The sequence below is a fragment of the Alicyclobacillus hesperidum subsp. aegles genome (assembly GCF_027923525.1).
In the GTDB taxonomy this organism is placed as follows: domain Bacteria; phylum Bacillota; class Bacilli; order Alicyclobacillales; family Alicyclobacillaceae; genus Alicyclobacillus; species Alicyclobacillus aegles.
Genome location: NZ_BSBJ01000008.1, coordinates 115,344 through 171,758, shown reverse-complemented (window position 1 = coordinate 171,758; position 56,415 = coordinate 115,344). Strand labels below are relative to the sequence as shown.

General features: G+C 54.6%; 53 protein-coding genes and 1 rRNA gene (1 of these 54 cut by a window edge). 43 read left to right on the top strand and 11 right to left on the bottom strand.

The window, feature by feature from the left end:
• The first annotated feature begins 141 nt into the window (after window positions 1-141).
• From rrf to hprK, 11 genes are all read left to right on the top strand, one after another.
• Window positions 142-258, top strand: a 5S ribosomal RNA gene (gene rrf, locus QMF38_RS07080).
• A 329-nt stretch (window positions 259-587) separates the two neighbouring features.
• Window positions 588-2,291 (top strand): ABC transporter substrate-binding protein, encoded by a 1,704-nt coding sequence (locus tag QMF38_RS07075; RefSeq protein WP_058095238.1) that lies wholly within the window; start codon window positions 588-590, stop codon window positions 2,289-2,291.
• Between the two features lie 263 nt (window positions 2,292-2,554).
• Complete coding sequence (gene menC, locus QMF38_RS07070) at window positions 2,555-3,682, top strand: o-succinylbenzoate synthase (protein ID WP_281759004.1); 1,128 nt, start codon at window positions 2,555-2,557, stop codon at window positions 3,680-3,682.
• A gap of 172 nt (window positions 3,683-3,854) precedes the next feature.
• Window positions 3,855-4,541 (top strand): cell division ATP-binding protein FtsE, encoded by a 687-nt coding sequence (gene ftsE, locus QMF38_RS07065; RefSeq protein WP_058095240.1) that lies wholly within the window; start codon window positions 3,855-3,857, stop codon window positions 4,539-4,541.
• Window positions 4,531-5,421 carry a permease-like cell division protein FtsX gene (gene ftsX / locus QMF38_RS07060; RefSeq protein ID WP_058095241.1) on the top strand — a complete coding sequence of 297 codons (891 nt, stop codon included), beginning with the start codon at window positions 4,531-4,533 and terminating at the stop codon, window positions 5,419-5,421. The genes ftsE and ftsX overlap by 11 nt, the downstream gene beginning before the upstream one ends.
• A gap of 45 nt (window positions 5,422-5,466) precedes the next feature.
• Window positions 5,467-6,759 (top strand): PDZ domain-containing protein, encoded by a 1,293-nt coding sequence (locus tag QMF38_RS07055; RefSeq protein WP_058095242.1) that lies wholly within the window; start codon window positions 5,467-5,469, stop codon window positions 6,757-6,759.
• A gap of 34 nt (window positions 6,760-6,793) precedes the next feature.
• On the top strand, window positions 6,794-7,591 hold the full coding sequence (locus tag QMF38_RS07050) for a flagellar motor protein (RefSeq protein WP_058095243.1): 798 nt from the start codon (window positions 6,794-6,796) through the stop codon (window positions 7,589-7,591).
• Window positions 7,569-8,387, top strand: a complete 819-nt coding sequence (locus QMF38_RS07045) for a flagellar motor protein MotB (protein ID WP_281759003.1) — start codon at window positions 7,569-7,571, stop codon at window positions 8,385-8,387. The genes QMF38_RS07050 and QMF38_RS07045 overlap by 23 nt, the downstream gene beginning before the upstream one ends.
• A 203-nt stretch (window positions 8,388-8,590) precedes the next feature.
• Window positions 8,591-10,588, top strand: coding sequence for an excinuclease ABC subunit UvrB (uvrB, locus tag QMF38_RS07040; RefSeq protein WP_006446531.1), 1,998 nt, complete (start codon window positions 8,591-8,593; stop codon window positions 10,586-10,588).
• A gap of 30 nt (window positions 10,589-10,618) precedes the next feature.
• On the top strand, window positions 10,619-13,483 hold the full coding sequence (gene uvrA / locus QMF38_RS07035) for an excinuclease ABC subunit UvrA (protein ID WP_058095246.1): 2,865 nt from the start codon (window positions 10,619-10,621) through the stop codon (window positions 13,481-13,483).
• A 60-nt stretch (window positions 13,484-13,543) separates the two neighbouring features.
• The gene (gene hprK / locus QMF38_RS07030) at window positions 13,544-14,485 is read left to right on the top strand and encodes an HPr(Ser) kinase/phosphatase (RefSeq protein WP_058095247.1); all 942 of its coding nucleotides are present in this window, start codon (window positions 13,544-13,546) and stop codon (window positions 14,483-14,485) included.
• Window positions 14,486-14,517: 32 nt separating this feature from the next.
• On the opposite strand, the gene argS is transcribed toward hprK, so the two are convergent.
• Window positions 14,518-16,218, bottom strand: coding sequence for an arginine--tRNA ligase (gene argS / locus QMF38_RS07025; protein WP_058095248.1), 1,701 nt, complete (start codon window positions 16,216-16,218; stop codon window positions 14,518-14,520).
• 217 nt (window positions 16,219-16,435) lie between these two features.
• On the opposite strand from argS, the gene QMF38_RS07020 reads away from it, so the two are divergent.
• The 8 genes from QMF38_RS07020 to QMF38_RS06985 all read left to right on the top strand — a co-directional run bounded on the left by QMF38_RS07020 (window position 16,436) and on the right by QMF38_RS06985 (window position 23,571).
• Window positions 16,436-18,166 carry a tetratricopeptide repeat protein gene (locus QMF38_RS07020; RefSeq protein WP_281759002.1) on the top strand — a complete coding sequence of 577 codons (1,731 nt, stop codon included), beginning with the start codon at window positions 16,436-16,438 and terminating at the stop codon, window positions 18,164-18,166.
• Window positions 18,167-18,456: 290 nt separating this feature from the next.
• Window positions 18,457-18,978, top strand: coding sequence for an NUDIX domain-containing protein (locus QMF38_RS07015; protein WP_232302334.1), 522 nt, complete (start codon window positions 18,457-18,459; stop codon window positions 18,976-18,978).
• Entirely contained in the window at window positions 18,975-19,841 is an 867-nt protein-coding gene (gene rapZ, locus QMF38_RS07010; RefSeq protein WP_040289122.1) for an RNase adapter RapZ, read from the top strand. Before QMF38_RS07015 ends, rapZ begins: the two co-directional genes overlap by 4 nt.
• Window positions 19,842-19,843: 2 nt before the next feature.
• On the top strand, window positions 19,844-21,004 hold the full coding sequence (locus tag QMF38_RS07005) for a gluconeogenesis factor YvcK family protein (protein ID WP_281759001.1): 1,161 nt from the start codon (window positions 19,844-19,846) through the stop codon (window positions 21,002-21,004).
• A gap of 11 nt (window positions 21,005-21,015) precedes the next feature.
• On the top strand, window positions 21,016-21,993 hold the full coding sequence (gene whiA, locus QMF38_RS07000; RefSeq protein WP_058095252.1) for a DNA-binding protein WhiA: 978 nt from the start codon (window positions 21,016-21,018) through the stop codon (window positions 21,991-21,993).
• Window positions 21,994-22,072: 79 nt separating this feature from the next.
• On the top strand, window positions 22,073-22,336 hold the full coding sequence (locus QMF38_RS06995; RefSeq protein ID WP_198146686.1) for an HPr family phosphocarrier protein: 264 nt from the start codon (window positions 22,073-22,075) through the stop codon (window positions 22,334-22,336).
• Between the two features lie 96 nt (window positions 22,337-22,432).
• Window positions 22,433-22,969, top strand: a complete 537-nt coding sequence (locus QMF38_RS06990; RefSeq protein ID WP_058095254.1) for a hypothetical protein — start codon at window positions 22,433-22,435, stop codon at window positions 22,967-22,969.
• An 86-nt stretch (window positions 22,970-23,055) separates the two neighbouring features.
• Window positions 23,056-23,571, top strand: a complete 516-nt coding sequence (locus QMF38_RS06985; RefSeq protein WP_040289119.1) for a hypothetical protein — start codon at window positions 23,056-23,058, stop codon at window positions 23,569-23,571.
• Window positions 23,572-23,647: 76 nt separating this feature from the next.
• Here the strand turns inward: QMF38_RS06985 and QMF38_RS06980 are convergent, their stop codons facing one another.
• Window positions 23,648-23,875 (bottom strand): hypothetical protein, encoded by a 228-nt coding sequence (locus QMF38_RS06980; RefSeq protein ID WP_040289118.1) that lies wholly within the window; start codon window positions 23,873-23,875, stop codon window positions 23,648-23,650.
• Between the two features lie 151 nt (window positions 23,876-24,026).
• Between QMF38_RS06980 and mutY the strand changes: the two genes are divergently transcribed.
• The 8 genes from mutY (at window position 24,027) to QMF38_RS06940 (ending at window position 31,717) form a co-directional block, all read left to right on the top strand.
• Window positions 24,027-25,172, top strand: a complete 1,146-nt coding sequence (gene mutY / locus QMF38_RS06975) for an A/G-specific adenine glycosylase (protein WP_058095255.1) — start codon at window positions 24,027-24,029, stop codon at window positions 25,170-25,172.
• 38 nt (window positions 25,173-25,210) lie between these two features.
• A complete protein-coding gene (locus QMF38_RS06970; protein ID WP_058095256.1) occupies window positions 25,211-25,864 on the top strand; it encodes a Bax inhibitor-1/YccA family protein in 654 nt (217 codons plus the stop codon).
• A 128-nt stretch (window positions 25,865-25,992) separates the two neighbouring features.
• Window positions 25,993-28,398 (top strand): leucine--tRNA ligase, encoded by a 2,406-nt coding sequence (leuS, locus tag QMF38_RS06965; protein ID WP_281759000.1) that lies wholly within the window; start codon window positions 25,993-25,995, stop codon window positions 28,396-28,398.
• 58 nt (window positions 28,399-28,456) lie between these two features.
• A complete protein-coding gene (locus QMF38_RS06960) occupies window positions 28,457-29,155 on the top strand; it encodes a FadR/GntR family transcriptional regulator (protein WP_232302335.1) in 699 nt (232 codons plus the stop codon).
• Window positions 29,156-29,233: 78 nt separating this feature from the next.
• On the top strand, window positions 29,234-29,659 hold the full coding sequence (locus QMF38_RS06955; RefSeq protein WP_281758999.1) for a hypothetical protein: 426 nt from the start codon (window positions 29,234-29,236) through the stop codon (window positions 29,657-29,659).
• A 242-nt stretch (window positions 29,660-29,901) separates the two neighbouring features.
• Window positions 29,902-30,096, top strand: coding sequence for a hypothetical protein (locus QMF38_RS06950; protein WP_058095258.1), 195 nt, complete (start codon window positions 29,902-29,904; stop codon window positions 30,094-30,096).
• Window positions 30,097-30,118: 22 nt separating this feature from the next.
• Complete coding sequence (ytvI, locus tag QMF38_RS06945; protein ID WP_198146688.1) at window positions 30,119-31,240, top strand: sporulation integral membrane protein YtvI; 1,122 nt, start codon at window positions 30,119-30,121, stop codon at window positions 31,238-31,240.
• Window positions 31,241-31,717 carry a DUF402 domain-containing protein gene (locus QMF38_RS06940; RefSeq protein ID WP_058095260.1) on the top strand — a complete coding sequence of 159 codons (477 nt, stop codon included), beginning with the start codon at window positions 31,241-31,243 and terminating at the stop codon, window positions 31,715-31,717.
• A 3-nt stretch (window positions 31,718-31,720) separates the two neighbouring features.
• Here the strand turns inward: QMF38_RS06940 and QMF38_RS06935 are convergent, their stop codons facing one another.
• Window positions 31,721-32,278: an RsfA family transcriptional regulator gene (locus QMF38_RS06935; RefSeq protein WP_058095261.1), complete on the bottom strand. Its 558-nt coding sequence runs from the start codon at window positions 32,276-32,278 to the stop codon at window positions 31,721-31,723.
• A 186-nt stretch (window positions 32,279-32,464) separates the two neighbouring features.
• On the opposite strand from QMF38_RS06935, the gene QMF38_RS06930 reads away from it, so the two are divergent.
• From QMF38_RS06930 to QMF38_RS06875, 12 genes are all read left to right on the top strand, one after another.
• Window positions 32,465-34,741 carry a DEAD/DEAH box helicase gene (locus tag QMF38_RS06930; protein ID WP_058095262.1) on the top strand — a complete coding sequence of 759 codons (2,277 nt, stop codon included), beginning with the start codon at window positions 32,465-32,467 and terminating at the stop codon, window positions 34,739-34,741.
• 3 nt (window positions 34,742-34,744) lie between these two features.
• A complete protein-coding gene (locus QMF38_RS06925; RefSeq protein ID WP_058095263.1) occupies window positions 34,745-35,998 on the top strand; it encodes a ribonuclease H-like domain-containing protein in 1,254 nt (417 codons plus the stop codon).
• A gap of 65 nt (window positions 35,999-36,063) precedes the next feature.
• Entirely contained in the window at window positions 36,064-36,714 is a 651-nt protein-coding gene (locus QMF38_RS06920) for a YktB family protein (protein ID WP_083496189.1), read from the top strand.
• Window positions 36,715-36,726: 12 nt separating this feature from the next.
• Complete coding sequence (locus tag QMF38_RS06915) at window positions 36,727-38,160, top strand: bifunctional metallophosphatase/5'-nucleotidase (RefSeq protein ID WP_281758998.1); 1,434 nt, start codon at window positions 36,727-36,729, stop codon at window positions 38,158-38,160.
• A gap of 4 nt (window positions 38,161-38,164) precedes the next feature.
• Complete coding sequence (gene nth / locus QMF38_RS06910; protein ID WP_281758997.1) at window positions 38,165-38,845, top strand: endonuclease III; 681 nt, start codon at window positions 38,165-38,167, stop codon at window positions 38,843-38,845.
• 28 nt (window positions 38,846-38,873) lie between these two features.
• On the top strand, window positions 38,874-39,470 hold the full coding sequence (locus QMF38_RS06905) for a DUF2140 family protein (RefSeq protein WP_058095267.1): 597 nt from the start codon (window positions 38,874-38,876) through the stop codon (window positions 39,468-39,470).
• 137 nt (window positions 39,471-39,607) lie between these two features.
• Window positions 39,608-41,404, top strand: a complete 1,797-nt coding sequence (locus QMF38_RS06900) for a spore germination protein (protein WP_232302339.1) — start codon at window positions 39,608-39,610, stop codon at window positions 41,402-41,404.
• Window positions 41,401-42,555 (top strand): GerAB/ArcD/ProY family transporter, encoded by a 1,155-nt coding sequence (locus QMF38_RS06895; RefSeq protein ID WP_058095269.1) that lies wholly within the window; start codon window positions 41,401-41,403, stop codon window positions 42,553-42,555. The genes QMF38_RS06900 and QMF38_RS06895 overlap by 4 nt, the downstream gene beginning before the upstream one ends.
• The gene (locus tag QMF38_RS06890) at window positions 42,548-42,721 is read left to right on the top strand and encodes a hypothetical protein (protein WP_281758996.1); all 174 of its coding nucleotides are present in this window, start codon (window positions 42,548-42,550) and stop codon (window positions 42,719-42,721) included. The genes QMF38_RS06895 and QMF38_RS06890 overlap by 8 nt, the downstream gene beginning before the upstream one ends.
• A gap of 79 nt (window positions 42,722-42,800) precedes the next feature.
• Window positions 42,801-43,241 (top strand): ribonuclease HI, encoded by a 441-nt coding sequence (rnhA, locus tag QMF38_RS06885; protein WP_058095270.1) that lies wholly within the window; start codon window positions 42,801-42,803, stop codon window positions 43,239-43,241.
• Complete coding sequence (gene queG, locus QMF38_RS06880; protein WP_058095271.1) at window positions 43,238-44,413, top strand: tRNA epoxyqueuosine(34) reductase QueG; 1,176 nt, start codon at window positions 43,238-43,240, stop codon at window positions 44,411-44,413. The genes rnhA and queG overlap by 4 nt, the downstream gene beginning before the upstream one ends.
• A 5-nt stretch (window positions 44,414-44,418) precedes the next feature.
• Window positions 44,419-44,952 carry a methylated-DNA--[protein]-cysteine S-methyltransferase gene (locus tag QMF38_RS06875; RefSeq protein ID WP_058095293.1) on the top strand — a complete coding sequence of 178 codons (534 nt, stop codon included), beginning with the start codon at window positions 44,419-44,421 and terminating at the stop codon, window positions 44,950-44,952.
• Here QMF38_RS06875 and QMF38_RS06870 read toward each other — a convergent pair.
• The 3 genes from QMF38_RS06870 to QMF38_RS06860 all read right to left on the bottom strand — a co-directional run bounded on the left by QMF38_RS06870 (window position 44,908) and on the right by QMF38_RS06860 (window position 48,299).
• Window positions 44,908-46,194, bottom strand: coding sequence for a phosphotransferase (locus tag QMF38_RS06870; RefSeq protein WP_232302337.1), 1,287 nt, complete (start codon window positions 46,192-46,194; stop codon window positions 44,908-44,910). The genes QMF38_RS06875 and QMF38_RS06870 overlap by 45 nt on opposite strands.
• A gap of 202 nt (window positions 46,195-46,396) precedes the next feature.
• Entirely contained in the window at window positions 46,397-47,485 is a 1,089-nt protein-coding gene (locus tag QMF38_RS06865) for an isocitrate/isopropylmalate family dehydrogenase (protein ID WP_058095273.1), read from the bottom strand.
• A 46-nt stretch (window positions 47,486-47,531) separates the two neighbouring features.
• The gene (locus tag QMF38_RS06860; RefSeq protein ID WP_058095274.1) at window positions 47,532-48,299 is read right to left on the bottom strand and encodes an IclR family transcriptional regulator; all 768 of its coding nucleotides are present in this window, start codon (window positions 48,297-48,299) and stop codon (window positions 47,532-47,534) included.
• A 153-nt stretch (window positions 48,300-48,452) separates the two neighbouring features.
• Here QMF38_RS06860 and QMF38_RS06855 point away from each other — a divergent pair, with 153 nt between their 5' ends.
• Together QMF38_RS06855 and trmL are read left to right on the top strand one after the other, a co-directional pair.
• Window positions 48,453-49,439, top strand: coding sequence for an amidase domain-containing protein (locus QMF38_RS06855; protein WP_058095275.1), 987 nt, complete (start codon window positions 48,453-48,455; stop codon window positions 49,437-49,439).
• Between the two features lie 87 nt (window positions 49,440-49,526).
• Window positions 49,527-49,991 (top strand): tRNA (uridine(34)/cytosine(34)/5-carboxymethylaminomethyluridine(34)-2'-O)-methyltransferase TrmL, encoded by a 465-nt coding sequence (trmL, locus tag QMF38_RS06850; RefSeq protein WP_058095276.1) that lies wholly within the window; start codon window positions 49,527-49,529, stop codon window positions 49,989-49,991.
• 127 nt (window positions 49,992-50,118) lie between these two features.
• Here the strand turns inward: trmL and lpdA are convergent, their stop codons facing one another.
• The 4 genes from lpdA to pdhA are packed head-to-tail and all read right to left on the bottom strand — an operon-like array spanning window position 50,119 to window position 54,950.
• Entirely contained in the window at window positions 50,119-51,531 is a 1,413-nt protein-coding gene (gene lpdA, locus QMF38_RS06845) for a dihydrolipoyl dehydrogenase (RefSeq protein ID WP_058095277.1), read from the bottom strand.
• A gap of 3 nt (window positions 51,532-51,534) precedes the next feature.
• Complete coding sequence (locus QMF38_RS06840) at window positions 51,535-52,815, bottom strand: dihydrolipoamide acetyltransferase family protein (RefSeq protein ID WP_058095278.1); 1,281 nt, start codon at window positions 52,813-52,815, stop codon at window positions 51,535-51,537.
• A 17-nt stretch (window positions 52,816-52,832) separates the two neighbouring features.
• Entirely contained in the window at window positions 52,833-53,813 is a 981-nt protein-coding gene (locus QMF38_RS06835; RefSeq protein WP_058095279.1) for an alpha-ketoacid dehydrogenase subunit beta, read from the bottom strand.
• Window positions 53,814-54,950 carry a pyruvate dehydrogenase (acetyl-transferring) E1 component subunit alpha gene (pdhA, locus tag QMF38_RS06830; protein WP_157057265.1) on the bottom strand — a complete coding sequence of 379 codons (1,137 nt, stop codon included), beginning with the start codon at window positions 54,948-54,950 and terminating at the stop codon, window positions 53,814-53,816. It abuts the gene before it with no gap.
• Between the two features lie 141 nt (window positions 54,951-55,091).
• On the opposite strand from pdhA, the gene QMF38_RS06825 reads away from it, so the two are divergent.
• A complete protein-coding gene (locus QMF38_RS06825) occupies window positions 55,092-55,820 on the top strand; it encodes an alpha/beta hydrolase (protein WP_058095281.1) in 729 nt (242 codons plus the stop codon).
• 7 nt (window positions 55,821-55,827) lie between these two features.
• Here the strand turns inward: QMF38_RS06825 and QMF38_RS06820 are convergent, their stop codons facing one another.
• Window positions 55,828-55,998 carry a hypothetical protein gene (locus QMF38_RS06820; protein WP_281758995.1) on the bottom strand — a complete coding sequence of 57 codons (171 nt, stop codon included), beginning with the start codon at window positions 55,996-55,998 and terminating at the stop codon, window positions 55,828-55,830.
• Window positions 55,999-56,109: 111 nt separating this feature from the next.
• On the opposite strand from QMF38_RS06820, the gene QMF38_RS14815 reads away from it, so the two are divergent.
• Window positions 56,110-56,415: the 5' end (the start) of a trimeric intracellular cation channel family protein gene (locus tag QMF38_RS14815; protein ID WP_083496192.1), read on the top strand. 627 nt of this gene lie beyond the right edge of the window; the window shows 306 of its 933 coding nt (coding positions 1-306); it begins with the start codon at window positions 56,110-56,112; its stop codon lies beyond the right edge, outside the window.

The following is a 56,415-nucleotide window of genomic DNA, read 5'->3' as shown; positions in this document are numbered from 1 at the left end:
AAAGCCACGTGAGCGCTAGGACAAACGAACACAGCACAAAGGTTGCAACAAAGACACCTGAAGCGAAGTTTGGTCCGAGCGAACACATCTGCAGGCCGAAGGCCGAAGCCGTGTGAGCGAGGAGCAAACGAAGCGCACGAGTCTGGTGACCATAGCGGAGGGGAAACACCCGTACCCATCCCGAACACGGACGTGAAGACCTCCAGCGCCGAGAATACTTGTCTCGAGAGGGACTGGGAAGGTAGGTCGTTGCCAGGCAAGAGAGAACAGAGTCAGGCGAAGATGCCTGGCTCTGTTTTGCTATATGCACAATTCCTCGCCCACTTCCCCGAGAACAGAAGCTCAGCCCCGGCCGAGTGCATCTGTAGGTGCCGTCGAAAGCGTATGGGTACTATGGGTGTGGGACCTATAGTTTATATCTTATACAATATGAGGATGTTGATTTTTTGTGAAAATGGTATTGAAAACGTATGCGTAAGTCGCTATGATGACTATAAATCGATTTGGTTAGTTGTTTGAGCGAATCAAAATTAAGATTCGCCGACTGAGGTTTCGCTCATTTGGTGTTATTACAAGGGGGATTACAAATGAAAAAGAAACACGTGGCTGGCATCGCTGTTGCAGCAGCTGTTGTGGTCGCTGGTGGCGCGTACGTCGGGGTTGCAAATGGTGGTTCTTCACAACCTACTGTTTCTACCAAAGAGGTAAGCGCTTCCGCATCTACAAGTCCGTCGGCTTCAACTCTGACCGTACTCACCAGCCCTAAAGGTAACTTTGCTGATAGCTTCAATCCTTTTGATCCTAGTACGAATGATGGGACGTTCGGTAACATTTACGAGACGCTTTTCTATTTTGATAGCGTCACAGGCAAGACATTCAATCTACTTGGTAAGAGCTATGCGTTTAGTAATGGAAACAAGACGTTGACCGTTAATTTGCAACCGAATGCGAAGTGGTCTGACGGTGTGAAGTTCACGGCTCAAGACGTCGTGTTCACATTTAATGAACTGAAGAAGTATCCCGCAGCTGATACGAATAACGTCTGGTCGCAGTTGGAGAGTGTGAAAGCAGTTGGCAATTCTAAAGTTGTGTTTACTTTCAAAACGGTTGACATTCCGTTTGCAGAGCAATACGTACTAGGCTCCACTTATATCGTGCCCGAACACGAGTGGAAGTCATTAGGTGATCCGACGAAAGTGAAATTGCCATGGCAGAAAGCCATCGGTACCGGCCCCTTCAAGCTTGTTTCCTTCTCACCCCAGATGTATACGTTTGCAGCGAACAAGCTCTATTACGGCGGTGTGCCGAAGGTCCAGTACGTGAAGTATCCTGCATACACGAGCAACCAAACTGCCGACTTGGCACTGGCGAGCGGTGAGATTGATTGGTCCGGGATTGACATTCCCGATATTCAGAAGACGTATGTCTCTGCCAATCCGAAGCGCAATCACTATTACTTTGCGGCCGGTAGCGTCGTAGAGATGTACCCGAACTTTAACAATCCTTTGTTGAGTCAGCTACCTGTGCGGGAGGCCATTAATCTTGCGATTAATCGCAATGTGATTCAGTCAAAAGGTGAAACAGGATATTCACAACTTCCGGTGCCAACCAGCCTGATTCCTTCGCAGATGTCGTGGTTGAATCCAAATCTGCCGGGGGATGCCAAGTCGTTCAGCGTAAATGACGCTAAGGCTGTTCAAATTCTCGAGAAGGCCGGGTTCCGCCGGGATAGTCATGGGATTTTCGCTAAAAACGGAAAGGAACTGTCATTCCAGTTGCTTACGGTTACAGGGTGGAGTGACTGGGACGAAGATGCGCTTCTCATTAAGCAAGAGTTGCAGCAGGTCGGTATTAACATTAACGTTGTTCAACAACAATTCTCGGCGTATTACAATCTCATCGATCCGGGGGCAGGACTGAAACCGCATTACGATCTCGCGTTGTCTTGGACAAATGAAGGTCCTACGCCGTATACGATTTATTACGATATGCTCGATTCGAAGGGCAATTTCAACATTGAGCAGTATCGAAATCCAGCGGTTGATGCTGCGCTTACGCAGTTTGCTGCGACTACAAATGTGTCTCAACAAAAGCAGGCTTTGTATAAGGTTGAGTCGATCGTAACGCAGCAACTACCTGTAATTCCAATCTTCGATGGCGAGCTGTGGTATGAGTATAACGATGCGAAATTCACAGGATGGCCGACGAAGAACAATCTGTGGATCAATCCAGCGCCATATACGTTCCAGTCTGCGGCCATTATCATGGATCACCTGAAACCTGTACAATAACCGGACAATCGGACTGCCTTATGGATCATATGATTCATAAGGCAGTCTTGCTTTTGTTGCGTCCTTCTATCAGCCGGTTTGCACAAACTGACCCCAGTTTCATTCCGCCTACGATCACGCTTCCGTTCTTCACTTCATTCTCGAGATTTGACTGTAGTTCCGTACGAAGATTGATACACTATACAAATGTGAATCCAATTACCGATAGGCCAATTTCCAAGTAATCGAAGACTTGATGACGACACCAGGAGGGCATCGACAATATGATTGCATCCTGCACGTTTCGTAGATTAGAAATCCCGCTTGTCGAGCCAATGCGGACTGCTTATGGGGAGCATCGAGTGAAGACCGCAATCCTGATCGAGTTGCAAAGCGATAGCGGTGCCATGGGTGTCGCAGAATGTGTCGCCATGCGTGAGCCGACGTATACCGAGGAATCGGTCGCGACTGCATGGCACGTCATTCGTGATCATCTGCTTCCGCGGCTTGCACGGGGACAACGGCTGAAGACGCTGGAGCCAGGCACTTTGACGGAGATCTGGTCAGACATTCGTGGTAACAAGATGGCACAAGCTGCAGTCGAGATGGCGTTTTGGGATCTTTGGTCGATGGAGCACGATACGTCCATGGCAAAGCTCATTGGTGGTGTGCACGAGGAGATCGATGTAGGCATTAGCATTGGCATCCAGGCTTCTACGGAAAAATTGCTCATGCGCGTAGAGCGGGCCCTACAGGAAGGTTATCGGCGGATTAAACTAAAAATCTCGCCAGAGGCAGACCGTGCCCCGCTTCTTGCCATTCGCAAAGTATTCCCCGACGTTGCTCTGATGGCCGATGCAAACAGTGCATACCGTCTCGATCACATAGATCGCTTGTTGGAGCTGGATGGCTTGGCTCTTATGATGATTGAGCAGCCGCTTGCCTATGACGATATGGTCGATCACGCTGAACTTCAGGCCCGGTTGCGAACGTCTATATGTCTGGATGAGAGCATACGCAGCGCCGAAGATGTGCGGCGGGCGGCCAAGATTGGTGCGTGTCGTATTGTCAACATAAAACCGGGTCGTCTTGGCGGGATCGGTGAAGTTATACGTACTCATCAGATTGCCCAACAGTATAAGATTGGCCTTTGGTGTGGAGGCATGTACGAAACAGGTGTAGGACGCTTGCACAATCTTGCGATTTGTTCCCTTCCAGGCATGGTTTTCCCAACCGACACTGGCCCCAGTGATCGCTATTTCGAACGCGACATTCTCAAAGAACCAATCCGCTTTGAGAAACCTGGAATTCTACGTGTGCGGCAGACGCATGGGGTTGCCGAGTGGGTCGATTGGGAGGTCGTGGATGCCTTCACGACGGACAAACTCGTTGTGCAGTTGCGCGAACTCTAATTTGCCGAACAATGTTTGCAGGTTGGTCAAGTTTTAACAACAGGAATTTTGCCGGATCGCGTCGAACTGTCTCCTTTGTGCAGAGGGTGATGGTTATTTTTTGCCCGACAGGCGGACTTGCCGACGTAAACCTAAACCGATTTATTGTGTGACAGAGGAGTCGATTTGCGCAGTGATTGAAATGCAGGATGTATGGAAGGAGTACCCGAACGGTACACAGGCCCTGAATGGCATCTCTGTGCAGATTCAAAAGGGAGAGTTCGTTTACGTCGTCGGACCCAGCGGTGCCGGGAAGTCGACATTTATCAAATTGATGTACAGAGAAGTCCGTCCGACCCGCGGACACATCTTCGTCAATGGATTCAACATCGAGCGCCTGAAGGATCACAAAATTCCGTTGCTCCGTCGGAGTATCGGGGTCGTCTTTCAGGATTTCAAATTGCTCCCTAAGCTGACTGCGGCTGAAAACGTCGCATTTGCGCTCGAGGTGATTGGCTTGTCGCACAAGCAAATCCGTAAGCGGGTGCGAGAAGTCCTGAGCCAGGTCGGTTTGGAGGACAAGATGGACATGTTGCCTTCTCAACTATCTGGCGGTGAGCAGCAACGCGTGGCGGTTGCGAGATCGCTCGCGAATAACCCGACGGTGATCATCGCCGATGAACCGACGGGTAACTTGGACCCGGACACATCGTGGGGTATCATGCGGTTGTTTCAACACATCAATGATCGTGGTACGACCATTGTGATGGCTACGCACAACCGGGAAATTGTCAATTCGATGCGGAGGCGCGTTATTGCCATTGAAAACGGCGTGATCGTCAGAGACGAGGAGAAAGGGTATTACGGATATGATGAGTAGGATATTCCGGCATCTGCGCGAAGGGATCAAAAACGTCATCCGCAATGGCTGGATGTCGTTCGCATCGATGAGTGCGGTTATCGTGACGCTTGCGGTGCTAGGGTTTTCGCTCATTCTCACGTTCAACGTCGCACAAATGTCGACGGATGTAACTTCGCAATTGGAGTTTAGTGCTTTTCTCAACGTAAATGCTACGCAGCAGACAGGTAGCGCGATTGCCGCTCAGATCAAGGCCTTGCCTGGTGTGGAGTCCGTGCAGGTGATCTCGAAGAACGAGGGCCTGGCGCAGATGAAGAAGGAACTTGGTTCTGAGATGGGCGACGTTCTCAATGCGTTCAAACAGAATCCGTTGCCGATTCAGTTGGTCGTCAAACCTGCTGATCCGCATCAAATTGACCGGATTGCTCGACAGGTTGAAGAAATTCAAGGAGTTGCCACGGTGCGCGATCCTCACCAGTTGGCTGCGGCCATTTTCCGAACGTTAGCCATCGTCCGTGACGTCGGCGTCGTGTTCGTCGTGGCGTTGCTCATCACGTCGATGTTTCTCATTTCGAATACGATTCGCATTACGATTTTTTCACGGCGCCGCGAGATCGAAATCATGAAGTTGGTCGGGGCGACAAACTGGTTCATTCGGTGGCCGTTTATCGTAGAAGGAATGCTTATCGGTTTGGTCGGGGCGGTCGTTCCCGTATTGGTGCTTGTCTACGGCTACCGATCGCTGTATATTCGCGCCAAAGGAGTGTTTAGCGGGCTTTCTTTCCCGTTGGTGCAGGCTGGGGATCTCGGCGTCAAACTCGCCGTGATTTTGTTGGCTATCGGCCTGTTCATCGGGCTGTGGGGAGGCGTGATGTCTGTTCGTCGCTTCCTCCGCGTCTAAGGGAGCCAATGAGTTCGCGCATCAGTCGAGAAGGGATACGTCCGCATGCATCTGACGGCGAATGGGTGGTGGGCGATTGTAATAATCGCTTTACTGTCATTCTTGCTCAATCCGTTACACTATTTGTCGACAGGCTTCGTCATTTGGGACCTCGTTCGCAATGTCCGCAGCGAGCGTGAATGGTTTGGTATTCGTGTGACTCGCATCGGCCGGACGCTCATTTTGCGCTACGCAAGGGCCTGCCTGGTTGGCTTGGTCGGGTCCATCGCGCTGTTTGCTTGCGGTGTCTCGGTGACGTGGCAGTCGATAGCCTATGTGAGTGCCGTGTCGATTGTGCTCGGCGTGATCCGATCACGCTTTGCGGCCACGCCATTTGCAGTCGCAGCCGCCGCAGTCATCTCATTTTGCGCTCGCCAGGCACATCTATCGCGTGTAATCGGATGGTCATGGTTGCACGTAGTTGAATCCTTTCCGATTGGCGCATGGCTGGCGATTGTCGCTGTGAGTTGTTGTGCCGAATGTATCATGACGTTTTGGGGCGTGCGCGATGCCATACTGCCGGCCTTGCTCACGTCGCGACGGGGCAGGCGAATTGGTGCGCTCAAACTGCAACTGGGTTATGCCATGCCTGTGGCTGTCTGGATGCATCCTCTGGGGGGGCATGCCTTGATGTGGCAGTCCGGCTTCCATCCCTGGCGGATGCCTCTAGGTCAGCCGATCGAAATCGGAATCTTGCCGCTGGTGTTCGGACTCCACGCCGTATTCACCGGCCTTCGGCCGCAGCGAGCGCTGATGCATGTTCGCTGGTTTGACTTGGTGCGCGCACTGGTGGCAGCGGCTGGTTTTGTGCTTGCCCGCCTGTACGCTCCGCTTGTGGCGGTTTGGGCTGCCATTCTACTCATTCTCATCGCTGAAGTATTTCGTTTCCTTTGGCGGCGGATTGACTCGACTGTGGAGCCGTTATACACGCCAAACAATCGGGGCGTGCGCGTGCTATATACGATTCGTGGTTCACTAAGCGACAAAATCGGCATTCGGCCAGGCGAGATTGTCACGCATGTCAATCAGTCGCCGGTACATACCGAGTATGATATTCACTTCGCCATGGAACAAAACCCGGCGTATGCAAGATTTCAAGTGGTAGATGCGGATGGGGAAGTACGCCTGCTGAGTAGTCCCATTTTCGAGGGCGAGCGGCACGATCTCGGCCTCCTCTTGGTTGTCTCCAGCGACGAGCCAGCACTCCGTTTGAACCGCCCATTTGGGTTTCTTGAAACAATCTACTTGCGCCGTGCGAAAAAGCCACATGTTACGGTGACGCAACCACAGGCGGAATGACTGTCGGCCGTTGGCCGGAGGAGGAGGCGAGTGTATGGATCTCGCAACGATATTAGGTTTGGTGATTGCCGTCGTAGGCTTGGTCGGCGGCTATGTTTTGGACAAAGGGGCGCTCGGTGCGCTGATTCAGCCGCCGGCGATGTTGATTGTGTTTGGGGGCACGATTGGCGCGACTTTGCTTTCTAATAAAATGAAATCCTTTACGTCCATCATCCGTTACTTACGAATTGCGTTTATGGCCCCGAAGCGTGATCCCCACGCAACCATCGAACAGTTGGTCGACTTGGCGACAATGGCTCGTAGAGAAGGAATCCTTGCTTTGGAAGACCACGTCGATTCGTTTGAGGATCCGTTTATTCGCAATGGCATTCGCCTAATCGTTGACGGGATCGATCCGGAATTGGTCAAAGAGATGCTCGAGACGGAGATTTCCTACATTGAGCAGCGCCATGAAGTTGGTATCAATCTGTTTGAGTCAGCTGCAGGGTTTGCACCGACGATGGGCATTATCGGTACGGTTATGGGCCTGGTACACGTGCTTGGTAGCCTGAGCGATGTGAGTAAACTAGGACCCGAGATTGCCACAGCGTTTATCGCGACCTTATACGGTGTAGCCAGTGCAAACGTGTTTTGGATGCCAATAGGGAACAAGTTGCGTGTGCGTTCGCAGGAGGAAATTCTTGAACGCGAGATGAGTGTGGAAGGCATCTTGTCGATTCAGGCAGGCGAGAACCCAAATGTGTTGCGCCAGAAGTTGATGTCATTCCTGGCGGCTTCTGAGCGGATAGACAAGAAGGCGGGTGTCTCCAGTGGCGCGGCGCAAGAGGCCTAAAAAACACCAAAATCACGAGCGCTGGTTGGTTACGTATTCCGATTTGATCACGCTCTTGTTGGTTTTCTTTATCGTGATGTTTGCGATGTCGACCATTGATAAAACGCGGTTTGCGACGCTGGCTCAATCGTTGTATCAGGCGCTGCATCCCGGACAGCAGATTCCGCTCAATGGAATGGGGACGACCGCGTTGCTGAACAGCGGTGACCAGAACAACGGGACGCAGTTTCCCGACAACTTGACAGCCCCGAATGGCGCATCTAAGCAGAAAGCACAAAATCAATCGCAGTCGTCTTTGCAAGATCAGCAACAGCTGGACCAATTGTTTAAAGAGATACAGCAATATATCTCTGCACACCATTTGAATGGTGAAGTGCAGGTAGAAGATCAAGCACGCGGTGTGCAAATCACGATGCGTGACGTGGCGTTGTTTAACACGGGGCAAGCTGTGTTACTCCCTGGTGCACAACACATCATTTCGGGGTTTGTCCCATTTTTCAAACAAATTACCAATAGTATCGTGGTGGAAGGCTATACAGATACGCAGCCGATTGACACACCAATTTACCCGTCGAACTGGGAGTTATCAGCAGCTCGGGCGATGAGTGTTGTGCGGTTTTTGAGCAATCATGGGATCGATCCGACGCGGTTGGCGGGCATGGGATATGGACAATACCATAACGTCGCGCCAAATAATACGCCTGCAGGGCGTCAGGCAAACCGTCGAGTTAACATTGTCGTATTGCGAAAAGCGTACTCGCCGGGAACCGTACAGACACTGCCTGCTGGTAACTAAGCTGTGTGGCAGGCCGTGCTTGTAAACTCCTAAACTTTCCTGACTTCCCTCCGCAGTTCATTGAACAGGATTCCCCACTTCTTTATAATGAGATTCGATTGATGTGAATGGAATAATGCCGCTGGATAGGGAACGCTCGTTCCCTTTTTGGCGTTTCAGTGATATTGTGTACAGTGGCGAACGTATGTTTGTGGTCAGGGGGGATGGAAGTGCAGAACCTGCCGGGAAAATTTGAATTGGTATCAGACTATCGTCCGCAAGGTGATCAACCAGCAGCCATTGAGCAGTTGGTCGACGGTGTGGACAGCGGGTTGCGCCATCAGACGCTGCTCGGCGTTACCGGGTCAGGTAAGACGTTTACCATGGCCAATATTATTGCCGAGTTGAATCGGCCGACTCTTGTGATCGCCCACAACAAAACGCTGGCAGCGCAATTGGCAGCAGAGTTTCGAGCATTTTTTCCGAACAACGCAGTCGAGTATTTCGTCAGTTACTACGATTATTATCAGCCGGAGGCGTACATTCCATCCACAGATACCTATATCGAAAAAGATGCGAAGATCAACGATGAGATCGATAAAATGAGGCACTCCGCGACGGCTGCCATCCTCGAACGCAACGACGTGCTTGTGGTTGCCAGTGTGTCTGCGATTTATGGTCTTGGTAGTCCGCAAGAATATAGCCAGCATGTATTGTCGTTGCGCGTTGGGGCGACGATGGATCGCAACCAGATGTTACGGCGCTTAGTAGATATGCAGTACGAGCGCAACGACATCAATTTCATTCGCGGTACATTTCGCGTGCGTGGTGATGTTGTCGAGATTTTTCCGGCGTCCCGCGACGAGCATGCCATTCGGGTCGAACTGTTTGGCGACGAGATCGATCGCATTTCGGAAATCAACGTAGTCACAGGCGAAGTCGTGGCCAGGCGCAATCACTTCAGCATCTTCCCGGCCTCGCACTTTGTCACATCGCGGCCTCGATTGGAGGCGGCCATCGAGCGCATCCGTGAGGAGTTACGGGAGCGGCTGCACGAGTTGCGTTCGCAAGATAAGTTGCTTGAGGCACAACGGCTTGAACAGCGAACGATGTACGATATCGAGATGATGCTGGAGATGGGATTTTGCTCAGGCATTGAGAATTATTCCAGGCATCTGGAAGGCCGTGCTGCAGGCGAACCTCCGAACACGCTCCTCGATTATTTTCCGCCGGGCTTTTTGACGCTGATCGACGAGTCTCACGTCACCCTGCCACAAATTCGAGGGATGTATGGTGGTGACAGAACGCGTAAGCTGACGTTGATTGAACATGGCTTTCGGCTTCCGTCTGCGGCGGACAACCGCCCTTTGACGTTTGAGGAGTTCGAGCGAGCAGTCGGGCAGTGTATTTACGTCAGTGCAACGCCCGGGCCGTATGAGGAGGAGCACCAGCAGCGCATTGTCGAACAGATCATTCGCCCGACGGGATTACTCGATCCCATCATTCACGTCCGCCCAATTAAAGGCCAAATTGACGATCTCGTCGGCGAGATTCGCGACCGCATCCGCCGCGATGAGCGCGTACTCGTCACGACGCTGACCAAGAAGATGGCCGAGGATTTGACGGATTACCTCAAGGAGATTGGCATTAAAGTGCGGTATCTGCACTCTGATATCAAGACCATTGAGCGCATGGTGATTCTTCGCGATTTGCGCAAGGGCGCATTTGATGTCCTGGTTGGCATCAACCTGCTTCGCGAAGGCCTTGATTTGCCTGAGGTATCGCTCGTTGCCATTCTCGACGCTGATAAAGAAGGTTTTTTGCGCGCGCATCGGTCGCTCATTCAGACGATTGGACGCGCTGCTCGCAACGCCAACGGCACAGTCATTATGTATGCGGATCAAATTACAGATTCGATGCGGATCGCAATCGACGAGACAGAGCGACGTAGAGCCAAGCAGATTGCGTACAACGAAGAGCACGGCATCACGCCGACGACCGTTCGCAAAGCAGTCCGGGATGTCGTCGAGACGACGAAGGTAGCGGACACCCATGAGGAGTATGTAGCCGTCGCCGAACAGGCACAGGCTCTTAAAGGACGTGAACGCAAAGAGCTGATTGCCAAGCTGGAGCAGCAGATGCGTGAAGCGGCGAAGGCCTTGGAGTTTGAGCGCGCTGCGCAGTTGCGCGATATGATTGCCGAATTGATGGATGCATCGTGATCGCAAGCGTGGGAAGAAGGGAAGAACGAGATGCCTCAGGATTTCATCTACGTGCGCGGCGCACGTGCGCACAATTTGAAAAACATCGACGTCAAAATCCCGCGCGACAAGTTTGTGGTGATCACGGGACTGAGCGGATCGGGCAAGTCGTCGCTCGCGTTTGATACGATTTATGCCGAGGGACAGCGACGTTATGTCGAGTCGCTTTCCGCGTATGCACGACAGTTCCTCGGTCAGATGGACAAGCCGGATGTCGATGGTATCGATGGCCTATCGCCGGCCATTTCCATTGATCAGAAGACGACGAGCCGCAATCCGCGTTCGACAGTTGGCACGGTGACAGAAGTCTATGATTATTTGCGTTTGCTGTTTGCGCGGGTAGGGCGTCCCTACTGTCCGAATTGTCATATTCCCATCCAATCACAGACGGTCGAGCAAATGGTCGACCGCATTGTGAAGTTGCCTGAACGCACACGATTGCAGGTTTTGGCTCCCGTGGTGCGTGGGCGCAAGGGTGAGCATCAGAAGGTGTTTGAGCAGATGCGCAAGGCGGGCTATGTCCGTGTGCGCGTCGATGGCGAGGTTCGCGAGCTTGAAGATGACATTCAGTTGGAAAAAAACCGCAAGCACAGCATAGAAGTCGTGGTTGATCGCCTCGTCGTTCGCGATGATATTGCCAGTCGCTTAGCCGATTCATTGGAGGCTGCACTCGGGCTTTCGGGTGGCATTGTGTTGGTTGACGTGATCGACGGCGAGGAAATGTTGTTTAGCCAAAATGCGGCGTGTCCAAATTGTGGATTTTCCGTGGAGGAACTCGCGCCTCGCATGTTTTCGTTCAACAGTCCGTTTGGCGCGTGTGACACGTGTTTGGGCCTGGGCGTCAATATGGAGGTGGACGAGCAGCTGGTGGTGCCCAACCCGGCGCTCAGTATTGAAGAGGGCGCTATCGTTCCATGGGCGGGTTCCTTTTCAAACTATTATCCAGAGCTATTACGGGCCGCCTGCCAATCGTTCGGGATCGATGTTACGGTGCCGGTCGCAGAGTTGCCAGACGAAGCGTTGCATAAGTTGCTCTATGGCAACGGGGAAACGATACGCTTCGCTTATGAAAACGACTTTGGTCAGCACAAGACGGCACAGATTCCGTTTGAGGGTGTCATTCCGAACTTGGAGCGGCGCCATCGGGAGACGGCTTCAGATTCCATTCGTGAGTTTATCGAGTCGTTTATGAGCGCGAAGCCCTGTCCGGCCTGTCACGGCAAGCGGTTGAAGCCGCAGAGCCTGGCGGTCCTCATCGGGGGCAGAAATATTGCAGATGTCACCGAAATGTCTGTAGGGGATGCGTTAGCATTCTTCGGCGATTTGACACTATCCGAAAAGGAAATGCATATTGCTCGCCAAATTTTAAAGGAGATTGAGAGTCGGCTCGGCTTCTTGCGCGATGTGGGATTGGATTACCTGACGTTGGCGCGCTCGGCCGGGACACTGTCAGGCGGTGAAGCGCAGCGCATTCGTCTTGCGACACAGCTTGGATCGTCACTGATGGGCGTTCTCTACATTTTGGACGAGCCCAGCATCGGCCTACATCAGCGCGACAATGAGCGTCTAATCCGGACGTTGGAGCATATGCGCGATCTCGGTAACACCTTGATTGTCGTCGAGCACGACGAGGACACCATGCTGGCGGCCGATTACATCATCGACATGGGCAAGGGTGCCGGCATTCATGGCGGCGAAGTGGTGAGTCAGGGGACGCCCGCTGAGGTCATGCGCGATCCCAATTCTGTGACCGGCCAGTTTTTGTCGGGACGCCGTTTCATTCCGGTGCCGGATGAGCGCAGGCGGCCTGGGGATCGATGGTTGGTGGTGAAAGGGGCTCGCGAAAACAACCTTAAGGGTATCGATGTCAAAATACCTATTGGTGTGTTCACATGTGTGACAGGCGTCTCGGGGTCGGGCAAGTCGACATTGGTCAATGAGATTTTACACAAAGCCTTGGCACGCGACCTCAACCGAGCGCGCGTGCGACCCGGTGCCCACGATGCCATTACAGGGTTGGAGCATTTGGACAAGGTCGTCGATATCGACCAATCGCCCATCGGTCGTACACCGCGATCCAATCCCGCGACGTATACAGGGGTGTTTGACGACATCCGTGACTTATTTGCCTCGACGAACGAAGCAAAGATGCGAGGATACAAAAAGGGCCGCTTCTCATTTAACGTTCGCGGTGGGCGCTGCGAGGCGTGCAAGGGTGACGGCATCATTAAAATCGAGATGCACTTTTTGCCTGACGTCTACGTTCCGTGTGAGGTGTGCAAGGGCAAGCGATACAACCGTGAGACGCTCGAGGTCCGATTTAAAGGCAAAAATATCGCGGAAGTGCTCGATATGACAGTGGAGGATGCGTGCACGTTTTTCGAAAATATTCCGCGCATCCAGCGCCGGTTACAGACACTAATGGACGTGGGGCTCGGTTATATCCGTTTGGGGCAACCAGCGACCACATTGTCTGGAGGCGAGGCGCAGCGCGTGAAATTGGCCTCAGAGTTACACCGTCGAAGCACTGGACGCACGTTGTACATTCTCGACGAGCCTACGACAGGACTGCATGTCGCTGACATTGAGCGGCTATTGACCGTGCTGCATCGTCTCGTTGACAATGGGGACACAGTGCTCATCATCGAACACAATTTGGATGTCATCAAAACGGCCGATTATTTGATCGATCTTGGGCCGGAAGGTGGCAGCCGCGGTGGTCAGTTGGTGGCAGAAGGCACTCCGGAAGCGGTGTGTGCTGTCCCAGCATCTCATACAGGGCGCTTTCTTGGTCCCATCCTCGAGCGCGATCGCGCACGTATGGATAAATTGCGCAATGCGGCCGTACGGTCGTAGGTTGATGGCTTTACCGACACGGCGGGACGGGTCTAGTTGTGGTGAAAAGGAGGGTGTCTTTTGGGGCAACCGCGTGGTGTGAGCGTTCGGCAGTTGGTCAAGGATCTCGATCTCCGCGTTTTTAATGACGATGCGGATTTGGATAAGATGATTTATACGCGCGACATCAATCGGCCGGGGTTGGCGTTGGCAGGCTATCTTCGCTATCATCCTGCCGAGCGCGTGCAAATCCTCGGGCGAACGGAGCTCTCGTTTTTGCGCGGAATGAATGAAAAGGAAAAAGCGTTGCGCGTTTTTGCGTTCTGCTCCTATCAACAGACGCCTTGCATCTTGATCACGCGGGGTGATACGCCGCCACCTGTGTTGCTTGCCGAAGCTACATCCAAGCACATCCCGGTGTTGGGCACCAATATGGTGACGACACGTCTGACGGCCGCCATCTCAAACTATTTGGAAGAGCGTTTGGCACCGGAGACCCTGCAGCACGGTGTGCTTGTCGACGTGTACGGAATTGGCATTTTGATCACGGGATCGAGCGGCATCGGCAAGAGTGAGACGGGGTTGGAACTCATCAAGCGCGGGCATCGTTTGGTTGCCGACGATGCTGTGGTCATCCGCCAAATTTCAGATGAAAGCTTGGTTGGTAGTGCGCCGCCGCTTTTGCAACATTTGCTTGAGATTCGTGGACTTGGCGTGCTGAACGCCATGACACTATTCGGGGCAGGTGCGGTGCGCACACACAAACGCATCTCCATGGTCATTCACCTTGAGGCTTGGCGCGAGAATCACGCGTACGACCGCCTTGGCATCGATATGGAGACGATGAAAATTCTCGATCTCGAGGTACCAAAAGTGACGGTGCCTGTACGGCCCGGGCGTAACCTGGCCGTTATTGTCGAAGTGGCGGCGATGAACTTCCGCTTAAAGGGAATGGGCTTAGACGCGGCGAAGGCGTTTACGCAAGAATTGGAGCAGGTGATTGCATCACAGACCGGAATCTAAGGATAAGGCGGTGGGAGAGCCCACCGCCTTTTTTACATCTCTTGTGGAGCGTCAAGGCCAATCAGGTAGAGCGCCTTGGCGATGACATTGCGCGTTGCCTGAGTGAGGGCGAGGCGTGCCGCGCGCAGCGGATCGTCCGCTTGGAGAATGGGGTTGTTGTGGTAAAAACGGTTGAATGCGTGGCAGACGTGCAGGACATAGCGCGCCATGACCGATGGATCAAACTCGTCGACCGCTCGCGCTAAAGCTTCTCCGGCTTGTGCCAAGCGCAGGATGAGCGCCCACTCGACGTCGTCTGGCTGCACCTCTGTCGGCCAGTTCAAAGGCTTTGCATCGGTTCCTGCCTTGCGCAACACGCTGCAAGCGCGTGCATGCGTGTATTGGACATATGGACCCGTTTCGCCGTCAAAGTTGAGCACGTCTTCGTAACGGAAATCGACTTCGTGAATGCGATAGGTCTTCAGATCGTTAAAAATGACAGCACCGACGCCAACACTGCGAGCCACACCGTCTTGATCGGCCAAGTTCGGATTTTTTTCCTGAATGATCCGTCTGGCTTCTTCAATAGCCTTGTTCAGTACGTCTTCGAGATACACAACATGGCCGCGGCGTGTGGAAAGGCGTTCACCGTTAAACTTCATCAGGCCGAACGCGACGTGTGTACAACGTTTGGCATAGTCGCGTCCAAGCAACTCTAAGACCTTAAATACCTGCTGGAAGTGCAATTTCTGTTCTGCCCCGACCACGTAGACGAGTGTGTCCGCCCCAAGCACGCGATGGCGATAGTCGGCAGCAGCGAGATCGCGCGTTGCATAAATGGAAGTTCCGTCCGACTTCTTGATGATGCAAGGAGGCATATCGTAGGCAGATAGATCGACGACTTCGGCGCCATCGTCTTCGACAAGCAACCCTTTGGCCCGTAATTCGTCGACAATTGCGTCCATCTTGTCGTTGTAAAAGCTCTCGCCAAGGTAGTGGTCAAACTCGACGCCGAGCGTCTTGTACGTCTCTTGAAAGGCGCGCAGGCTCTCGTCAATAAACCAGCGCCACAGTCGATTTGCCTGCTCGTCTCCCTCTTCCAGTTGCTTAAACCAATATCGTCCTTCGTCTTCAAGCTCTGGATGCTCACGTGCCTCTTCGTGGAAACGAACATACAGCTTAAACAGTTCTCGCACTGGGTTCTTGCGTACGGTTTCTTCGTCGCCCCACTTGAGGTAGGCGGCAATATTTTTACCGAATTGGGTGCCCCAGTCACCGAGATGGTTGACACCTTCTACCCGATATCCATCCTCGCGCATGAGGCGGACGATGGCCTGTCCGATGATGGTGGAACGCAGGTGGCCAACGCCGAAGGGCTTCGCGATGTTGGGTGCCGAATAATCGACGGCAACGGTATGCCCTGTGCCGCGTTCCTCAGAGAATAAATCGTGCACAGACCGAAGGGCTCGGTCCACGATACCAAGGGCATATGTCGAGCGCTCCAAAGTCAGGTTGAGGTATCCCCCCTGGGCGTTCGCATTGCCGATACCGTCTACGCCGGCGAGCTTGTCCGCCAATTCGGATGCGATTAACGCCGGATTTTTCCGCAGTTGTTTGGCGAACTGGAAACATGGCAATGCGAGATCGCCAAGCTCTGGGTTTGGTGGGTATTCAATCAGGTTGACAACGTCCGCTGCGGGAAATCCTGTGTGATCTGCGACCGCAGTGGCAATTGCATGCTTAATGGATTTCACGTCAATCCCCCTGTGCTTTCGCTCAAAGCTGATTCTTCATTATACCACATGGGCGAATTTCTTGAGGTACTTCGCCAACCGGTCTCTGATGTGGTATACTTTTTCCACCAGTTCACATAATCTTTGTCCTTGCGGTTGGTTCAGCAGCAATCCGGCTTGTCAACGCAGGGCCGTTTCGCAGACAACGGACAGCGTTGCAGGAGGTGCGTATGGACGTATGGACACACGTCATTATCGCCAAGATTCGTCCGACCGTCGATCCAACGTGATTGCGATGGAATTTGACGCATCGTACTTCTTTGAGCGCGGCGTTCGCTTTTTGCAGCGCAACGACTTGCCGCGAGCGCTCAGGGCGTTTCGTAAAACAGTCGAATATGAACCGGACAATCCTGTGAACTATTGCAACCTTGCAGGCGTCCTGTCCGAGATGGGCGACTTTGAGGCATCGAATCAGGTACTGCAGCACGTCTTGAACCACCTGGATCCGAATATGGCTGAGTGCCAGTTTTACCTTGCCAACAACTATGCAAACATGGGGCAGTACGATACCGCTGAAGAATACGTACTGCGTTATCTCGATATGGATCCGAACGGCGAATATGCCGCCGATGCGGAGGAAATGTTGGACATCTTAGTGGATGAGTTTGGCGGCGGGCGAGTTCTTCAGAAATGGCAAGAAGAGAAAGAAAAGCTCGATAACTTATCTGCGGTAAAGGATGGCCGCTACTTTCTAGAAAATGGACAGTTTGAGGCCGCTGTCGAATGGCTCGAACAAGTTGTACAGGAAGATCCAGGGCATTTAGCAGCGTGTAACAATTTGTGTCTGGCCTATTATTACACTGGGCAGCATGACAAGGCGCTCAGGATGGTTGAAGAGGTTTTAGAACGGCAGCCGGACAACCTGCATGCGCTTTGCAATCGTGCTCTTTTGCTAAAGCACTACGGGGCAGAAGACGCTTTGGCGGTGGCGGCAGAGCCGTTGACGAAAGTGTTTTCTCTAAACCCCGATATTGCCATGAAAATTGGTACAACGCTTGGCATTATCGGTTGGCATCGCGAGGCGATGGTGGCATTTCGCAGACTGCTACACGTTGCACAATTGGATGATCCCATCCTGCTTCATGCCATCGCGGCGGCTGCCGCCAACTGTGGCGAGTGGGCGACGGCAGAGCGCTACTGGTTGTTGCTCAAGCGCCATCGCGATTATCGACACGTAGCGGAATACTATTTGGAGCGCTTGATGACCGTTCGAACGGGTGAAAGTCTCGGTTTCCGGGTCGGATATCAGCTCGACTTGCCTATCGAAGCTCAGTTGGCAGAAGTTAAAGACAGGCTAAAGTCGTCGGCTCCGGACGAGTGGCGGCGCGACCCGCTTTTGCGTGCCTCGCTCTATTGGGGGTTGCGTCACGGCAATCATGAGACGCGGCGGCGCGTCATTCGCGCACTCGCCGTTGTCGCGGACAGCGATGCGGAAAAGGCCCTGCGGCTATTCCTGGGGCGCTCTGATATCGATGACACTTTGCGCCTTTATGCTGTCGTTGCTCTTAAACGCATGGGGGCGAAGGGCAGGTTGAAGGTCTGGCAGGGTGGAACCCTGCAGGAAATTTCGCTTGACGACATCAGTTCGGATGTCATTCTCAACCTGAACCCGCAGTGGCGTTACGTCTCAGAGCGTGTATGTCAGTGGTTATCGACGAAAAGCCTCGAAAGATTAATTGTAGAGGCTAAACGGGTATGGAACATGTACTTGTACGACATGTTTCTACATGCAAACCGCCGGATCAGCAAACCTGATATTTGGGTGGCAAGTGTTCTTTATATCGTCTTGCGGTATTACGGAGTTCCGGTGATACAAAGGGAATTGGCTGCAGAATTCAGCGTGTCGCCATCGTCCATACGCAAGTGCAGCGCTCGCTTGGAACAAATATTGCTCAAACTTGGCGTTTGACAGCCTTGATGGCAGGTGGTCGTGAGGAGACCGGCGTTGCTCGGATTGGACGTCGAACGGGCAGCGATGGCAGCACTAAAATGTTTGCTGGTCATCGAAATTTCACGTCGCTGTAACACGATTGAAACATGAAGCCCTTATGATGAAACCGTAGCACATTTGACCCCCTTTTGATATAAAGCTTTTGGCGCCCGGTTCGGGCGCCCCTTTTTTTGCCCCGGGTATTCTACCCTGGTATACTTCGGCACGGAAATGCTATGCTTTTCACAAGTGAGGTGGACGCCTTGCAAGTGATTGTGAACTGTTATGTTCCTTGGGAACACGGGTTTGTCATGTTGTGCAAGCCGCGGCGCGGTTGGTGGTATTTGCCGGGGGGCAAGGTGGAAGAACACGAGTTATGGCGGCTGGCCGCCATGCGCGAATTTGCAGAAGAGACGGGAATCACGCTGACGGATGCCGCATTGCGAGGGATATATCAGGTTCGAATTGCAGGTGGTCCCGATGAGGAGCCAAAGCATCGGCTCATTGCACAGTTTGTCGGGTACGGCGCGAGTGGGGTTTTGTTGTCACAACACAGGGAAGGAAAGCTCGCCGTCGTGCGACCGGATGAAATGCTCGGCTTGCCGATGGATGAAGGCGATCGACTAATGTTAAAGCGCACCATTGCGGCCGAATATCAAGGCGATAAGCGCGTCTTTTTCGGCCGCTTCGAATATGACGTTCAACACAAGTTGCTCGCCTGTGAGATGGATCCCGCCAATTATGAGTTCGATCCGCCGTTTGGGGCAGCGCAAGAGGGGGATGCGATGTGACAAGCCGCTTGCAAACGGTCGTATTGACCGGCATGTCCGGCGCAGGTAAGTCGGTCGCCATGCAGGCGTTTGAAGACTTTGGCTTCTTCTGTGTCGACAATTTGCCGCCTGCCCTTATTCCGCGCTTGCTCGACATGGCCGAACACGCATCCGGCAGGCTGGCGAAGATGGCGTTCGGGTGCGATCTGCGCGGAGGCGAGTTGTTTGAACCTCTTTTACAGACGCTCAAGGCGATCCGCGAGCGCAAGGACGCTGAAGTTCAACTGGTGTTCCTCGATGCCGACGACGCGACACTGGTCCGTCGCTACAAAGAATCGCGCCGCCGGCATCCGCTTGCGCAAGGCGCTCGTCTACTGGAGAGCATTCAGGAGGAGCGCGTGGCCTTAGCGGCAGTACGCCAGGCGGCCGACGCCGTGATCGACACGAGTCAACTGACGGCCAATCAACTTAAGCAGGAGCTTGGCAGACGTTTCGTCGAGCGAGTCATGCGTTTGCCTGTCCATGTCATGTCGTTCGGCTTCAAGTACGGGGTGCCGCTGGACGCGGATATGGTATTGGACGTTCGTTTTTTGCCAAATCCACACTACATCGATGGGCTGCGTCCGTACACCGGCGAGGACGATCCGGTGTATCAATACGTGATGCAGTGGCCAGCGACGCAGGAGTTCCTTAAAAAGACCGAAGACATGCTCGACTTTTTGATTCCCGAATACCAGCGTGAAGGGAAGAGTCACTTGGTCGTCGGCATCGGGTGCACGGGTGGCAAGCATAGATCCGTTGCCATTGCTAAACACATCGCCAACCACCTCGCGCAGGCGGCCGATGTCGAGCTCACGCATCGCGATTTTCGGCGGGAGGGTTGAGCATGCGACAGTGGTGGCTATTGGCATGGACCATCGCCTGCTTTGGCATTGGTATCTTGGCTGGCGTGGTCCGCTTGGCGCACTGGCCGCATGCGACGATGCTGGGTCTGGCCGTGTTATTGGCGGCCGTACTGTTGCTGGCCTTTGGCTGGTGGTCGGATATGCGGCAGTCGCGTCGGCGCCAGCGCTGGCAAGAGCGGCGCCTGAAAATCGTCGCCATCGGCGGCGGTACTGGTTTGTCTACCATCTTGCGTGGTTTGAAGGAATATCAGGTTGAATTGACGGCGGTCGTGACGGTTGCGGATGACGGGGGGAGTTCGGGGCGATTGCGCGACGACTTCGCCATGCCGCCACCGGGTGATATCCGCAATTGTCTCGTTGCCCTGGCAGACACCGAGCCGCTTTTGGAGCGCTTGCTACAGTTTCGATTCCCAGCCGGACAGGGGCTTGAAGGGCACAGTTTCGGCAATTTGTTTCTCGCCGCCATGACGCACATCATGGGCGACTTCGAATCTGCGATCCGGGAGACAAGTCGGGTTTTGGCAGTGCGTGGCAAGGTCCTGCCCGCTGTGCGCGAGGACGTTCGCTTGCGAGCTCATTTGGCGGATGGTAGCGTGATCGAGGGGGAATCGAAGATCCCGGAGGCCGGTGGCCGCATCGAACTGTTGGAACTCGTTCCAAGGGATCTTGAACCGCTGCCAGATGTCTTGAGCGCGATCGCGTCGGCGGACGCCATCGTCGTCGGCCCGGGAAGTCTTTACACAAGCGTGCTGCCAAATTTGCTGGTTCCGGGCATTGCCGATGCCATTGCGGGCAGTAGCGCACGTAAGATTTACGTTTGTAACGTCATGACGCAACGTGGCGAAACGGACGATCTCTCTGCTTCAAGCCACGTCAAGGCGATTTATAAGCACATTGGCAAGCCTTTGTTCGACTATGTGCTTGTCAATGCAGCTCCGCTTCCCGAGGAAGCATTGCAACAGTATCAGCAGCAGATGAGCTACCCAGTGCGTGTGGATATTGAAGAATTGAATCGACTGGGGCTCAAGGTGATCGCGCGCGATTTTGTGCATTATGCGACTTATGCCCGTCACGACAGTCGCAAGATCGCCGAACAAATCGTCAGCTTGCTCGGCTATGAGCGAGACACCAGGCGAGAATAGGAGACACGCGTATGTCGTTTGCCGCAGAGACCAAAAAAGAACTCACGCAATTGACGTCCGATGCGGCGGCATCGCGTTTTGAATTGATGGCCATCCTTGCTCTGGGGGCCATGTTTAAGACTTTTGATGGGCGAAGCGAACTCGCGATCGAAACGGAAAATGTGGCGACTGCTCGGCGAATTTACACATCGCTCAAGGATCTCTTCCACGTTCGCCCGGAAGTCGTCGTGCGCAAGAAGATGAGGTTGAAGAAGAACCATGTCTACACGGTACGTTTGCCGCGGGTGCAGGCGGAAGCGGTACTCTCGGATTTGGGGTATCGCGGTTCTTATGAGGAGGGGCCTCTGTCGGCAGCCTGGGATCTTCCGCCTGTGGATGAGTTGCGGCGCGCGTTTCTGCGGGGCGCATTTTTGGCTGGTGGTTCCGTCAATGCCCCTGGCAGCTCCTCGTATCACTTGGAGATCTATGCCCCATCGCGCGACTTGGCACATTGGGTGCACGAGTTGATGAACGTATACGAGTTGCACGCGCGGATGACCAATCGGAAAAAGGGTTACATCGTGTACATCAAGGAAGTCGAGAAAATTGTGGACTTCTTGAACATTATCGGCGCGGTGCGAGCCTTATTGCAGTTTGAGGATAGAAGGATTTTAAAGGGTATGCGCAATCAGGTAAATCGCTTGGTCAATTGCGAGACTGCCAACATGAACAAGACGATTTCCGCTGCGGTTCGCCAATTGGAGCATATTCGCTGGATTGAGCAGACAATTGGCCTCGATAGCCTGCCGGAGCATCTGCGGGAGGTGGCGGACATCCGGTTGCGTCACCCGGAGGCCAACTTGCAGGAGCTGAGCAAGCTTCTCAATGGTCGCGTTACCAAGTCTGGGTTGAATCACCGCTTTCGTAAATTAGAAGAGATTGCGTTGCAACATCGAGATCGTTCAAACATTGGACAACGGACTGTCAACGATTCGTCAGATTTGGTCTAGAAACGCCCCTGTAACCGCTATCGAGTGGGCCTTGGCGCGTGTTATACTCAAAACAAATCATGAGAAACTGGTGATGAAGATGGTGGAAAAAGAAACCACTGTGCGTTTGCAAGGAGGTTTGTTCGCTCGCGCGGCTGCAAAGTTTGTGCAGGAGGCAACGACGTTCAAATCGGAAATTTTTATTGAAAAAGACGGTCGTGCCGTCAATGCCAAAAGCATCATGGGTGTCATGTCGCTGGCTATTGCATCCGGGCAGAAGGTGGTTTTGCGGGCTAACGGTTCGGATGAAGAGACGGCTGTTGAGCAACTGAGCCAGCTGATTGAGTCGGATCAACTGTTTTAAACGCTCCTTACTCTCCGCTGCTTTCCTCCTCGCCCCGTTCTGTTCCGAGCGGCTTGTTCATATTCATAGTCGTGAAGGAAGCATGGGGGTGAGTCCATGCAATCACGCATGAATCTTGGGCGCCGCCGCCGCATTCCCATATGGATCATGGCTGTACTGGGTGCGCTGGTATTGCTTTTTATGTTTGAGGCGTATCGGTTGGTTATGCCTTTTGTCTCCCGCAATCCGCTGTATCACGAGGTCAACTTCGGACAAACCGTGATCGACAACTGGGAATACGAGGGTGAAAACGAAGAGGGTTACCTGGAATTTTACAATCCAACTACGGGTGGCCATTCAATGTTGCCACCGAGTGCAAAGTTGTTTGGCGCCGACGGCAAATGGGTTGTCATTGAGCACGCTGATGCCGCATCGCTCACCTATGCGGAACCGCTGGAGAGCGCGCCACCATACTGGTATTTGATCATGCTAGCCATGATTGGAGGCGGCTTTTGGTGGATGATGCATCGACGTCGAGCGTTGCGTAAAAAGCGTATGTATTTGCGGGGGACGCGCAAAGAAACCATACATGTGCCGACGGTCAAGCGGCGTCCAAAGCGATTTCGCGCAAAATCTTCGCGCAGGTTGTGGTAAAGGACGGCAGCCTTGGCTTTGTGTTTTCCGCAACTCATGGTAGTCTATATGGAAAAGCGGATTTCACGGAGTCAGGAGGGGCGTGTGTGGCGCTTCGAGCAGGCCGCGTCCAGCAGATACATAAACGGGAAGAGCGCGGGATCGACCGATCGAATGAGCCGTTCACCATCGACAAGTTCTTTCGGCGCCCGGGGTTGGTCGTCGTGGAACGCCCCGCTTTTGAGCACGGCTACAGCAATCACATGCGCGAAATTTATCCGCAGTGGGGGATTGCCGTAAGCACGTGCATGGATCAAGGGGTTCCCGTTAAGCATCCGCGGCTTCGGTTTGATCACTATGTCGATCTCGTCAAGGTTTGGGAAGACCAAGAATACATATACGTTGAGGATATGTATGTGGACGTGCTGTTGTACGAACGGTCGTACTACCATATCATCGATCTCGAGGAATTTGGCGAAGCGTTGTTCACACGGCAGGTCAGTATGGCTGAAGCGCGCCGGGTGTTGGACAACACGCAAAGGTTTGTAGACAGCTTTAAACGCAGTCGGCTATCGTATCAGGTTTGGAAACATAAGTATGGCATTCATCGCCGCTACCCTTGACTGAACATTGCTCGTCGGCGCCGTTCCATCTGGAAACGGCGCATCGACGAACCAGCAGAGCGATGGTTACCCGAATTTACTCCTGGATTTCGCTCATCACTTCCTGAGCGATTTCCATCGCACTGCTGTTATTGCTTTGGGAGCCGCTATTCCTGCCTTGGACTTGGCGCACTGCTTCCCACGCGGCGATGCCGACACTCGCGCCAATCAGCAGGGCGGTCATCGTGCCGACGCCATTGCCGCGACGGCGCGGCATCATGCGCTGGCGCGCCATGCCCGTCATTGCGTTCATCACATTCCACATGGACAGCACCCCCCAAAACGTATTGTGTCCGCAATCCGACACAGTATGAACGAGCAAACTGGAATCCTCGGTTGTTTTCACCGCCGCGAAGTTGACTTCTGGCTTATCCGATGTGTCGAAATGTAAATTGCGCGAGAACGGGAGGTTTGGCATGCACTCGGCGGAAAGCTTGGCTGATTTCGCTCATACACTAGTGGCGTGGTATCGCGTTAACGCCCGCAAGTTACCGTGGCGTGAAACCACGGATCCGTACCGCATTCTGGTCAGCGAGACCATGCTGCAACAGACGCGGGTCGAAACCGTAATTCCGTATTATCAACGCTTTGTTGAGGCTTATCCAAACGCCGGCGCGCTCGCGGATGCGGCCGAGGATGACGTGATGAAACTGTGGGAGGGGCTTGGTTATTACCGTCGCGCCCGCAATCTGCACCAGGCGATGCAAGTCGTCCGGGATGCCTATGGCGGTGTGATTCCGGATGATGCCGACGCTGTTCGCGCCTTGCCGGGTGTCGGCCCATACACGGCAGGTGCGGTGATGAGTATCGCGTTTAACCGTCCGCAGCCCGCTGTAGACGGCAATGTATTGCGCGTCATGGCCCGCTTCCTATCTATCGCCCATCCCGTTGACCTGCCCGCGACCAAGCGTACGATCACCGATGCGGTCGATCTCGCCATCCATACGGAGGAGCCACGCTTGTTCACACAGGCGTTGATGGAACTCGGCGCACTGGTTTGCGTCCCGCGCCGTCCACGTTGCGAGATGTGTCCTGTCGCGGCGGCTTGTCGGGGACGGCAACAGGGCACGGCACCGGAATTGCCGTTGAAAACGCCGAAAAAAGCCCGCCGCAAGGTCACGGTTGTGGCACTCTGGATTGAGCGGGACGGGGCTTTACTCGCCGAGCGTCGCACGGACGACGGCTTGCTGGCGGGAATGTGGCAACTGCCGATGGTTGAACTGCCGGACGATCCGCCGTATAGCGCAGACCAGTTATATCTTGCGGCCCGCACACGATTGCATAAACTCGCAATCGGCAATACCATAGAGGAGGACGTGTCGTCTGTTGCCGAAAAGCCCGCGGCAGTGGATTTTGTGATTGCGGCGGAAGCAAGGCACGTCTTTACGCACCTAGAATGGCGGGTTGTCGTTGTACGGCCTGTTGGGTATCATCAGGTACACATCGCAAGTCAATCTGACGATGCGATGTGGGTTCCACGCGGCGAACTGTCCAAGCTTGTGTGGCCTAAAGTCTATCAAACGCTTCTCTCACAGCTGCTTCATGGCTTGCCCGTTCTTTAGGGGACGATGAATGGAGAAGGTTAAAGGAGGACATCGGCATGCAGCAGACCTATACGATTACGCAAAATCGCCTGTTGGGACGTGTGTTTTTAGGCCTGTTTGGCACATTGTTGACGGCTTTGGTCGGCGTGCTGGCTGGCACGCAACTACCCATGGGTTTGATACCCGTGCTTAGCCTCGTCGAACTTGGGATGATTATCTACGCGATGTTCCGGCAGCGCACGCGTGCCATCGGTTTTCCGTTTGTGTATCTCTTCACCTTCATTTCTGGCATCACACTGTGGCCCATCATCAGCTATTACGCGGTTGGTCTTGGTGTCGGTATCGTGATCAAAGCGCTGGCCGTAACGGCTGGTGCGTTCCTTGTCGCGTCGTTTGTGGCAACGCGTTCGTCGATGGATTTTTCGTTCCTCGGTGGCTTTTTGTTCATCGGAATGCTGGCTTTGCTCTTGATGGGTATCGTGTCTATTTTTACAGGGTTTTCATCGGTGGCAAGCCTCATTTACGCGTTTCTCGGCGTTGCCATCTTCGTCGGCTATGTGTTGTTTGACGTCAATCGCCTGGCGCAGTACGGCGTGGCAGAACAACACGTGCCGTGGATGGTGCTCTCGCTGTACTTGGACTTCGTCAACCTGTTCCTGTTCATCCTGCGCCTGATGGGGATTATGGGCGGATCGTCCGACCGCCGTTAAGTTGACGAAATCGACATCAACAGACCCGGCCTGGCGCCGTAGGGAACTCTCGTCCTATAATACGGACGAGAGTTTTTTGTCAGAATGCGGCCATGTGGTCGCCGACGCACCTAACAGGGGGACAAGACATGGAATACAAGCCACAGGAAATTGAACGCAAGTGGAAGGAACGGTGGCGGGAGACGGGCGTACATCGCGCTCACGGCAAAAGCGGCAAGCCGAAGTACTACTGCCTCGATATGTTTCCCTATCCGTCCGGCAACGGCCTGCACGTTGGCCACTGGCGGGGTTACACAATTTCCGACGTATGGAGTCGATATAAGCGGCTGCATGGATATGAAATTCTGCACCCGATGGGTTGGGACGCGTTTGGCCTGCCGGCTGAGAACTATGCGATTCAAAACGGCATTCATCCGCGCATCGCAACGGAGCGCAACATCGCAAACTTTAAGCGCCAGCTCGAAGAGATTGGCGCGATGTACGACTGGGAGCGCGAGGTCAACACGACTGACCCGTCGTTTTATCGTTGGACCCAGTACTTTTTTGTCAAAATGTTTGAACGCGGGCTGGCATATCGCAAGAAGATGCCCATCAACTGGTGCCCAAGTTGTAAGACGGGACTTGCCAACGAGGAGGTCGTCGAAGGCAAGTGCGAGCGCTGTGGAGCTGAAGTGACCAAGCGCGAAATGGATCAATGGATGCTGAAAATCACGGCATATGCGGATCGCTTGCTGGACGATTTGGACAAGCTCGACTGGCCGGAGCACGTCAAGCGCATGCAACGAGCGTGGATCGGACGCAGCGAGGGAGCGCGCATTCGCTTTCAGTTGGTCGATCGCGATGGCGAGATCGAAGTGTTTTCGACGCGGCCGGACACCATCTACGGTGCAACGTATATGGTGTTGGCACCGGAGCATCCGCTCGTGCAGAGCATTACTACACCTGCACAGCGCGCGGCCGTCGAGGCGTATATCGAGGAGGCTCTGCGCAAGTCGAATGTCGAGCGGCAAGTTGTCGATAAGACGAAGACCGGCGTTTTCACGGGCGCGTATGTCCAACATCCCTTGCTTGACCGCAAGTTGCCGGTATGGATTGCCGATTACGTGCTGATGGATTACGGCACAGGTGCCATTATGGCCGTACCTGCGCACGATGAGCGGGACTACGAATTCGCGAAGCAGTTTCAACTTGACATCATTCCGGTCGTGAAGCCTTTAGCAGGCGAGGCGGAAGAACTGTACACGGGCGATGGCGTCATGTGTAACTCCGGCCCACTCGACGGCCAAACAGTGGCCGAGGCAAAAAAGGCGGCCATCGATTTGCTTGCGCAAACGGGGCATGCGGAAGCGGCCGTCACCTATCGTCTGCGCGACTGGGTGTTTGCCCGTCAGCGGTATTGGGGCGAGCCCATCCCGATTGTACATTGCCCAAAGTGTGGTGCGGTTGCGGTGCCGGAAGATCAGTTGCCGGTTACCTTGCCTGACGTGGAGCGCTACGAGCCGACGGGCACCGGTGAATCGCCGCTTGCGGCCATTCCGTCATTTGTTCATACGACCTGCCCGAAGTGTGGCGGTCCGGCTGAGCGCGAAACCGACACCATGCCGCAGTGGGCTGGTTCTTGCTGGTACTTTTTGCGGTATGCCGATCCACATAACGACAAGGCACCTTTCTCGAAGGAGGCCATCGATTATTGGCTGCCCGTCGACATGTACATCGGCGGTGTCGAGCACGCGGTGTTGCACCTTTTGTATTCGCGTTTTTACGTCAAGTTCATCTACGATCTCGGACTTATTCAGTTCGATGAGCCGTTCCAACGCCTTTTCACGCAAGGCATGATCACACTGAACGGGGCGAAGATGAGCAAATCGAAGGGGAACGTCGTCAACCCCGATGACATCATCGCAGCCTACGGTGTCGACGCGTTGCGCATGTATGAGATGTTTGTCGGCCCTCCGGAAGACGAAGCGGAGTGGAGCACCAACGGCTTGGAGGGGGTCGCCCGTTTCCTCAGCCGCACATACAAGCTGGTCACCGCCCATGCCGCGAACCCATCTCGCGAACGCCCGGCACTCACGAAGTTGCGTCATCGCTTCGTCGCCTCGTTGACTGAGCGCATGGAAGGTTTTCGCTTTAACACAGCAGTTAGCGCGTTTATGGAGTACGTCAATGCTCTGAGCAGTGAAGCGAAAGACGGCATTGACCGGGCGTCGCTGGAAACTTTGACGGTCGCCATCGCGCCGTTTGCGCCACACCTGGGCGAGGAGATGTGGTCGCTATTAGGTCACAGCTCGTCCGTCTTTGACGCAACTTGGCCGACGTATGACGAAGCGTGGCTCAAGGATGACGAAGTTGAGATTGCCGTGCAAGTGAACGGGCGCGTTCGGGCGCGCTTGACCGTGGCTGCCGATATTGGTCAAGAAGACGCCATCGAGCAGGCAAAGACCTTGCCGGAACTGGCTGAGTGGGTCGAAGGCAAAGAGATCGTCAAGCAGATTTACGTGCCAGGGCGGTTGGTCAACATCGTCGTGCGCTGACGGCGCACGCAGTTTTCGGGCTGCGCAATGGCCAGGGCAAGTGTAGGGAGGTGGCAGCGTGGACGGCAGAACCCCAAAGAAGCTGTATATGCAGATTGCCGACGATATGCGTCGGATGATCGAGCAAGGCTTGTTTCAACCTGGGGAAAAGCTGCCCACGTTGCAGGCATTGGCAGCGCAGTTCGGCTGTAGTCGCGCCACAGTTCGCGAGGCGCTTGGGGCGCTGCGCGGGCAGGGACTGGTTGAATTTCGACACGGCAATGGCACGTATGTGCGTACGGCATCGGTCGAGATGTGGATGCAGCCTCTCGATGCTGCAATCCTTCTCGGCTTGGACGAGGTGCGCGATCTGGTCGAATTGCAGACTGCCGTGCTCGCCGGCATTGCGCACGCTGCAGCGAAGCGACGAGGCGGATCGGACTATTCGGCGCTCGCTCGCGCTTTATTTGAACTTGAGTCCTCGGGGCGGCACAGTGAGCACCGCATCGCCAGTGAACTGCACTTTTATTCTGTACTGGCCGAGTGTGCCGCCAACCGTGTGCTCGAAAATGCGTTTCGCGTCTTGCAAGAGGCCTTGCGCAGCAGCTTGCGCGTGCTTAACCCGAAGCTCGATCTCGGTCTACGCACGTGTCGCTCCATTTATGATGCGGTGCAAATGGAACGTCCTGACTTGGCACGTGAAGTCGTGTATGCATATGGCGAGGAACTGTTGCGTGCGATTCAGCTGAAAAAACGGACGCCCAAATCGGCGTTCTGAGGTTCTGTTCGCCGCCGTTTCATGTTATACTGTTGATGAAAGCGCTATCAACAACGTGCTTCTGAAAGGTTGATTTACGTGATACAAAAAATGCTGGTGGCTGCTTGCTCGGAAGAGGATCGACTGTTGATCGAACGCGCTCTTGGCGCAGGCATCGACGTGCGAGTACTCACTTGCTTTGAAGACGTTCATCATAAGGTGCGAGCTTGGTACCCCAACCGCACCATGTTAGTTCCAGCTCATAAAGCGACTGTAAAAGCGGCTGTACAAAGTGCGCAGTTGGACATCGCGATCGTCCGTGACATGAACGATGCCATTCGGTCGGCACTGCTGATTCAGACCTTGCGCGAGGCGGGCGTGCCACAGGTGATTGTCATTTGTAAGGATGAGTCGCGCGCGCAGATGTACCGTCGTTGTGGGGCAAACAATGTTGTGGTGGTAGATCGCCGGGAAGACGCGTGGGATCGCATCATGCCGTACCTGCATCTGCATGTCCCCGCGTAATGGTAGACGACGGGCCGCAGGGCTAGACGCGTCTGTGGCCTGAACAACGGGTCCATCGCGAGCGAGATGAGCGCAGCGCGAATCGTTCGCTCATCATTGGTATCATTCTGACTCCTCTTCAATAAGGCACCCCAAACATGAGCTTGGTGATTCCCTTCCTTCTCTGCACGCGCGAGGTCTTATGGTATGATGAAAACATCAAATGACTTGTTGGTCTCTATAACACAATTGGGGGGAACGTCATGTCTGTTCCCGTGCGTCTGATGTTTTTTGGTATTGCATTGTTCACGATGGCCTTGTTAGCCGCTGGTGCGACGCTCATGGCCGTAGGGCATCATGGATGGCTCTCAGCCTTGAGCTACGTGATTGGCATACTACTTGCTGGCGTTGGCTTTATGTTGCGTCGCCGGTTTATCAAACCCACAGCCGCCGAATAAAGGAGCGCTTTGCTTGCAAGGGATGGGACGCGAAGTGCAACTGCGCCGCTATTTGTGGCGCGCCCTTGAAGTCTGCATCATGCTCGCGTTTATCGCGGCCATCGCACTGACGCTGGCGTACCTCATGCAGTACATTTTGCCGTTTGTGATTGGCTGGATTTTTGCCATCCTGCTCATCCCCGTCGTGCGATTGTGTGAGCGTCGGGGTATGCGACGGCTGACGTCGGTACTCAGCGTCATGACCGTTGCGGTTGTGGTTGCGCTGGCGATTTCCGTCGGTATCATCATCGGCACGCTGCGCGAAGCCACATCGTTTTTAACGCATAGTCAATGGTTCTTAAAAGCGGAATTGTTTCAGTTGGAACAGCGTCTTGATGGTACGCAACCTCTCTACGGCCAATTGCCGCCGCAGGTAAGTAGTGCGGTGCAATCTGCGGTTACGCAGTTCGTGCACGGACTGGAAGGTAGCGTCCATAAGTTCGTCACATCGCTCATCTCCATTGTTACGCATTTACCTGACACGTTGTTTATCTTTGTGATTTCTGTCGTCACCGCGTTTTTTATCTTGCTACGGCGTGAACGCATGCTTGCATCTTTCTACCGCTTACTTCCGCCCGGTTGGGCCCCAAAAGTCAACGTCGTTTTTACGGACATGGAACGCGCGTTTCTTGGTACCATCCGCGTACAGTTCATCCTCATGTGTCTATCTGCGTTTCTTGGGGTCATCGGCATGTACATCTTGCGTTTTCCGTATGCTGTCCTGCTCGGCATTTTATTTGGGTTGACCGGTTTGGTTCCCATTGTCGGATCGGCGTTGCTCACGGTGCCATGGGCTGTTGGGGCGCTGGTCATGGGCGATACGGCGACGGCGGTGAAGGTGCTCGCATTACAAGTCGTCATCTCTCTCATTAGGCATGCTATCGAGCCGAAGATTCTCGCGGAAAGCGTTGGCTTGGACACCTTGACGACGCTATTCGGATTGTATGTGGGTTTGAAGGTGTTGGGCGTGATCGGACTATTCATTGGCCCCATCGTTTTAATTGGAGCGAAAGGCCTTTTGCGTACGCGCCTATTCGTCGATTTCCTACCACATGAGTCGGAGCGGAGCGAGAAAGTTGACGGTGGTGCGGGAGGGGATGGTTAAGTGCGCTTCATCAGTTTGCGTTATGATGGTCAACTCCATCGCGTATGGCAACGCGTCGAAGCGGTAAACATCCCGGGCTGCTACTTCATTCCGGCTGGTGCAACCGTACGGGAACGCGATGGCACGACGTGGAGTTCGGATTACCCCGTTGCCGCGCTATTTTGGCCCGGCGTGTTTTACCAAGTTTTTGTACTTCTCAAACCGGAAGTTACCGATTACTATGCCAACGTGATTACGCCGGCAATCTTCGGGTCCGACGTGGTATTTATCGATCTCGATTTGGACGTGCGCGTAGAGAATCATCTCGTTTCACTGGTGGATATGGACGAGTTTACGCGGCGTAGTCACTTCTATCCACAGAGTTGGCGGGACGAAGCTATGGCGGCAGCTGAACGGTTGTTCGCGATGGCGGAAAAGCGCAGTGGACCGTTTCGGCCCGCACTCGCTGCCGCGCTGCGGGCCAAACTTTGTAGATGATACTCAAGTTCCAGCCGGACGGTTGTCACCTAATAGCTTGCGAGCCCGCTCCATGATGGCGAAAAGTGTTCGCGAATCTTCTTCGAGCTGTTCGGGCGAGAATGGTTGATCAAACGCCTTGCCCTGCGTTTGCAATTGGGCTTCGAGGGTTTCCACACGCTCCGCAAGAAGTTGCTTTTCCTGCTCGATTTGGCTCACGTACGCCTTAAGTTTCTGATATTGCTCGTCGAACGTCTGCAGGAACGTGATCACCTCGAGCATAGATGCGCTCGTCTCTGACTGCAGTGATTTGCCGGGTGTAGTTATATCGGCCTTTGTCTGCTGTGTTTTTCGTTCTTGTTTGGCCGCTTCGATCTCGCTTTGATAATGTTTTCGGATCACGCCATTCCAGCGGTAACCGCAGGCTGCTGCCGTTCTCCCGAGCAGTGTTGCCGCTTCTTCGAAAGCTTTGAGTTGCGTGCTACCTGAGCGGATATGTTGCAGAACGAGTTCGGCCAAACGAGTATCATCGTCGGGAGTCCACGCATCTGAGCGTGTCGCCCATTTCTCAACCGTTTGCAAGGTGATTCCTCCCTCTACTCGGTACTATACCTTATTGCCATGCTGTACAAGATTCATACCCTCTCTATCGAGGGCTTTATTACATGCTATGATTGATTTTTTAAATCGTGACTGAATAGGTGACACATTAAAGGTGTTTTTCGTAGGCAACTTTACACAAGGTACGAGTGAAAGCGGATGGTATGAATGATTTTGGAGCAAGTATTGGAAGAGTGGCGGCGAGATGAGGCGTTTGCGGCACAGGTAGCCGCATGGGATGTTGCGCCAGCGCGACTCGGTCGATTTCGCGAGATTCCTAAGGCACTTCATGAGGATGTCAAACAAGCTCTGATTGCGCGTGGTATTGAGCGATTGTACAGCCATCAGGCGGAGTGCTGGGATGCGCTTGCGGCGGGTCGCGATATTGTTGTCGCCACACCGACGGCTAGCGGCAAGACCCTTTGTTACAACATGCCTGTACTCGATACCATCTGTCGCGACCCGAGTGCTCGGGCCTTGTACATATTTCCGACCAAAGCCCTGGCACAGGACCAAGTGGCAGAGCTCAACGAGTGGATTGGACGCTTGCGAACGCAAGTACAGTCGTTCACATACGATGGCGATACGCCTGTACATGCGCGACAAAGAATTCGCGAAGCGGGGCACATCGTGGTCACGAATCCTGACATGCTGCATGCCGCAATTCTACCGCACCATACAAAGTGGCTTCGCCTGTTTGAGAATCTACGTTATGTCGTCATTGACGAAGCCCATATCTATCGCGGTGTCTTCGGTAGCCATGTGGCAAATGTGTTACGGCGGCTACAGCGGCTTTGCGCATTTTACGGCTCGCACCCACAGTTCATCTTTAGTTCTGCTACAATTGCCAACCCAGGCGAATTGACGGCGCGTCTGTGTGGCCGGGAGACGACGGTCATCGATGAGTCCGGAAGCCCTGAGGGCGAACGGCACACCGTGGTTTACAATCCACCCATTGTCCACCCGCAGTTAGGTCTTCGGGCCTCGTCGTTGCAAACGGCCAGACGCCTGGCACGGAGATTATTGGACTCTGAGGTCTCAACCATAGCATTTGTCAAAACGCGCACACAGGTTGAGGTACTAGCTTCCTATTTGAAAGCAGATGCGCGTGAGCGGCTGCGCTCGCGGATCGTCGGTTATCGTGGAGGTTATCTCCCGAATGAGCGCCGCGCGATCGAACGAGGGCTTCGCAACGGTGATATTCTCGGTGTCGTCAGTACGAACGCTTTAGAACTCGGCGTGGATATCGGCTCCTTACAAGCGGCCATCACAGTTGGCTATCCAGGCTCCATCGCTTCCATTCGTCAGCAGAGCGGCCGCGCCGGGCGCCGAAAGGGCGTATCGCTTGCGCTGTTTGTGGCAAATGCTTCGGCACTTGACCAATACTTAGTGCGCCATCCGGAAGCCTTGTTGGCGGGATCGCCAGAAGCAGCTCGCATTTACCCGGATAACTTGTTGATTCTTATGGATCACTTGAAGTGCTCGGCCTACGAGTTACCGTTCGCCGCTGACGAGTCGTTTGCTGTCGAAACAACTGCTGAATTGCTCGAATATCTGGCCGATGCACGCGTGCTGCACAAGGGTAGCGACAACCGCTATCACTGGATGGCCGATGCGTTGCCGTCGCATGGCATATCCTTGCGCAGTGCGGCGCAGGAGAATGTCGTCATCATTGATCAAACGGACGTGGCAAGGCCGATTGTCATCGGCGAAACAGATCGCTTTGGTGCTCTCACGACGTTGCACGAAGAGGCTATCTATTTGCATCAGGCGAAGTCCTATCAGGTAGAAAAGCTCGATCTCGACAATGGCAAAGCGTATGTGCGGGCTGTCGATTGCGACTACTATACGGACGCTGAACTCGCCGTCCGGCTGCAGGTGCTTGATGAGTTGCAACATGCCGAAGGGGCGGGCGTCATACACCGCACAGGCGAGGTTGCCGTCAATGCGACGCCAACGTTGTTTAAAAAAATCAAGTTCGATACGCACGAGAACCTCGGCTGGGGGCGAATTCATCTGCCAGAGGCCGAATTGCATACGACAGGTTACTGGTGCACATTCGACCAAGACTTGCTCGCGGTCGGACCTGACGCGTGGGAGTCGGCTCTTAAAGGCTTCGGCCATCTGCTTAAACACGCGGTTGCGCTCCATTGCATGTGTTCCGTGTCGGATCTTCATGCGGCTGTCCAAGTGCGCGATCCGCTTTACATCCAGCCGACGGTCTACGTGTACGACGCCTATCCGGGAGGCATTGGCATTTGTGATCGGGCGTTTCGGGATCGTGATCTGATCTTGCAGTCTGCACTCGACATGGTTCGTGGTTGTCGTTGTGAGTGGGGGTGTCCGGGCTGCGTCGGGCCGGGAACCGAGGAAGAGCAACTGAAACAAATGGTCGAAAAGTTGGTAGTGCGTTGCCTTGATGGCCGGCTGCTACAGGAGGTTTAATCGATGGCGCGAAGCCTGCTCGATAAGCTGCGCGCATTGGAACAAAGCGTCCGTGGGGTGACAGGTGGACCGGTGACGGCTGACGACAATCCGCCCGTGTCTGGCGATCATCGTCAACCCAGTGTATGTACACCGCGCGATGAGGAGTTATTGGAGGCTGGTTTTCGTCAGATCACGACGGACGCTGGACGCTGTTGGTGCCGTACGACATCGTTTGACGTGTTTACGAAGCATGGGGAGCGTCCATTCCTCGATGTGTTCGATCTCGAACTTGCCCCCATGGCCAAGTTGGCGAAGGCACCCATCGCCATTGCCAACCTGTGCTTTTATGACACGGAGACGAACGGGTTGGGACTTGGCAGCGGTACACTTCCGTTTTTGCACAGTGTCGGCTATTTCATAGACGATGAATTTTGCGTCGATCAATACTTTGTCGATGATTACGGGGCTGAGGGTGCGGTGCTTGCGGCGATGGAAGCGGGACCGCTCGGCGACACACAAACAGTGGTCGTAACCTTTAACGGCAAATCGTTCGACTGGCCGCTTTTGCAAAATCGCCGGGTCCTTCACCAAATGCCACGCATTGACCGCGCGCAACTGGATCTTCTACATCCGAGTAGACGCCTTTGGAAAGACGTTCTCGGTCGCGTATCGCTGGCGGAGGTCGAGCGTCTGCTTGGGGTAACGCGAATGGATGATTTGCCAGGGCGTGAGGCACCAGCGCGCTACTTTGAGTTTGTCGGGGGAGCGCCGTTTTCGGTGATGGAGGATGTGTTTCGGCACAACTTACACGATGTCTGTTCACTTGTAGGCGTGCTCATCGCGATCGCCGAAGCCTTGTCGGGGCGTGCGGTGTATGTGGAGGCAAGGCCCAATCTGGCGATAGCGACTTGGTTTGACGCTTGGCACGACTGGGAAGCGGCTGCAAACGCCTATCGGCGGGCAGCGGCCGCCGACGATGCCGATTGGCGCGCGTTTTGGTTGTTCAGCCTCTTTCTCAAGCGGCGTGGGCTGTGGGACGAAGCGGTTCGTCTCTGGTGGGAGATGGCGGAGAGCTATCCCCAGCAACCAGAACCGCTCGTTGAGCTCGCCAAGTACTACGAGCATCGTGCCATCGAATTGCATGCGGCAAGACAGGCGACTTCATTGGCGTTAGAGCGAGTGCAACGAGCATCTCGGGAAGAAACGGCTTTGCTCCACAGGCTGGAGCGCATAGAGCGCAAATTAGCGACCAAGGCGCGTGCCGATCTTGCCTGACTCTATGGTCTTGTCTAGTCTAGGGAGTAAGGTAGATGCACGCTACACGCAGCTGATAAAGTGAGGTGCCGCGATTGTTCAACGGTTTTGACGAAGCGGATTTTGATGTGTTTTCCATTCCAGGTCTAGAACCGCGTATGACAGCGATTCGGGCGCGCATCCAGCCAAAACTTGCGGTACTCGGTGAACACTTCGTGCCATTTTTGTCTGAGCGGCTGCAATCTCCGATGTATGCCCATGTCGCCAAGCACGCGCGCCGCACGGTAAACCCGCCAAGTGATACGTGGGTCGCGTTCAGTGCGAACAGCCGCGGCTATAAGCAACATCCACACTTCCAAATTGGTATTTGGCCGACACATGTCTTCGCGGCGTTCGGCTACATTTACGAAGCCAAGGACAAGGTGGCGTTTGGGCACTATTTGCAGGCGCAAGCGAGTGAGATTCAACGAATTGTACCAGATGATTTTGTCTACATACCGGATCATACACAGCCTTCGTCCATTCCCGCGGCACAAGTTGCGGATCGCGAGATTGCGGCGTTTGGCGATAGGCTTGTACAGGTAAAAAAGGCGGAATTGTTGATTGGCCGGCGCCTGGACAAAGAACTTGCCATCACCCATTCGGGGACTCAGCTGGTGGAATGGGTCGAGAGCACATTCACGCCACTTTGTAAGCTGTGGATTGAGGCGAGCCGAGCACAGGTCAGCCATGGATGATGAGGTGAAGGCGTGCGCATCCATCTTTTGCACATGAATGACGTTCACAGTCGTCTGGAGAGTTACATGCGTCTGGGACAGCAACTAAGGGCATTGCGATCGCGCCTCGAGGATCTTGGCGAGCCGGTGCTCACGTTCGACATTGGGGACGTGCTTGATCGGGTCCGCCCGGAAACCGAAGCCACCATGGGCACACTCAACGCTGAGATGATGGCTGCACTTGGTGTGAACGGCTGGGTGTTCGGCAATAACGAAGGGCTGACCATTCCGGTTCAAGACTGGCCTGGTTTGGTGGCGAGAGCGAACACTTCTGTATTTGGGACCAACCTGCGCCAGCCGAACGGCGAACCATTTCCCTTTTTTATCGATACGCGCGTGTTTGACGTAAATGGCGTTCGCGTCGGCGCATTCGGATTGACGCCGAATTACGATCTTCCCTACGAGATGCTTCATGTACAGCCGCTCGATCCGTTCGCGTGTGCCCGCACTGCGGTGAAAAATCTGCGCTCCGCAGGTGCCCATATCGTCGTTTGCCTGTCCCACCTTGGATTGCGGGATGACCGTCGGCTGGCCGCGATGGTGCCAGGCATTGATGTAATTCTCGGCGGGCATTCGCACGAGTCGATGCCAAGGGCAGAATACGTCGAGAAGACAGCCATTTTCCAACCTGGCAAGCATGCAACTGCATTTGGCCATACCGTCATCGATTGGGACGGTCGAAGTGTCCAGCAAGTCGTCTCGAAGCCTGTTCCGGTGTTGCACGAAACGCCGTTTGACATGGCCATGGAGCAGGTCTACCGCAGGTACGAGGAGCATATACAAGCGGTCCTCGGGCGTCCAGTCGCCTCGCTTGCGGAAGGGCTGCCCATCGTCTATCACGACGAATCGACTTTCGCAAATCTGCTGGTCGACGTGTTGTTTGACGAATTTCAAGGCGATCTCGCCGTGATGATGACGGGTGCGTTAAACGCCAGCCTTTTGCCGGGTACTTTGACATTGGAGAATTTGCTCGCTGCCTGCCCAACGCCAACTCGCCCAATTGTTGTAAGCCTGACGGGGCGCGAGTTAGAGGCTGCCATCGAACAAGGCATTCAGCCTGAAACGTACGGCCGCTTGGGTATCGGCTTCGGCTTTCGGGGCGGGAAGATTGGTTATCTTGTGATCGCAGGGGCGGTCGTTGAGTTGGTGGATGATGGTGAGCGTCAGCACGTACGTCGCATTCTGCACCAAGGCAGAGAACTGGAACCGGATCGGACCTATCGCGTCATCACCTGTGAGTATCTTTGGCTTGCACCTGTTTTCCAGCCGTTTCGCGCCGCCCGCGACATCACGTATCAACCACCATTGGTGCGGGAAGTCCTGATTGCCCGCATCGCGGACGAAGGGCGGATCGAGCGGGCGAAGTTGCGGCGTTACGTCCGTGTGTCCGCCGCCAAGAGGGGATGAGACGATGGCCTTGTTGACTAAGCGAGAGACGGCGGAGGTGGTTGCGCGTTTGGCACAACGTTATCCAGATGCCAAATGTGCACTCAACTTCACAACCCCATTTGAGCTGCTCATTGCGACCATGCTGTCCGCACAGTGTACAGATGCTCGCGTCAACATGGTGACGGCGCGATTGTTTCAAAAGTACCAAGGGCCCAGGGCCTTTGCTACCGCGACACCTGAGCAAATGGCAGAAGATATTCGCGAGGTGGGGCTGTTTCGCACAAAGGCTCAGAACATCGTTGCAACGGCGCGCATCCTGCTTGAGAAATACGGTGGTGAAGTGCCGAAAAACCGCGAGCAGCTGGTTGAGTTGCCCGGCGTGGGCAGAAAGACGGCAAACGTCGTACTATCCAACGCGTTTGGCATTCCTGCGTTTGCCGTCGACACACATGTTCAGCGCGTGACGAACCGCATCGGCATTGTGAAGAGCGACGATCCATTAAAAACCGAGGAACAGGCGTGCCGCAAATTGCCGCGCGAATTGTGGACGCAAGCCCATCACTTGTTCATCCACCACGGTCGGCAAATTTGCGTCGCGCGCAAACCCAAGTGCGATATCTGCCCAGTTTCCGACCTGTGTCACTACGTCCGTGCGCAAGTGCGGCTCGCAGCGGGAAACAAGCGGCGCAAGGCAGCGCCCTGAGCAAAGGGTTGGAGGAGGCGTCTTCGAGATGGCCTGGAAGCGGGCGTTTATTATATTGTTGTCGATCAACCTGCTCATCGTCGTAGCTGCTCTTATCGTTTGGAATACATTCCCGACCAAGAACCAGTCGACGGGTGGGGCCCCTCCTTTGGTTGCCAGTCAACAGCCAGCGGTCGAAGTCCAGATTGGTCAGGAGGCCATTAACGCATATCTGTCATATGCTATCGCTCACGATGAAGAAGTGGGCAAGATTCTCGGCTCGGCAAATGTCCAGTTCGATCACGATTGGAATTGCGACTTTGGCATTCGTTTGTTGGGCAAAATCGTGCCCTTTCACCTCGTGCTCACACCAAAGGTGACAGCGGGTAATCTTGTCCTTCACGTCGACAGTGCTTCGATGTCCTTTTTTCCAATCCCGAACAGCATTTTGTTTTCGGTTCTGGAGCGAGCGCACACGCCAAATTGGGTGGAGATGAACGCGGGTCAGGACGATGTCGAGATCGATTTCTCGAAGCGGCCGCAGCGTCCGTTCGGCATTCGGATGTTGAATTACTCGGAAGCCACAAAAAAGCTAGCTCTCCAATTGACGATTTCCCCACAAGCTGTAATGCCCGGAAACCAATAAATCCCTATCTTTGCATCATAAGAGTAAAATTTGTCCCGGCGCCGTGGTGGCGGCGGGATAACTTTTCGTCACCTGTCGCACCCTACGAGACATGAAACAGATGGTTTGCGAGACGATGGGAGGGTGCGTCGGTGGATATGAGCTTTACAGGGGCACTTAAACGCCTGTTGACGGTCGACGATTCGATGCTCGACGACCAGTTTTCACTCGCCGACGATGATCCGTCAGAACCAGCTGACACCTACGGAGAGACGCCGCAGCCGGAGACGGTCAATTTCACCACTGCGGAAAACAAGACAGATACATCAAAGAAGCCTGTCTCGATGCGCACGTTTCTGCGGAGAGCGACAAAAGAGTATGAAGAAGCCGTGGAAAAGGCTCATGTGGGCCAGGATGACGAGATCGAATGTGACATCGATGAGATGAAGCGGCGCTTGGAACGCTTTTTTCACCTGCCACAGAACAAAGATATCGTGATCCGGGAGTTTCGCGTCGGCGTTGACACCAAGGCGCCATGGCGCGGTATGGCAGTGTTTGTTGATGGGCTATCCGATAAGAACGTCATTAACTCGGCCATTCTTGAGCCATTGATGATTTTGACGCACGTGAGCGAGGAAAATCCGCGGCGAACACTGGAGTATGTCGTCGAGAAGCTGCTTCCCGGCAATCAATCGCAAATCGTGAACAAGTGGTCAGAGGCAGTGGCCAATATCCTGACAGGATCGACAGTACTGTTTCTGGATCGCTGCAATGGCGCACTCGTCATTGAGACCAAGGGCTGGGAACATCGATCCGTATCGACGCCACAGACGGAAAATGTCGTTCGTGGTTCGCAGGATGCGTTTACAGAAAACTTTCGCGCGAACACCGGGCTGGTTCGTGCCCGCCTGCGCACGGAGCATTTGGTCACCGAAATTCACAGCGTTGGCAATCTGGCGCGGACCGACGTCGCCATCATGTACATTCATGGCGTGACAAACCCGAAGCTGGTACGTGAGGTGCGTCGGCGCATATCGCAGATCGACGTCGATTTTGTCCTCGATAGCGGCATGTTGGAGCAATTTATCGAAGATCGGCCGAGCATGCTGATCCCGCAGGTCATGGCGACGGAACGACCGGATCGCGTCGCGGCTTCTCTGGCTGAAGGCTACGTGGCCCTGTTTGTAGGTAATAGCACGTATTGTCTGATTGTCCCGGTGGTTCTCTGGTCCTTGGTGCATAGCTCGGAGGATTCCAACATTCGCTTTTTGCCTGGCACGTTTATGCGACTCATTCGGTGGATCGCGTTGTTGACGGCCTTGTTGCTACCAGGTCTGTATGTGGCAGTCACCAATTATCATGCAGAGATGCTGCCAACGGATCTGATGCTCGCGATTGCTGGTAGTCGCGAACAAGTGCCGTTTCCGGTCGTGGTGGAAGTTCTGCTCATGGAATTTGCAATCGAGCTGATTCGGGAAGCAGGCATTCGCATTCCTACGGTGATCGGTCCGACGATAGGCATTGTCGGTGCGTTGATCATTGGCCAGTCGGCCGTGCAGGCGGGTATCGTAAGCCCTCTGTTGGTCATCGTCGTGGCGACGACTGCACTCGCTTCGTTCACAGTGCCCAATTACGAATTGAGTATGGGCATTCGGATTATGCGTTTTGCTTTTTTGATTGCCGGCGCCGTACTTGGATTTTATGGCATCGCGATTTTGTTTGTCGTGTATGTCGTGCGTCTGACGATGCTCAAATCGTTCGGGGTCCCAATTTTATCGCCCATCGCGCCATCTAGCGGCGCATCGCGCGACGTTTTGTTGCGCGGACCACTCTGGTCGATGAATAAGCGTCCATCCTTTTTGTATCCACTGCGAAGCTGGCGCCAAAAACCCATGTCCAGGCCATGGAGCGCGCCCACGCGCAAGTCAACCGGGAAAGAGGGGGGAGAAACATGAGCCAGTCGGCGCGGCGCAACGCCAAGGTACCGGGCTCCGAGATGACGGCGATGCTCATCATCTTCGTCAGCACCAATGCGTTTCTTACCTATCCACGGTACATCAGTTTAAGTGGGTATGAGGCGGCTTGGATGGAGCCTGTTTTTTCAGGCGTGTTGACGCTTATTTTATTTTTCTTGGTCGAACAGTTGTTGCGCAGGTACTTCAAAAACCTGGACATTGTTGAGGTTTCGAAAGAAGTGTTTGGAAGGTTTGGCGCCATCCTTATCGCGCTTGTATTCTCGCTGTATTTCCTGTGTTCGACGGCCGCGGTCATGCGCGAGTTCACCGAAAACGTGGTCAGCACGGTGTTGCCTTCGACCCCCATTCTGATTGTCGGCGCGGTATTCATGTTTGCGGTGGGATACATCGTGTATGGTGGTATTGAGGGCATTTGTCGAACCGCGTTCATCTTTTTGCCGATACTTTTAGTTGGGCTCGTTGCCGTCTGCCTGATGACCGTCAACTGGTGGCGTCCTTACATGCTTTTGCCGCTCTGGGGGACGGGGCCAGAACAGGTTTTGCGAGGCTCTCTTCAATACAGTTCGATTTTCGCCAACGTGTTGTTGTTGACCATTATCTATCCACACGTTCACGATACATCGAAAATGCGGCGCATTGGCTTTGTCAGCATTGTGGTCTCGACATTGTTGCTTGTCGGGCTCATGCTGACCTATCACATGGTTTTTCCGGCCGCGGAAACGGGAAAGACGTCGTTTGCCTTATACAGGTTGGCGCGCATGATTCACCTTGGGCCCTTTTTTCAAAGGCTGGAGAGTATCTTCATCTTCTTGTGGGTCACCGCTGCAACTGTGCGCATGGCCGTCACCTTGTGGGGGTGCTCATACTTGCTTGGCAAGGCGTTCGGTTGGCCCACGTATCGGCCGGCGGTACCCGCACTTGTCCTATTGTCGTTCTCCCTAGGCATGTGGCCTGAAAACTGGATTCAGGTCATCAATTTCGACGGCACCTACTTGCTTCGTTGGGGATGGATTGTCGTGTTTGCGATCCCGATTGCGGTGTTATCGATTGGTGCCATGGTGAGATCGATGCGCGGAGGCGGTCGTCTGCACGGGGGCCAGCGCGGCCGAAGGAGGATGCAGCGTGTTTAAATTCCTGTTTGCCATGGTCATCCCCGTGATGATTTTCGCATACACGATGTCCTTCACACGTTGGGTCGGTAGTCGCGCCGGTGCGACTGCACAGGTATCCGCCGGTACACTGGGCATTTTATCGTTGGTCGTCAGCGCGGCTGTCCTTTGGAAATTGCTGACTTGATGTTTGACCGTCCAGCTGACCCGGTATATTCTGTTCTGGATTGAATGCCCCCTTGTTGGTGGCAGGGAGGATAACGCCTATGGAAAACCGCGAACCGGTCATTGTCTATACAGATGGCGCTTGCTCCCGGAATCCGGGGCCGGGTGGCTGGGCAGCAATCTTGCAATGGAACGATAACGTTAAGGAATTGTCCGGAGGCGAGCGCGAGACGACGAATCAGCGCATGGAAATTCGCGCCGTGATCGAAGGATTGCGGGCTTTAAAACGTCCATGCGACGTGGTGATTCACTCAGATTCGGCCTATGTCGTCAACTGCTTTCAGCAGAAGTGGTATGTGAACTGGCAGAAAAACGGATGGCGCAACAGTAAGGGCGATCCCGTTCAAAACAAGGACCTGTGGGAAGAGTTGCTCGCCGCCATGAAACCACACAAGGTGCGCTTTCAAAAAGTCAAGGGGCACGCCGGTGTACAATGGAACGAACGCTGTGACGAACTCGCGCGGCAGGCGATTCCGCGATGACCTCCTCTGTTCAACTCACAAGGCAGGATATTGCGGATATGGCTGCTGCGCTTCATCTCCCGGAGATTGGCGTCACGGATGCACAACCGTTTCCCGAGCTGATTGCACCGCTTCTCGCGTATGAAGAGCGGGGGCGAACAGGTTTTGAAGCTGGCGATCTCGCCGCGCGAACACAACCATCTCTATGGTTTCCGGAGGCCAAGTCGATTGTCGTCGCCGCGTTACCCTACATGACGCCAGAGGGGCAAACGGTGGCTAGGTCACATCCGCGCGGCGAATTGCGTGGTCAAGCCTCTGGCTACACGTATGGTCAGGACTATCACGAAGTCTTGCGGGATCGCCTGACGCGGCTGCAGACGGCAATTGCAGAGCGCTTAGGAAGGCCTGTCGCCGGGCGCATCGCGGTGGATACTTCGCCGCTCGTCGACAGACGGGTGGCAGAGCGCAGCGGTGTTGGTTGGGTTGGGAAGAACGGCATGTTGTACAGCGAACGCTACGGATCATACGTGTTTTTAGGCGCTTTGTTACTCGACATCGAAATCGCCGATGCGAGCGCACATCCGCCCGCCGTTGGCCGTCATTGCGGAACCTGCGAATTGTGCATGACCGCATGTCCGACAGGGGCCATCGTGGGGCCTGGCCAACTGGATGCGACGCGTTGCCTGTCGTACATCACGCAGATGAAGGGTATGATTCCCCGCCCATTTCGCAAAAAAATGGGGCGTCGCGTGTGGGGATGTGACGTGTGTCAGACGGCGTGTCCGGTGAACCGGCTGCGCGAAGCGCCGGATGATCCCGCCTTTCACCCCAACGCAGAGCTCGCTTTTCCCGACCTGGTCGAACTCCTTCAAATGTCCAATCGTCGGTTTATGCGCGTGTATGGGGAGACGGCAATGGGCTGGCGAGGCGTGCGAACGTTGCAGCGCAATGCACTCATTGCCCTTGGCAACATGGGACGTGTTGACGCCATACCACACATTGAGCCGTTTCTGCAATCGGAACGGGCGGAATTGCGTGCGAGCGCAGCGTGGGCGTTGGGTGAGATCGGCGGCACAGATGCCGTAAGGCTCCTGCTCGATGCGCGCGCCGTGGAATCGGATGCACAGGTGCAATGTGAGATAGCGGATGCTATTGAGGCGGCGCGGAAGAAGACGCGGGAGAGGGAGGCTTGAATGGCGTGGATGGGCTTAGTGTGCGAGTAACCGACACTTGTTTTGGGCCGTTTGCCGTGGTGGCGGACGATGACGCTGTCGTGGAAGCGGCCTGGTTACGGGAGGAGCCGGATGTGGAGCGGATCCGGAACAATCGAAACGGTTCGCGAGCGTCTCGTAGGCTTGCAGAACAGGCCATCGAGGAGATAAGGGCGTATTTTCGCGGCGATTTGTCCTCGTTCACGGTTCCGGTCCGTACCCGCGGTACAGCGTTTCAAGAGGCTGTATGGCAAGCCTTGTGCGCCATTCCCTACGGCGAAACGGCGACATATGGAGACATTGCCCAACGGATTGGACGGCCCGCTGCCGTGCGGGCGATTGGACAGGCAAACCGGGCGAATCCGGTCGCGGTCATCATACCCTGTCATCGCGTCGTCGGCAAAGGCAGCGTCCTGCGCGGCTATGCAGGTTCGGCCATCGACATTCAGCAGGGCTTACTGGCATTGGAACAAGGCTCATTCCTCCTGCTCCCCCAGATGTTCGACTTGATCCGCCAGTGAAGAGAGGAAGGCCTGGCGTTTCTCCTCTTGGAGTGCGTACCGCTGTAGTTCATCAAGTTGCGCTTCATTCACGAAGTATCGGTAGCGCGTGTGTGCCAGTCGCCATGGTAGGTATGGGAAGCGCAAGAGCGACTCGACCAGCCGATATTCCACTTTCGGAATGGCCCGCACGGCGTCGAAGTGTAGAAAACAAGCGTAGGCAAGCTCGCCATTCCAATCGCTCGCCTGAAAGCCACGGCGGAGTAAATGTGCCATGTCCAGTGCGCGCGGGGCATACGTCGCGAGATCGAAATCAATTAGGCAGACGTGGTGATCTGGTGTGTACAGGCAGTTTCCTGGGATCACATCCAGGTGGCAGAGCCCAGCCTCGTCTTTGTCTTCGGCAAGAAAGGCAATTGCTTCGGCGTCGTCGACCAGATGCAGGCTATGTGCCGCATCGTTGAGCAGTGCGTCGCGTAGCGACAGCAGAAGGGCGTCGAAGGCATCCTTATCTCGCTTGGCATCGGCGCGTATGAGCATATGCCGGAGATCGCGTGTGCGCCGTTGTAGCATGCCGAAGAGGTCGAAGGCGTCGGCAGGCGCGTATTTTTCGTTGACAAAGCCGCGTGTGGCTTCGTGAAACTGTGCCAGAGTATAGGCTGTTTGCGCAACATGTTCCGCAGATGCAAAATGAGCCGGTTGCCCGTCGATCCACTTGGTGACGTAGTACGCTTGACCATCGTCAACCACGACCGGCGATTTTTGTTTGCTCAACACAAACGGTGCGTAACGCGTGAAACCCTGCTTGCGTGCATATACGAGCGCGCGATGCATGAAGCGCACTCGCGCTGGGGGGATGGACGCCCGTTTGACTGCATAACGTTGACCGTCTTCTGTCGTCACTTGTTCAACACCTTGAAGCTGTTCGCGCTTTGCAGAGGCGAAATCATACTTGGTAAGGACGGCCTTTGGTATGCGTGCTGAGTCGGCAGCCGTACCGGCGCGCAGGCCTGAAGTTTGGGCGGGTTCATGGCGCCGTTCACGGTCTGCCCGCTGCATAGGATTGGCGGGCGTTTTCTGCTGGTGCCTAGATTCGGGCTGTGGCGTATAGGATTGTTCGTGTTCGTTGCTTGGTTGGCTTCGCTGATTTCCGGTATTTTGGTTGGCTCCGTTGCCTGGACTGAGGAAGTAAGGTGGACGTGTAAATTCGTCAATGAGTTGTTGCACCCAGTCAGGCAATTTCGTTCGTGGGGACTTTGGCATGGTTCGCATCTCCTTCGGTCACCAGCCTATTCGCAGAGCGCAGTGGGTGAACAGGCGATGGCCTATGGTTGCGAAGGTCGCAAGCAAAGCAGCGCTGGCATTGCACAGTTGGGTGGGTACAAGGCGGATAAGGCAGAATGATTTGCCGATGGCAAAGCCGCCAGACCACGTCAGTGGTCGGACGGCTTTCACCAAGTTCGCGTTATACGTTGTCTCCGAACGTGCTCCAAACCTCGCGCTTTGTGCGAACGCGGCGGATGACTTCGTCTGTGAACTCCGTCGTGCTTGCGCTGCCACCGAGATCGGACGTCCGGCAACCGTCGACGATGGCTTCTAACGTCGACTCGTAAATGGCTCGCGAGGCGGTATGTGCATCTTTGTCGTCGATGTAGCCGAGTAGCGCCGCACCAGCGAGGATCATGGCCATCGGGTTGGCGATGTTTTTGCCAAAAAGGCTTGGCGCCGTCCCATGTGGCGCTTCTGCCATGACCACCTGCGGCCGGAAATCGTCGTCTAAGGCCAAGAGCATGGATTCCGAGCCGGCAATCGACCCAAACATTTGTAGCACCAAGTCGCTCAGGCAGTCACCATCGCGATTGAGCGCGGGAATGACGAGCGGTTCACCTGCCTTGACGAGCAATAGCGCGTAGGTCGCATCGATGAGCTGAGGTTCGTAAGCGACATCCGGATACTCCTTCGCCGCCGCGTCCATCTCCTCTTTCAGCATGCCTTCATACACAGGGCTGACGGTGAACTTTGGACCGCCGAATACCTTGGCGTGCAAGCGACGCGCGTGTTGAAATGCGTACTTCGCCACACCACGGCACACCGAACGGGAGATCTTCTCTGTGCGAAATGCGATCTCGTCGCCGTTGTCCGCAGTTTCACGCCATTCTTTCGCACCATAGGCATCGTCCACGGCCATGCGAACGACCGAAATGGGCGAGTACACGCCGACCGGCGGCGCGATACCGGGAATACGGCGGCCTGTACGGACAATTACGGTTCCGTTGATTTCCTTGCGGAGAATCGCATTCGGGCTTCCGACGTCGCCTTTTTCTTCAGGCGTGATCGTTGCGGCCTTGAGTCCGAGGCCCGTTTCACGCATGGCTTGCGCAGCTTCAAACACAACCTGGTTCCCAGTTTTGCGGCGGTTCTCCAAGCTTAAATCAAAGCGTGACAGAGCGAGTTCGAAGCCTGTCACCTCGGGCGCCAACACACGTAGAGCTTCTTCCAGAAGCTCCTGTCCGGTTTGGTCGCCTTCCATTACGACGATAGTTGGTTTCGTCATCTCATTCACCTCATTTACGTTCCACTACACGATGGACCCCGATTGCCTAACGCGAGGCGTTTGCAATGGCCTTCGACAAGGTCTGCGCGGCGCCCAATAGGTGGGATACCAAATTCTCCATTTTGGCTTCGGTCAAACGAGTTACAGGCCCCGAGACAGCCAAAGCCGCAATGCAGTCGCCATCCGGCCCGAAGACAGGTGCAGCCATCGCTGCCGCTCCTGCATCCCGTTCCTGAATGCTCACTGCATACCCGTCGGCCCGCACTTGTTGCAGCTGTAATTGCAACTCGTTTACCGAAAAGCCGCTCGGCAGCCGTTCTCTGCGCAGTATTTCGTCGAGTAGATCGACATCAGACCAGGCCAGCAAAACCTTGCCGGACGCACCAATGTACAGCGGATAGCGTTCGCCGACGGTCGCAACATTGCGGATGGGTTCACGGCTTTCTACAGCCTGCACGCGGATGCGTTCGATCCCGCTACGCACATACAGACTGACCGTCTCTCCTGTGCGATCGCGAAGTTCCTCCATAGTGGGCAGCGCGACGGAAGTCCAGCTATCAAAAAGCGGCGCATTCGCCGACAGGCAAAGGGCGCTCCAGCCGAGCATGTACTTGTCAGAACCAGGCTGTCGGCGCACAAAACCCTTTTGCTGCAGCGATAAAAGCAGCCGATGGGCCGTGCTTTTATGCAGTCCGACGTCGCGTGCAATCTCGCTCAGGCTCAATTCGTGAGTGGATTTCGTGAAACAGAGTAAAATGTCGAGCGCCCTTTCGACGGCGCGAACGGTCGTGGGTGGAGTCGATCGATACGGCAAAAAGGACGCCCCCTCTGTTTCATACTGCAAAACGCACTCTTGAGCGAGTATATCACAAACCGCCGCCGACTTGCGTTTTTAGAACATTCCGTAGGTAACGCGGCACGGCGTTTGTCATATGATGCAGCAGCAAGGAGTGAGGTGTGAGACGCCGTGGATTCTTGTATTGAAGCATTGCGCCAGTACTTCGACGCGCGATCACGCGTCTGGTTGACCCGCGATGCGGGATCCTTTGCAGCTCTCAAGGGTGCAGCTGCGAACGAGCCTTGGGTGAAGCGCTCGGTTCATCTGGCGGAACGAAAGCACCGTGCGTATCAAGCACAAGGCAAACAATTGCTACGCGTTCACACGCAAATTGAAGTTCGGGAACTTGTCCAGGGCAAAGAGCCGAATCTCGTACATGCGCGAGCCATCGAACGACTGTGCTGGACATATGAAGATAAACAAAACGTCGTCGAGGTTGAGTGCAGAACTATCGAGCACCGCCAATTGTGGCAGCAACTCGGTCATACATGGCGGCTTGTACAAGCGGAGGAGACCACGGATGGCAGATCGTTTGACAGCGTTAAAGAGACGCGCGGCAACTACGTCTTGCCACGGTTGCCTCAGGATCGCAATCGGCGGCAGGATGTGTACGATAGGGTGCGCGCCACGCGCTACGCCGACGTTTGGTGGGACTCCACCAATCCACAATACCCGCGTTTGGAGGACGACTGTACCAATTTCATCTCGCAGTGCTTGCACGCAGGTGGGATACCCATGTGGGGACAGCCGGATGTAAGTAAGGGATGGTGGATGGATACAAACGATCCGCGGACAGGACGGTGGAGCTACAGCTGGACGACGTCGAACGCGCTCTTTGGCGTTGTCACGTCTGTGCTCGGCGGGCAAGTGGTCGCCAAGGCGAGCGAATTGAAAATGGGCGACTTAATTTTTTACGATTGGAGCGGTTCGGGGACGTATCACCATACGACCATTGTCACAGAATTCGATGCAGCAGGTGAACCTCTAGTCAACGCTCATACGGATGATAGCTTTCATCGGCCGTATTTGTACTACGATAGCCGTGCTTATACCCCCAACACGCGTTACGCATTTGTCCATTTACCCGATCAGATCGCGATCTTGGATAAAGGGTGAATGACGTCCTTCGCGCAGTTCGCATTGGCCCCTCGTCCAAGGCCGTGATAGACTGGTTGCGGACTCGAATTTGGGGGTACATCCGTTATGCACATTGTTCTCGTAGAACCAGAGATACCGGCGAACACAGGAAATATTGCAAGGACTTGCGCTGTGACAGGAAGCACGCTCCACTTGGTACGGCCGCTTGGCTTCTCGACCGATGATCGACAGTTAAAGCGGGCAGGACTCGACTACTGGCATCTTCTCGATATCCGCTATCACGATTCGTTGGATGAGTTGTGGGCGCAGTTCCCGCATGCACGTTTTCACTACGTGGAGACACAAGGCGGCCATTGGTATACAGACGTCACATATACACACGAGGATTTCCTGGTGTTTGGCAAAGAGACAAAGGGACTGCCAAAAGAAGTGCTTGCGGCACATCCAGATCAGGTAATCCGCATTCCAATGCTTCCAGACGCGGCGGCTCGGAGCTTAAATCTGTCGAATGCTGTGGCTGTTGTTGTATTCGAAGCGTTGCGACAGGTGGGCTTTTCTGGCATGGTGTAACGACTTGGGGAACAGGTCAAGGATTGTCGAACTATTGCGCGGGAAATATGTCGAAGATGCGATGACGGCGTCACAATAATGGGCATGAAAAAGCTCAGGCGTTTCGGCCTGAGCTTTTTCATGCTTGTTAACGGGTAATGATATGAATGGGCTCGCCAAGTCCAACTTCGGCAGCTTCCATCACCATTTCTCCCAACGTCGGGTGCGCATGAATGGTGAGTGCGATATCTTCGAGCGTCGCGCTCATCTCGATGGCGAGGCCAAGTTCTGCAATCAAGTTGGACGCTTCGATGCCGACCACTTGGGCGCCTACGAGCACGCCATTTTCCTTGTTGGCAATCAGCTTGATAAAACCAGCGTCCGCATTAAGGGCGGTCGCCCGGCCGTTGGCTGCATACGGGAAGCGGCCAACCGCGATATCGCCGTACTGCTTCTTCGCCTCTTCTTCGGACAAGCCGACAGAGGCCATCTCCGGATCGGAGAAGACGACAGACGGAATGCAACGATAGTCCACGATGCTCGGTTTGCCGGCAATCGCTTCTGCGGCCACTTTGCCTTCATAGGATGCCTTGTGGGCGAGGGCAGCACCCGGCACGATATCGCCGATGGCATAGACGTTCGGATTCGTCGTCCGGCATTGTGCATCCACTTTGACGAGGCCCTTCTCGGTGAGTTCAATGCCCGCGTCGGCAAGACCCAGATCGTCCGTATTCGGGCGACGGCCAACGGTGACCAGGATGTAATCCGCTTCAATCGTCGTTTCCTCGCCAGCTTTGTTCTTGTACGTGAGCTTGACCGCGTCATCCGTCTCTTCGACCGATTGTGCCAAGGCGTTTGTTTCGATCTCGACGTTATACTTCTTCAAGTTGCGTTCCACCAAGCGCACCATTTGCTTGTCGAAGAGCGCCAGGATGCTGTCCAGACCCTCAATGATGGTTACCTGGCTGCCAAACTTCGCAAATGTCTGGCCGAGCTCAATACCGATGTATCCACCGCCGACGACGACGAGGCGGTTCGGAACGTGATCGAGCGCGAGCGCACCAGTCGAGTCGATCACGCGCTTGCCTAGCGGCAAGTTCTTCAACTCGATGGGGCGAGACCCTGTCGCCAGAATACACTGTTGGAACTGGATGCGCTGGCTGCCGTTCTCGTGCATAATGCGTACTTCGTTCGGCTTTGTAAAAAATGCTTCGCCGGAGATGACGTTAATGCGGTTGCCCTTCATCAATTGTTGGACGCCACCGGTCATCTTGTCGACGACGCTTTGTTTCCACGCTTGAACCTTGGCGAAGTCAAGCGCAGCCGTCGTTTCGACGCCTGGGAACGGCGACTCCTTCGCGGCTTCATAGTGATGAGCCGCAGAAATCAGAGCCTTCGAAGGAATACAACCGCGGTTCAGACACACGCCGCCGAGTTCTGCTTTGTCGACGATGGTGACCGACTTGCCAAGTTGTGCCGCGCGAATGGCCGCCACGTAACCGCCAGGGCCAGCGCCGATGACTAGAACTTCAACTTCCTCCAACATATCTCCCACTACCATGGATTACACCTCCAGGAGCAACAAGCGCGGATTTTCCAGCATGCGCTTGATGTCGTTGACGAACTGTTGACCGAGTGCACCGTCGATCACACGGTGGTCGAAGCTGAGTGAAAGTGACATCATTTGACCAACTGCAAATTCTCCATTGCGGATGACCGGCTTTTCCGTAATCCGTCCGACGCCGAGAATTGCCACTTCCGGATAATTGATAATGGGCGTGAAGAACATGCCGCCGGCAGAACCGATGTTGGTGATGGAAATCGTACTTCCGCGCATTTCTGCAGGCGTCAACTTGCCGGCGCGTCCACGCGTGGCGAGATCGTTGATCTCCTCAGCAATCGTCCACATGTTTTTCTTATCGGCGTGACGAACCACTGGCACGAGCAACCCGCGATCCGTGTCTGTCGCAATGCCAATATGGTAGTAGTGCTTAAGGATGAGCTCCTGCTTTTCCTCGTCGTACGTCGAATTCAACTGTGGCTTTGTCCGCAGAGCTGCAATCAACGCCTTGACGATGAACGGCAAGTATGTGATCTTGACGCCGCGCTGTTCCGCAATCGGCTTGATTTCCTTGCGCAGTTTCACGAGTTCCGTCACGTCTACCTCGTCCATCAAGGTGACGTGTGGAGCCGTATACTTGCTCTTGACCATCGCACGTGCAATCGCCTGTCGGATCATCGGCAACGGCACACGTTCTTCGACTTCATCGCCTGTGACGGATACGGCAGCTTGCGTCGTCGGCGCAGCGTCCACACTTGTCGAGGCCTCGACTGGTGCTGGTTGCGCACCGGATTTCGCACGGTCAATGTCTTCTTTCGTCACTTTTCCGTTGTTTCCTGTTCCTTGCACCGCACGAATATCGACGCCAGCCTCGCGGGCATAACGGCGCACTCCGGGCGTTGCAAGCACCTGCTGTGCAGCACTTTGTGCTGTTGTCGTTGCAGTTGCCACTGGCTGTGCTGCCACAGGTGCCGGCTGGGTTTGCGCAGTCGCAGGCTCAGGTGCGGACTGTTGTTGCGCCGGGGCGGCTGCCGGTGCATCTCCTTCGACCTCAATCGTCAGGATGATGTCGCCGACGACGCAGGTCGTTCCTTCGGGAACCTTGATCTCTGCGACTTTGCCACTGACCGGAGAGGGGAGTTCAACAAGCGATTTGTCGTTTTCGATCTCGGCGACAGCGTCGTCCTCCTGAATTTGGTCGCCGGGTTTGACCAGCCATTTGCTGATGCGGCCCTCGTGCAGACCTTCACCTAACTCGGGCAAGCCGAATTCAAACAGAGCCATTCGATCACCTCCAAAAATTAAAGCGTCATCACTTTGTTAAGCGTATCGACGACGTATTGCGGCGTCGGCAACCATTCGTCTTCGATCATGCCAAACGGATAGACGGTGTCAGGCGGCGTCGCACGCAACACAGGAGCCTCCAGGTGATAGATGGCTTGCTCGTTGATCTGTGCGACAATCTCCGCCGCAGCACCAGCCGAACGCTGTGCTTCCTGCACGACAATAGCACGATTTGTCTTCTGAATCGACTTGACAATCGTGTCGATGTCGATAGGGCTGATGGTACGCAAGTCGATGACTTCGGCTTCGAACCCTTTTTCTTTCGACCATTGTTCAGCAGCCTTTTGCGCAACACTGACCATTGCACCGTAGGCGATCACGGTCGCATCCTTACCTTCGCGTACGACATTCGCCACACCAAGCGGAATGGTGTAGTCGTCTTCTGGAACCTCTTGACGGAACGAACGGTACAACTTCATATGCTCGAGGAAGATGACAGGATCCGGATCGCGAATGGCCGCAAGCAACAGTCCTTTAGCCTCGTATGGGTTGCTTGGGATAACCACTTTGATCCCGGGTGTCTGCACGAACAATCCTTCCAAGCTGTCTGCGTGCATCTCGGGTGTATGTACACCGCCGCCGAACGGAGAGCGGATGGTCACAGGTGCAGTATAGCGGCCACCCGAGCGGTACCGCGTGCGTGCAAGTTGTCCCGCGATTTGGTCGAAGGCCTCAAAAACGAAGCCGAAGAACTGAATTTCTGGAACAGGACGAAATCCTTGAATGGCCAAGCCGTTCGCCAACCCAATAATGCCACTTTCCGCAAGCGGTGTATCAAAGACGCGATCTGCGCCGTATTTCTTCTGTAGCCCTTCTGTCGCGCGGAACACGCCGCCGTTATTACCCACGTCTTCGCCAAACACGAGCACGCGTTCGTCGCGCGCCAACTCGAGGTCGAGCGCGTGCGTGATCGCTTGAATCATCGTCATTTGCGCCATTTAGTTCGCCCCCTCGCCGGTGATCTCTGCGCGTTGCCGTTTCAGCGTCTGCGTCGGCTCCGCAAACATCGTATCGATGAGGTCGGCTACCGTCATCTTTTCCGCTTCATCAGCTTGCTTTAAGGCCTGATTGACGATTTCCTTTGCCTCTTCGATGTACGCCTGTTCTTCCGACTCTGACCAGATTCCTTTGCTCTCCAAATACTTGCGGAAACGGATGAGCGGATCTTTGCGTTCCCACTCTTCTTGCGTCTCTTTGGTGCGGTAGCGCGTCGGATCGTCGCCGGACATCGTGTGCGGACCGTAGCGGAACGTCACGGCTTCAATCATCGTCGGCCCTTCACCAGCGCGAGCGCGTTCCACGGCTTCGTGCGTGACATGATAAACGGCAAGCACATCCATGCCATCGACTTGCACGCCTGGGATACCAGCTGCGACTGCCTTTTGCGCGAGCGTCTTGGCGCGGGTTTGCAATTCGCGAGGAACGGAAATTGCGTACTGGTTGTTTTGCACGAAGAACACCGCCGGCAGGTTCATGGCGCCCGCAAAGTTCATGCCTTCGTAAAAGTCGCCCTGCGACGTGCCACCGTCGCCCGTAAAGGTGATGGCAACCCGCTTCTCGCCGCGCAGTTTAAAGGCGAGAGCAACACCCGGCGTCTGGACAATCTGTGCGCCAATGATGATCTGGGGGAGCATGCAGTTAACGCCTTCCGGAACCTTGCCACCGAGTTGGTGACCGCGTGAGTAAAGAAACAGTTGATGCAGGGGATAGCCGTGGAAGTAACATTGCGGAATATCCCGATAGCCAGGGAGCAAAAAGTCTTCTTTTTGCGTCGCGAATTCGCATCCAATCATGGACGCCTCTTGACCCGCGACCGGGGCATAAAAGCCGAGTCGGCCTTGGCGCGACAGCTTAATGGCACGCTGATCCCAAATCCGCGTGAAGACCATGCGTTTCATCAGTTCTCGCAACTGCTCGTCGGAAAGTGACGGAAGCAGGTCAGGGTTTGTCACATTCCCGTTTTCGTCCAGAATCTGAACGTACGGGGTTTCGTATTGAGCAACCGCTTGGCTCAAATCTGTCACCTCATATCTAAAGTAGTGATACAGGTCGATAAATATTATAATACACCACATCGGAACGTGCGAAACGATCACGATTCAGCGCGAAATGTTCTGTTATAGAATAAGCTTGCTTTACGAGTATAACAGCTGTGTACAGCGCTTTCACAGACGATTTGGCGCGATCGCACGGCAGCACGAGGAGGCTGGCGAACGATGTCGGAACTTCACCCCCGAAAAGTTGCATCTCACGTGATCACAAGCCGCGCTCTTGGCGGGGAGGAGCGGGCCCTTAAGGTTTTTGTGCCGCCGGTTGCCGAGGGACACGGTCCACTTCCGGTCGTATATTGCCACGACGGGATTGAGTTTTTTACGCATGGCAGAACGGCGACCATTGCCCACGAATTGATGTCGGAAGGGCAACTGCCTCCGTTTTACATCGTCGGCATCGCCGTCAATTTGGACAAGCGGCGCGACGACTATGCCATGGATGGCGCACGCCATCGCCAGTATCTGCAGTTTGTAGCCGAGGAATGCATTCCGTACTTAGACGCGATGTATCCAATGGACGATCGCGCTCGCTATATGGCAGGGATTTCGCTGGGGGCGGTCGCGACACTCAGTTTCGTATTGACGTATCCGCAGTGGTTTCATCGGACGATTTTGTTCTCTGGCGCATATTTTCCGGAGTATCAAAGGCGGATTGAACAAGAGCCGGATTTGTCGCGGTTGGCTGCGTATATGTTCATTGGAGACGAGGAAGCTCAGGCGCAGACGCCGTCGGGCGTTTACGACTTTTTGTCGTACAACCAGTCCATGCGAGACCTTTTGATCGATCGCGGTGCCGATATTACCTATCGCGTCGGCCCCGGCAATCACATCTGGGGCGTGTGGCAAAAGCAAATCCCGGACGCGCTCATCTGGCTTGCGAACCGGGATCGATAATCATTATTTATTGGTGTTTTCTTTTCTCTTGTTCTCGCCAATTCCCGTCCATCGCCTTGACCGTGCTGTCCGTCGGTTCATGGTAACGTTTGTCCTTTTGTACCGAGTCGGAACCGGTTAAGGCGATGGTCATATCCTGGATTTTGTTCCGTCCTTCTGGGGGTTTGCCGTAAGCCATTTTTGATTCATCTCCCTTCATGATGTTTGACAGTTTGTCCTGTTTGAGTTAGGTCATGCTTGCAATCCAAGTTTTTTGTTTTGGATGTAGAACACGACATGAATTGTTTTAATGAAGCCTGGGCTGAGTCGTAAACGCGGGAGATGTAATAAGAGATATGATATAATGACGACGTCGAAACGTACGCTGTACTTGAATCTTCATAGGGCACCAGTTTCGACAAATTATCAGATGTTGTATCATGTTGTGGATTGGTTAAAAAATACATTTGTGTTTTTTACTACTCCACCGAGATTTACGTCCGTATATGGATGTAAATTCTCGGTGTTTTTTGCGTTCATAAAAGAAAATGCACTCAGTAGTCATCGGAAGCGCAGTGGCCAGCTTAAAACTGTCAGGATGAGGGGAGGAAAAAAT

Bases quoted from the DNA above. Each gene is read 5' to 3' on its own strand.
- uvrA (WP_058095246.1), top strand. From the start codon at position 10,619: ATGCCTCAGGATTTCATCTACGTGCGCGGCGCACGTGCGCACAATTTG.
- QMF38_RS06900 (WP_232302339.1), top strand. From the start codon at position 39,608: ATGAGCTTTACAGGGGCACTTAAACGCCTGTTGACGGTCGACGATTCG.
- QMF38_RS06825 (WP_058095281.1), top strand. From the start codon at position 55,092: ATGTCGGAACTTCACCCCCGAAAAGTTGCATCTCACGTGATCACAAGC.
- queG (WP_058095271.1), top strand. From the start codon at position 43,238: ATGACCTCCTCTGTTCAACTCACAAGGCAGGATATTGCGGATATGGCT.
- nth (WP_281758997.1), top strand. From the start codon at position 38,165: ATGGCCTTGTTGACTAAGCGAGAGACGGCGGAGGTGGTTGCGCGTTTG.
- rnhA (WP_058095270.1), top strand. From the start codon at position 42,801: ATGGAAAACCGCGAACCGGTCATTGTCTATACAGATGGCGCTTGCTCC.
- QMF38_RS06930 (WP_058095262.1), top strand. From the start codon at position 32,465: ATGATTTTGGAGCAAGTATTGGAAGAGTGGCGGCGAGATGAGGCGTTT.
- leuS (WP_281759000.1), top strand. From the start codon at position 25,993: ATGGAATACAAGCCACAGGAAATTGAACGCAAGTGGAAGGAACGGTGG.
- QMF38_RS07075 (WP_058095238.1), top strand. From the start codon at position 588: ATGAAAAAGAAACACGTGGCTGGCATCGCTGTTGCAGCAGCTGTTGTG.
- QMF38_RS06870 (WP_232302337.1), bottom strand. From the start codon at position 46,194: ATGCCAAAGTCCCCACGAACGAAATTGCCTGACTGGGTGCAACAACTC.
- QMF38_RS07055 (WP_058095242.1), top strand. From the start codon at position 5,467: ATGCATCTGACGGCGAATGGGTGGTGGGCGATTGTAATAATCGCTTTA.
- QMF38_RS06950 (WP_058095258.1), top strand. From the start codon at position 29,902: ATGTCTGTTCCCGTGCGTCTGATGTTTTTTGGTATTGCATTGTTCACG.
- mutY (WP_058095255.1), top strand. From the start codon at position 24,027: ATGCACTCGGCGGAAAGCTTGGCTGATTTCGCTCATACACTAGTGGCG.
- QMF38_RS07050 (WP_058095243.1), top strand. From the start codon at position 6,794: ATGGATCTCGCAACGATATTAGGTTTGGTGATTGCCGTCGTAGGCTTG.
- trmL (WP_058095276.1), top strand. From the start codon at position 49,527: ATGCACATTGTTCTCGTAGAACCAGAGATACCGGCGAACACAGGAAAT.
- QMF38_RS06840 (WP_058095278.1), bottom strand. From the start codon at position 52,815: ATGGCTCTGTTTGAATTCGGCTTGCCCGAGTTAGGTGAAGGTCTGCAC.
- lpdA (WP_058095277.1), bottom strand. From the start codon at position 51,531: ATGGTAGTGGGAGATATGTTGGAGGAAGTTGAAGTTCTAGTCATCGGC.
- menC (WP_281759004.1), top strand. From the start codon at position 2,555: ATGATTGCATCCTGCACGTTTCGTAGATTAGAAATCCCGCTTGTCGAG.
- QMF38_RS06835 (WP_058095279.1), bottom strand. From the start codon at position 53,813: ATGGCGCAAATGACGATGATTCAAGCGATCACGCACGCGCTCGACCTC.
- whiA (WP_058095252.1), top strand. From the start codon at position 21,016: ATGTCGTTTGCCGCAGAGACCAAAAAAGAACTCACGCAATTGACGTCC.
- QMF38_RS06990 (WP_058095254.1), top strand. From the start codon at position 22,433: ATGCAATCACGCATGAATCTTGGGCGCCGCCGCCGCATTCCCATATGG.
- QMF38_RS06905 (WP_058095267.1), top strand. From the start codon at position 38,874: ATGGCCTGGAAGCGGGCGTTTATTATATTGTTGTCGATCAACCTGCTC.
- QMF38_RS06980 (WP_040289118.1), bottom strand. From the start codon at position 23,875: ATGTGGAATGTGATGAACGCAATGACGGGCATGGCGCGCCAGCGCATG.
- QMF38_RS06895 (WP_058095269.1), top strand. From the start codon at position 41,401: ATGAGCCAGTCGGCGCGGCGCAACGCCAAGGTACCGGGCTCCGAGATG.
- QMF38_RS06995 (WP_198146686.1), top strand. From the start codon at position 22,073: ATGGTGGAAAAAGAAACCACTGTGCGTTTGCAAGGAGGTTTGTTCGCT.
- QMF38_RS07005 (WP_281759001.1), top strand. From the start codon at position 19,844: ATGCGACAGTGGTGGCTATTGGCATGGACCATCGCCTGCTTTGGCATT.
- QMF38_RS06865 (WP_058095273.1), bottom strand. From the start codon at position 47,485: ATGACGAAACCAACTATCGTCGTAATGGAAGGCGACCAAACCGGACAG.
- pdhA (WP_157057265.1), bottom strand. From the start codon at position 54,950: ATGTGGTGTATTATAATATTTATCGACCTGTATCACTACTTTAGATAT.
- ftsX (WP_058095241.1), top strand. From the start codon at position 4,531: ATGATGAGTAGGATATTCCGGCATCTGCGCGAAGGGATCAAAAACGTC.
- QMF38_RS07020 (WP_281759002.1), top strand. From the start codon at position 16,436: ATGGACACACGTCATTATCGCCAAGATTCGTCCGACCGTCGATCCAAC.
- QMF38_RS06970 (WP_058095256.1), top strand. From the start codon at position 25,211: ATGCAGCAGACCTATACGATTACGCAAAATCGCCTGTTGGGACGTGTG.
- QMF38_RS06925 (WP_058095263.1), top strand. From the start codon at position 34,745: ATGGCGCGAAGCCTGCTCGATAAGCTGCGCGCATTGGAACAAAGCGTC.
- QMF38_RS06820 (WP_281758995.1), bottom strand. From the start codon at position 55,998: ATGGCTTACGGCAAACCCCCAGAAGGACGGAACAAAATCCAGGATATG.
- uvrB (WP_006446531.1), top strand. From the start codon at position 8,591: ATGGAAGTGCAGAACCTGCCGGGAAAATTTGAATTGGTATCAGACTAT.
- ytvI (WP_198146688.1), top strand. From the start codon at position 30,119: ATGGGACGCGAAGTGCAACTGCGCCGCTATTTGTGGCGCGCCCTTGAA.